The organism is Nostoc sp., assembly GCF_036917235.1.
In the GTDB taxonomy this organism is placed as follows: domain Bacteria; phylum Cyanobacteriota; class Cyanobacteriia; order Cyanobacteriales; family Nostocaceae; genus Nostoc.
Map to the genome: position 1 here is coordinate 173,015 of NZ_JBALDU010000033.1, position 57,671 is coordinate 230,685.

General features: G+C 40.1%; 45 protein-coding genes (2 of these 45 running past the window's edge). 24 read left to right on the plus strand and 21 right to left on the minus strand.

Going from position 1 to position 57,671, the window contains the following annotated elements:
- From V7K44_RS11150 to V7K44_RS11165, 4 genes are all read left to right on the plus strand, one after another.
- Nucleotides 1–1,817 carry the 3' portion of a M16 family metallopeptidase gene (locus tag V7K44_RS11150; protein ID WP_334931355.1) on the plus strand. It extends 1,015 nt beyond the left edge of the window, so the window shows 1,817 of its 2,832 coding nt (coding positions 1,016–2,832); the start codon falls outside the window, past its left edge; the stop codon is at nt 1,815–1,817.
- 104 nt (nt 1,818–1,921) lie between these two features.
- Nucleotides 1,922–2,446 carry a cupredoxin domain-containing protein gene (locus V7K44_RS11155; protein WP_334931357.1) on the plus strand — a complete coding sequence of 175 codons (525 nt, stop codon included), beginning with the start codon at nt 1,922–1,924 and terminating at the stop codon, nt 2,444–2,446.
- A gap of 265 nt (nt 2,447–2,711) precedes the next feature.
- Entirely contained in the window at nt 2,712–3,539 is an 828-nt protein-coding gene (gene map, locus V7K44_RS11160; RefSeq protein ID WP_334931359.1) for a type I methionyl aminopeptidase, read from the plus strand.
- Between the two features lie 353 nt (nt 3,540–3,892).
- Nucleotides 3,893–4,201, plus strand: coding sequence for a hypothetical protein (locus V7K44_RS11165; RefSeq protein WP_334931361.1), 309 nt, complete (start codon nt 3,893–3,895; stop codon nt 4,199–4,201).
- Between the two features lie 108 nt (nt 4,202–4,309).
- Here V7K44_RS11165 and V7K44_RS11170 read toward each other — a convergent pair whose 3' ends face one another.
- Complete coding sequence (locus V7K44_RS11170) at nt 4,310–5,572, minus strand: hypothetical protein (RefSeq protein ID WP_334931363.1); 1,263 nt, start codon at nt 5,570–5,572, stop codon at nt 4,310–4,312.
- A gap of 208 nt (nt 5,573–5,780) precedes the next feature.
- On the opposite strand from V7K44_RS11170, the gene V7K44_RS11175 reads away from it, so the two are divergent.
- Nucleotides 5,781–7,184 (plus strand): amidase, encoded by a 1,404-nt coding sequence (locus V7K44_RS11175; RefSeq protein WP_334931365.1) that lies wholly within the window; start codon nt 5,781–5,783, stop codon nt 7,182–7,184.
- A gap of 2 nt (nt 7,185–7,186) precedes the next feature.
- On the plus strand, nt 7,187–7,885 hold the full coding sequence (locus V7K44_RS11180) for a Crp/Fnr family transcriptional regulator (protein WP_334931367.1): 699 nt from the start codon (nt 7,187–7,189) through the stop codon (nt 7,883–7,885).
- Nucleotides 7,886–7,930: 45 nt separating this feature from the next.
- On the opposite strand, the gene V7K44_RS11185 is transcribed toward V7K44_RS11180, so the two are convergent.
- The 3 genes from V7K44_RS11185 to V7K44_RS11195 form a co-directional block, all read right to left on the minus strand.
- Nucleotides 7,931–8,434 carry a hypothetical protein gene (locus V7K44_RS11185; protein WP_334931369.1) on the minus strand — a complete coding sequence of 168 codons (504 nt, stop codon included), beginning with the start codon at nt 8,432–8,434 and terminating at the stop codon, nt 7,931–7,933.
- Nucleotides 8,435–8,658: 224 nt separating this feature from the next.
- Complete coding sequence (locus V7K44_RS11190; protein ID WP_334931371.1) at nt 8,659–9,525, minus strand: aldo/keto reductase; 867 nt, start codon at nt 9,523–9,525, stop codon at nt 8,659–8,661.
- 410 nt (nt 9,526–9,935) lie between these two features.
- Nucleotides 9,936–10,136: a heavy-metal-associated domain-containing protein gene (locus tag V7K44_RS11195; protein WP_099104264.1), complete on the minus strand. Its 201-nt coding sequence runs from the start codon at nt 10,134–10,136 to the stop codon at nt 9,936–9,938.
- Between the two features lie 879 nt (nt 10,137–11,015).
- Between V7K44_RS11195 and V7K44_RS11200 the strand changes: the two genes are divergently transcribed.
- On the plus strand, nt 11,016–11,279 hold the full coding sequence (locus V7K44_RS11200) for a DUF3146 family protein (protein ID WP_094347376.1): 264 nt from the start codon (nt 11,016–11,018) through the stop codon (nt 11,277–11,279).
- Nucleotides 11,280–11,319: 40 nt separating this feature from the next.
- Here V7K44_RS11200 and V7K44_RS11205 read toward each other — a convergent pair whose 3' ends face one another.
- From V7K44_RS11205 to ntcA, 3 genes are all read right to left on the minus strand, one after another.
- Nucleotides 11,320–11,775, minus strand: coding sequence for a resolvase (locus V7K44_RS11205; protein WP_334931373.1), 456 nt, complete (start codon nt 11,773–11,775; stop codon nt 11,320–11,322).
- 149 nt (nt 11,776–11,924) lie between these two features.
- Nucleotides 11,925–13,415 (minus strand): DUF3084 domain-containing protein, encoded by a 1,491-nt coding sequence (locus V7K44_RS11210; protein ID WP_334931375.1) that lies wholly within the window; start codon nt 13,413–13,415, stop codon nt 11,925–11,927.
- A gap of 168 nt (nt 13,416–13,583) precedes the next feature.
- The gene (gene ntcA, locus V7K44_RS11215; protein ID WP_017652326.1) at nt 13,584–14,255 is read right to left on the minus strand and encodes a global nitrogen regulator NtcA; all 672 of its coding nucleotides are present in this window, start codon (nt 14,253–14,255) and stop codon (nt 13,584–13,586) included.
- A gap of 379 nt (nt 14,256–14,634) precedes the next feature.
- Here ntcA and fabI point away from each other — a divergent pair, with 379 nt between their 5' ends.
- The 5 genes from fabI (at nt 14,635) to V7K44_RS11240 (ending at nt 21,519) form a co-directional block, all read left to right on the plus strand.
- Complete coding sequence (gene fabI, locus V7K44_RS11220) at nt 14,635–15,411, plus strand: enoyl-ACP reductase FabI (RefSeq protein WP_334931378.1); 777 nt, start codon at nt 14,635–14,637, stop codon at nt 15,409–15,411.
- Nucleotides 15,412–15,485: 74 nt separating this feature from the next.
- Nucleotides 15,486–16,127: an imidazoleglycerol-phosphate dehydratase HisB gene (gene hisB / locus V7K44_RS11225; protein WP_322639263.1), complete on the plus strand. Its 642-nt coding sequence runs from the start codon at nt 15,486–15,488 to the stop codon at nt 16,125–16,127.
- A gap of 239 nt (nt 16,128–16,366) precedes the next feature.
- Nucleotides 16,367–17,344, plus strand: a complete 978-nt coding sequence (locus V7K44_RS11230) for an ABC transporter ATP-binding protein (RefSeq protein WP_334931382.1) — start codon at nt 16,367–16,369, stop codon at nt 17,342–17,344.
- Between the two features lie 503 nt (nt 17,345–17,847).
- Nucleotides 17,848–19,317: an SLBB domain-containing protein gene (locus V7K44_RS11235; protein ID WP_334931384.1), complete on the plus strand. Its 1,470-nt coding sequence runs from the start codon at nt 17,848–17,850 to the stop codon at nt 19,315–19,317.
- A gap of 816 nt (nt 19,318–20,133) precedes the next feature.
- Nucleotides 20,134–21,519 carry a right-handed parallel beta-helix repeat-containing protein gene (locus V7K44_RS11240; RefSeq protein WP_334931386.1) on the plus strand — a complete coding sequence of 462 codons (1,386 nt, stop codon included), beginning with the start codon at nt 20,134–20,136 and terminating at the stop codon, nt 21,517–21,519.
- Between the two features lie 501 nt (nt 21,520–22,020).
- Here V7K44_RS11240 and V7K44_RS11245 read toward each other — a convergent pair.
- From V7K44_RS11245 to V7K44_RS11270, 6 genes are all read right to left on the minus strand, one after another.
- The gene (locus V7K44_RS11245; RefSeq protein WP_334931387.1) at nt 22,021–24,249 is read right to left on the minus strand and encodes a GumC family protein; all 2,229 of its coding nucleotides are present in this window, start codon (nt 24,247–24,249) and stop codon (nt 22,021–22,023) included.
- 636 nt (nt 24,250–24,885) lie between these two features.
- Complete coding sequence (locus V7K44_RS11250; protein ID WP_334931388.1) at nt 24,886–26,082, minus strand: glycosyltransferase family 4 protein; 1,197 nt, start codon at nt 26,080–26,082, stop codon at nt 24,886–24,888.
- A gap of 282 nt (nt 26,083–26,364) precedes the next feature.
- Nucleotides 26,365–27,588, minus strand: coding sequence for an O-antigen ligase family protein (locus V7K44_RS11255; protein WP_334931390.1), 1,224 nt, complete (start codon nt 27,586–27,588; stop codon nt 26,365–26,367).
- 10 nt (nt 27,589–27,598) lie between these two features.
- Nucleotides 27,599–28,702: a glycosyltransferase family 4 protein gene (locus V7K44_RS11260; RefSeq protein ID WP_334931392.1), complete on the minus strand. Its 1,104-nt coding sequence runs from the start codon at nt 28,700–28,702 to the stop codon at nt 27,599–27,601.
- Nucleotides 28,703–28,782: 80 nt separating this feature from the next.
- A complete protein-coding gene (locus tag V7K44_RS11265) occupies nt 28,783–30,216 on the minus strand; it encodes an oligosaccharide flippase family protein (RefSeq protein ID WP_334931394.1) in 1,434 nt (477 codons plus the stop codon).
- Between the two features lie 259 nt (nt 30,217–30,475).
- Complete coding sequence (locus V7K44_RS11270) at nt 30,476–31,918, minus strand: sugar transferase (protein WP_334931396.1); 1,443 nt, start codon at nt 31,916–31,918, stop codon at nt 30,476–30,478.
- A gap of 990 nt (nt 31,919–32,908) precedes the next feature.
- On the opposite strand from V7K44_RS11270, the gene V7K44_RS11275 reads away from it, so the two are divergent.
- The 3 genes from V7K44_RS11275 to V7K44_RS11285 all read left to right on the plus strand — a co-directional run bounded on the left by V7K44_RS11275 (nt 32,909) and on the right by V7K44_RS11285 (nt 41,547).
- Nucleotides 32,909–33,811, plus strand: a complete 903-nt coding sequence (locus V7K44_RS11275) for a methyltransferase domain-containing protein (protein WP_334931397.1) — start codon at nt 32,909–32,911, stop codon at nt 33,809–33,811.
- Nucleotides 33,812–34,084: 273 nt separating this feature from the next.
- Nucleotides 34,085–40,084 carry an amino acid adenylation domain-containing protein gene (locus V7K44_RS11280; protein ID WP_334931399.1) on the plus strand — a complete coding sequence of 2,000 codons (6,000 nt, stop codon included), beginning with the start codon at nt 34,085–34,087 and terminating at the stop codon, nt 40,082–40,084.
- Nucleotides 40,085–40,365: 281 nt separating this feature from the next.
- Complete coding sequence (locus V7K44_RS11285) at nt 40,366–41,547, plus strand: aldo/keto reductase (protein WP_334931401.1); 1,182 nt, start codon at nt 40,366–40,368, stop codon at nt 41,545–41,547.
- Nucleotides 41,548–41,607: 60 nt separating this feature from the next.
- On the opposite strand, the gene V7K44_RS11290 is transcribed toward V7K44_RS11285, so the two are convergent.
- A complete protein-coding gene (locus V7K44_RS11290; protein ID WP_334931403.1) occupies nt 41,608–42,936 on the minus strand; it encodes a hemolysin family protein in 1,329 nt (442 codons plus the stop codon).
- A gap of 240 nt (nt 42,937–43,176) precedes the next feature.
- Here V7K44_RS11290 and mfd point away from each other — a divergent pair, with 240 nt between their 5' ends.
- From mfd to V7K44_RS11325, 7 genes are all read left to right on the plus strand, one after another.
- Entirely contained in the window at nt 43,177–46,758 is a 3,582-nt protein-coding gene (gene mfd / locus V7K44_RS11295) for a transcription-repair coupling factor (RefSeq protein WP_334931405.1), read from the plus strand.
- Between the two features lie 120 nt (nt 46,759–46,878).
- Nucleotides 46,879–47,091, plus strand: a complete 213-nt coding sequence (locus V7K44_RS11300; RefSeq protein WP_334931407.1) for a hypothetical protein — start codon at nt 46,879–46,881, stop codon at nt 47,089–47,091.
- Nucleotides 47,088–47,351 carry a type II toxin-antitoxin system RelE family toxin gene (locus tag V7K44_RS11305; protein WP_334931410.1) on the plus strand — a complete coding sequence of 88 codons (264 nt, stop codon included), beginning with the start codon at nt 47,088–47,090 and terminating at the stop codon, nt 47,349–47,351. The genes V7K44_RS11300 and V7K44_RS11305 overlap by 4 nt, the downstream gene beginning before the upstream one ends.
- 329 nt (nt 47,352–47,680) lie before the next feature.
- Nucleotides 47,681–47,845, plus strand: coding sequence for a hypothetical protein (locus V7K44_RS11310; protein ID WP_334931412.1), 165 nt, complete (start codon nt 47,681–47,683; stop codon nt 47,843–47,845).
- 92 nt (nt 47,846–47,937) lie between these two features.
- Nucleotides 47,938–48,141 (plus strand): type II toxin-antitoxin system HicB family antitoxin, encoded by a 204-nt coding sequence (locus tag V7K44_RS11315; protein ID WP_334931414.1) that lies wholly within the window; start codon nt 47,938–47,940, stop codon nt 48,139–48,141.
- Nucleotides 48,138–48,347, plus strand: coding sequence for a type II toxin-antitoxin system HicA family toxin (locus tag V7K44_RS11320; protein ID WP_334931416.1), 210 nt, complete (start codon nt 48,138–48,140; stop codon nt 48,345–48,347). Before V7K44_RS11315 ends, V7K44_RS11320 begins: the two co-directional genes overlap by 4 nt.
- A gap of 319 nt (nt 48,348–48,666) precedes the next feature.
- A complete protein-coding gene (locus V7K44_RS11325; RefSeq protein WP_334931418.1) occupies nt 48,667–49,353 on the plus strand; it encodes an HAD family hydrolase in 687 nt (228 codons plus the stop codon).
- A gap of 680 nt (nt 49,354–50,033) precedes the next feature.
- On the opposite strand, the gene V7K44_RS11330 is transcribed toward V7K44_RS11325, so the two are convergent.
- From V7K44_RS11330 to V7K44_RS11345, 4 genes are all read right to left on the minus strand, one after another.
- Nucleotides 50,034–50,336, minus strand: coding sequence for an antibiotic biosynthesis monooxygenase family protein (locus V7K44_RS11330; RefSeq protein WP_334931420.1), 303 nt, complete (start codon nt 50,334–50,336; stop codon nt 50,034–50,036).
- A 337-nt stretch (nt 50,337–50,673) separates the two neighbouring features.
- Nucleotides 50,674–51,129, minus strand: coding sequence for an NUDIX hydrolase (locus tag V7K44_RS11335; protein ID WP_334931422.1), 456 nt, complete (start codon nt 51,127–51,129; stop codon nt 50,674–50,676).
- Nucleotides 51,130–51,137: 8 nt separating this feature from the next.
- Entirely contained in the window at nt 51,138–51,590 is a 453-nt protein-coding gene (locus V7K44_RS11340; RefSeq protein ID WP_190897349.1) for a DUF3531 family protein, read from the minus strand.
- A 74-nt stretch (nt 51,591–51,664) separates the two neighbouring features.
- Nucleotides 51,665–52,621, minus strand: a complete 957-nt coding sequence (locus V7K44_RS11345) for a Sll0314/Alr1548 family TPR repeat-containing protein (protein ID WP_334931424.1) — start codon at nt 52,619–52,621, stop codon at nt 51,665–51,667.
- A 306-nt stretch (nt 52,622–52,927) separates the two neighbouring features.
- Between V7K44_RS11345 and V7K44_RS11350 the strand changes: the two genes are divergently transcribed.
- Both V7K44_RS11350 and rsmG read left to right on the plus strand, forming a co-directional pair.
- A complete protein-coding gene (locus V7K44_RS11350) occupies nt 52,928–53,602 on the plus strand; it encodes an ABC transporter ATP-binding protein (RefSeq protein WP_334931426.1) in 675 nt (224 codons plus the stop codon).
- A gap of 113 nt (nt 53,603–53,715) precedes the next feature.
- Nucleotides 53,716–54,450, plus strand: coding sequence for a 16S rRNA (guanine(527)-N(7))-methyltransferase RsmG (gene rsmG / locus V7K44_RS11355; protein ID WP_334931428.1), 735 nt, complete (start codon nt 53,716–53,718; stop codon nt 54,448–54,450).
- Between the two features lie 105 nt (nt 54,451–54,555).
- Here rsmG and V7K44_RS11360 read toward each other — a convergent pair whose 3' ends face one another.
- The 3 genes from V7K44_RS11360 to V7K44_RS11370 form a co-directional block, all read right to left on the minus strand.
- Entirely contained in the window at nt 54,556–55,335 is a 780-nt protein-coding gene (locus V7K44_RS11360; protein WP_334931430.1) for a superoxide dismutase, read from the minus strand.
- An 825-nt stretch (nt 55,336–56,160) separates the two neighbouring features.
- Nucleotides 56,161–57,168, minus strand: a complete 1,008-nt coding sequence (locus V7K44_RS11365) for a hypothetical protein (protein WP_334931432.1) — start codon at nt 57,166–57,168, stop codon at nt 56,161–56,163.
- 423 nt (nt 57,169–57,591) lie between these two features.
- On the minus strand, nt 57,592–57,671 hold the 3' end of the coding sequence (locus tag V7K44_RS11370) for a hypothetical protein (RefSeq protein ID WP_334931434.1). Its footprint extends 253 nt past the window's final position; the window shows 80 of its 333 coding nt (coding positions 254–333); its start codon lies beyond the right edge, outside the window; it ends in the stop codon at nt 57,592–57,594.

Consider the following 57,671-nt stretch of genomic DNA (forward strand, 5'->3'; position numbering starts at 1 on the left):
GACTTTATCAGGCATTGGTAGAATCAGGTTTAGCTAGTGAAGTTACAGCATCCGTCACCAGTTTGCGAGAATCTGGCTGGTATGAAGTATTGGTGACGGCTGGAGCTAAACAAGATTTGAAAAAAATTGACTCAATGTTGAGTAGTGCGATCGCCAATGTAGCAGAAAAAGGTGTGACATCTGAAGAAATAGAACGAGCCAAAACTCAATTAACAGCAGATGTAATTTTGAGTAATCGTGATATCACTTCTCAAGCAATGCGATTGGGGACTGATGAGACAACTGTTGGTGATTATCGCTACACAGACCGCTATTTGGCAGCTGTTCGTTTGGTGAAGCCGACGGATGTTGTTGCTGTCATTAACAAATATCTGACAAAAGAAGCGCGGACAGTTGGCTTTTTTGAACCAACCCAGAAGCGGATAACAGAAGTAGCTGACAAACCACACTCAGCCCAAACTACAGAAAATTTCTCTCCTGGCGCACCTGTGCTTTTTTCTGAGGTGATGAAATACTTACCACCTGTGGATTTGGCTACAGATGCGATTGCCCAAGTCTTACCCCAGGAATTTAAATTGACTAACGGATTGCGGATATTACTGTTACCCGATCGGAGTACTCCCACCGTTACCTTGAGCGGTTATATTCAAGCTGGGACGGAATTCGATCCAGAGAATAAAGCTGGATTAGCTGCTTTTGTGGCAGATAATTTGCTAAATGGCACTAGGAGCAAGGATGTTTTAACTATTGCTAAAGTCTTAGGAGAACGAGGGGCAAGTCTAGACTTTCAAACCTACCGCGAAGGTGTGCATATCGAAGGTGATAGTTTATCAGATGATTTGCCGATACTCCTGGAGATATTGGCAGATGTTGTGAAAAATAGTAGCTTTCCAAGCAAAGAGTTGGAACTGCATCGCCAGCAAACTTTAACTGATTTGCAACAAGAATTAGATGAGCCATCAGAAGTAGCCAGAAGAGTATTTGTTCAGTCAATTTATCCGAAAAAACACCCCTTACATACTTTTCCCACAGAGGAGAGTTTACAGCAGATTCAGCGCCAGGATGTGATTGATTTCAAAGCTAAACATTATCGTCCAGATACAACAGTGCTAGCGCTGGTGGGAGATTTCGATCTAGACAAAGTGCGATCGCTGATTAAAAATAAGTTTGGTGATTGGGAAGTTAGCGGAAAAGCACCCACATTAAAATATCCCCCGGTGGCAATGCCGGAGAAAATTGTGAGTGTCAACCCAGTTTTACCAGATAAAGCCCAAGCTGTAACTTATATGGGTTACACAGGCATTAACCGTTACGATCCTCGGTTTCATGCAGCTTTAGTATTGAACCAGATTTTAGGAGGCGATACCTTATCTAGTAGACTAGGTGCAGAAGTGCGCGATCGCCAAGGTTTGAGCTATGGAATTTATAGTTCCTTCCAAGCTGGGAAGAATGTAGGGACATTTTTAATTGAGATGCAGACTAGTCCTGAAGATAGCAGTAAAGCGATCGCTAGTACCCGCCAGATGCTACAGCAAATCCATCAACAAGGCGTCACAGCACTGGAAGTAGAAACAGCTAAACGCACTCTCATCAGCAACTACAACGTTTCCCTAGCAAATCCAGAGGAATTAACAGATAGAATTCTAATGAATGAGGTGTATGGACTAGATAAAGTAGAATTGCACTCCTTCACTGATAAAATCCAGAAAGTCACCCTTGCCCAAGTTAATCAAGCGGCTCGTGAGTTACTCCACCCAGATCGAATCGTAGTCGTTACTGCTGGGCCATCTGTGTTAGCAGAGAAAAGTATTAGGTAGAGATAAGGCACTGGGCATGGATAATATAAAGAATAGGTAAAGTGGTTTTCCCCGCTACCTATTAATTATTCCTGCTCATCAGCATTGCCTTTTGAGAATGAGTGATGAAAATTTATAACTGTTTTTACGAAATTGTAATTAAATCCCTTAGTTTCACAATTCCTGCTTTGGTACAAATATTACGGCGTAACTACGTGATATTAACGTTACTCCTAGCTCTAAATTTCATCGCTGCTACTCCAGCAATGGCGGCGAATAAGTCTTTTGATTTGCTCAAGCAACCAGCTACAGAAATTACAATTAACTTGGGTAATTCAGCTAATGAACTCAAGTTTGAGCCAAATCATTTGGAATTTGAGGTTGGCAAACGCTATCAACTACGGCTTACTAATCCCAGCCAACTGAAGCACTATTTTACCGCTAAAGATTTTGCCGATGGCATCTGGACACAAAAAGTTGAAGCAGGGAAAGTAGAAATCAAAGGAGCCATTCACGAACTGGAACTCAAACCCGGTGCTGAAGCCGAATGGGTATTTGTCCCCCTAAAATCTGGTACTTATGGCTTACGTTGTACAATATCGGGACATACAGAAGCAGGTATGACTGGAGAGATTGCCATTAAAAATTAAAAATAATTGAGATGAATACAACATTTTATTAAATTCTCTGCGTACCTACCCTGCGGGAAGGCGTTCGCGTAGCGTCTCGTAGAGAAGCTTTTATGGGCTTAACTTTGCGCCCCTTTGCGTTTAAATTTGAAACCTCAATTCATCACAATTTTAAACCAAACTGTACTAACTCCCATAGTGTTAAATTATAGATATTATTTCTCAATTAATCTAGAGAAAGCATTCATACTTCAGCGTTAAAGCCACCAGTAATTATTAATTTCCCATGAACATTTTCAGTAACTTACTTTCTCAAGCTACTCAACCAGCACCAGCGAAAAAACAGCGCCGAGGAATTGAAATTAAATCGCCGCGTGAAATTGAAATCATGCGGCAATCATCGGCAATTGTAGCAACTGTCCTAAAAGAAATTGCCGAGCTTGTAAAGCCAGGTATGACCACGGCTGATTTGGATACTTATGCAGAAAAACGTATCCGCGAAATGGGTGCAACACCAAGTTTTAAAGGATATCACGGTTTTCCAGGTTCTATTTGCTCCAGCATTAATAATGAAGCAGTACATGGCATTCCTAGTCCCAAGAAAGTGATTCGCGTCGGGGATGTATTAAAAGTAGATACAGGCGCTTATTACCAAGGTTTTCATGGTGATTCTTGCATTTCAATTGCTGTCGGTGAAGTGACGCAAGAAGCTGCTAAATTAATTCGTGTAGCAGAAGAAGCTTTATATAAAGGCATTGAGCAAGTAAAGGCTGGTGTATACCTGCTTGACTTAGCTGGAGCAATTGAAGATCATGTGAAATCTAACGGTTTTAGTATAGTTGAAGAGTTTACTGGACACGGTGTCGGTCGTAACCTGCATGAAGAACCTTCAGTATTCAACTATCGTACTCGTGAGATGCCAAATGTTAAACTCCGGGCGGGGATGACGTTGGCAATTGAACCAATTTTAAACGCGGGTTCTAGACACACGCGGACATTATCTGACCGTTGGACAGCAGTCACTATGGATAATTCTTTGTCTGCTCAGTTTGAGCATACAGTTTTGGTGACAGAGACTGGTTATGAGATTTTGACTGACCGTTCTAAGGTGTAATTGTCAGTTGTAATTATCTGTTTTTAAGAGAGGTGAAGCGTCAAAATAGGGCGATTTTCCTCTTTATTTTTTTACAAAAATCGAAAGGCTCGGATATGTGACTTCTTAGAGAAATTATAAATATTGTAATCGTTTTTTAGTTTTGAATTATTTATCTGATCGCCGCATAGTTCGTTTTATAACTAAGAAGTATTTCTTTTGATTTAGGGATTGTAAAGAATAGTAATCAATTTTCGTAATTTTCGGAGTTTGTACTTTAATTTAAAATATTTACCATTGCTAAAAATTTTATGAAACTTTTAAATTTTGTAGGTTCTAGGTTATTGTCTTTGAGCGGTTTGCTATTGCTCGGTATGACGACTGCTACACCTCCAGCACAGGCGATATCATTGTTAGGATGTTCGCCTGGAAACGTTTGTATCTATCGAGGTGATCTTTACATCTTTGCATATCCTATTCCGGGTGATATCTATTACACCTACGGATTTCGCAGAATATACAATAAGATAGGTAATTATTACGTCAAGAATAACCAGACTGGAGGTGCTTCGGTCAAACTATGTACAGACTTGAATGGAGCCGTTTGTCCGACAACTATACCTGCGGGTGGTGAATTGTACGTCAATTTAACTCCTATTAATTCTATCAATCTTGTAAAATAGCTAATCGTTTTCAAATTGTTATTGGTTAAGGGTTACAGGTTCTACAGTCTGATAACAATTTGAAAATGATTTGACGATAATTTTGTACAAATAAATTAGCTTCTATTGCTAGTTTTTGGCTGACTCTAAGTTTGCTAAGGCTTTCTTTTCAATTAACACTCTTTGACTGATAGATTTATAATTAATTCGATAGTAAGCCAATTTCTTCTTTGCTCGCTCAGAAACTGATGTTTCATTAGGAATACTATCTAACAAGATTATTGCCTGATGCCATTTAGTTTCTGCTTGTTGCCAGACTTTTAGAGGATGCGGTGGCTTTTGAACCAAAGAAGCAGCCTCCATACCAAGTTTTTGAGCAGATTTAAAGTTGGTAATGGCACTTCCTTCTTGAGTTAAACTTAGACTTTGTTGTCTAATTTTCAAACTACCAAAAGTTAAGATTAATAAACTTGAGGTGATAATCAAAGCTGAACGTACTATCTTGGGTGTTGAAAACTTTGAGAATCTTCCTACTTTCTGGCTACTAATTGCTTCTTTACTACTTTCCTCTTCACTCTTTTTTAGAGCTTGTTCCGCCTGTAGACTTAAAGTATCACCTTGAATAATTAAAGCAGCAACTTGCTCTTGGAAATAATCACAATCATTGAGAATATCTGTCAATTCTTGAAATTTTCCCTCACTCGATATGATTAATTCGTGGTCATCATCTAACCACTCTAAAGCGAAACCAGATTTACCATAAAAAGCTGAGACACCTAATAAAATATTTAATAAGCTGCGACTATTTTTAATAGTATCAAAAATATAATTTAGTTTTTGCTGTAACTGTAATAGTTGTTTTTGAAAATCTCTAATTTTTTGAATTTGATGTCGTAAAATATTAGCTTTACCCAAGGTTAAGTCAATTTTTAAGCTATCATTAAGTGTTTGAAATTCATTTGATATACTTAAATTAATAATATCAGAATTTAGTTGATTTACTAATTGAATATCACTAAGAATATCAGTGGCTATTGCTTGTAAAAAATAATCCCATTCAATCCAAGCATCAATTTTTAATTGTAAATCAGCTAATGAAATTTTAGTTTCTGAATTTCCAAATTTTTCTGCGATCGCTGGATCGACTAATCCCAGACTAGGTATAAATAAAGTAGCTCCTGTGATTAATCGAGGAAGTGTAGCGATCGCAGAATTATTGCTCCGATCGAATCTCAATTCCTGAGCGATTAATTTGTTAATATTTCGTAGCTGTTCCTGAGCATTATTGATTAGGATAATTTGCTCCATGATTTGATTAGAATCGCCAATAGTCAGTTTTAGACTCTGAATCAGTGTTGGCAATTCACTAACAAGTATTTCTAGGTTAGCCATAAATCCCCCTTAGAGATTTGTCGAAAGTTTATACAAAACAATTAAAATGGCTTGAGTAAGAATATAACCATGCCTATTGCATCTGAGCATCCTAGTTGAGTCACAAATCCCAGAAGCTATAAAATGTATAGTTCCCGGAAATCCTGCTAAAGTAACAATTTCAGTTTCAAAATCCCAGATAAAGACAAAATTATCCATTCACTAACCTATGAATGAAGTTGATTTAGCATTTACCCCAGCACTAAAGTTGGCGCAATTAATTCGTCGCCGGGAAATATCACCGCTAGAGTTGGTAGAAATATATTTAGAAAGGATTGAGCAATTAAATCCCCAATTAGGAAGCTATTTTACGGTGACGGCAGAATTAGCGATCGCAGATGCCAAAGCCAAAACAGAATTATTGACAACTACCTCAGAACTACCGCCATTTTTTGGCGTGCCGATTTCCATTAAAGACCTCAATGCTGTAGCAGGTGTTACCTGTACTTATGGAAACCCGGCGTTACTGAACAATATCCCTAACTATGATGATGGGGTTGTAACGCGGATTAAGCAAGCTGGATTTACTATTCTTGGTAAAACAGCTACTTCCGAATTAGGTTCTTTTCCCTACAGTGAACCTATGGGTTTTACCCCAGCGAGAAATCCGTGGAATTTAGAATATACCCCTGGCGGTTCCAGTGGTGGCGCAGCAGCGGCGGTAGCAGCGGGATTGTGTGCGATCGCTCAAGGTTCTGATGGTGGTGGTTCAATTCGGGGGCCTGCTGCTTGTTGTGGTTTAGTGGGACTTAAACCATCTAGAGGCAGAGTGAGTAAAGCACCCGTAGGCGAACGCCTCGCTGGAATTGCGGTCAACGGGCCAATCGCCAGGACTGTTGCTGATGCTGCTGCCCTTTTGGATGCCATCTCTGGTTACATGACAGGCGATCCTTACTGGTTGCCAGATCCCGAACCATCATTTCTCGCCGCCACTCAGACAAAACTCGGTGCTTTACGAATTGCCTTTGACACTAGTATTTCTCCTTTGGGAGAAGCTGACGCTAACTGTCAGCAAGGTGTCCGCCAAACAGTCGAGTTGTTAGAAAAACTCGGCCACCACGTTGAACAAAAATCCCCAGATTTTAGTGGTTTAGTTGAACCATTTCAAATCGTTTGGCAAGCTGGAGTAGCGGCGGCGAGACTTCCTGCTGAAGCCTTGCAGCCATTGAATCGCTGGCTATTTGCACGTACAGGTTCCGTTGGAGAATACCTGCAAGCAGTTTCCCAAATGCAGGTAGTGGCACGTCAAATTGTGGCGTTTTTCGATACCGTGGATGTGCTGGTATTGCCAGTTTATCTACATTCACCTATCCGCGTTGGGGAATGGGCTTCGCTGAGTGCAGAAGAGACATTCCAAAATATTATTGAGTGGGTTGCCCCTTGTCCGCCTGCAAATGCAACTGGACAACCTGCGATCGCAATTCCTGTCGGCTTTGATAGTAAGGGTTTACCCATCAGTGTGCAGCTAATTGGTAAACCTGCCGCTGAAGCCACAATCATCAGCCTAGCAGCACAATTAGAAGCGGCTAACCCTTGGATTCATCATCGTCCAGCCTGGGCAATATCGAGCTAATCATGCAGGCATCCCTGGAACAACTTTCGCAAATTATTGTGTTTGCAAGTTTAGAAACAGTAGAGAAGATCGGTTTGCAACCTTACACTCAGGTACAAGGTTATCGCAAAGGAGAGATTATTCTCTATGAAGGCGATCGCTTACCAGCAAAACTCTACGCTGTTGTCAGTGGATCAATTCAAGTTACTAAAACAGCAACAACAGGGAAAGAAACGATTCTCCGTGCGTTAGCTGCTGGGGAGATTTTTGCGGCTCCTGCTTTGTTGGGAAATGGAATTTCTCCGGCAACTGTTACTGCTGAATCTGATTGTAAAATCCTCACTGTAGAGCGAGATGCTTTATTAAAAGCTATTGGCGAAAATCCTGAAATCGCCTTACGAATGCTGATGGTTTTTAACAGTCGGATTCAGCAATTACATGAAACAGTCCACGGATTAGTTTCTGAAAGGGCTATTGTTCGCCTTGCGAGATTAATTCAATATTTTGCTGCTGAATCGGGAACTGAATCTAGTCCACAAGGCGAGTGTTTAAAAGTCAAATTATCTTATTATCGGATGGCTCGAAGTAGCGGTATTACTTATGAAGAATGCGTGCGATTAATTAAAAGTCTCAAGTCAGTAATTGCTTATCGTCGGGGTGGGACGATTACCATCCTTGATGCTGATAAATTGGATGCGATCGCATCTGGAGATATCCATTAATAGGAGCGCACAAATGTGCGCCCTTACTATTTGGGGGACAGCAATTCAGACTGCTACAGCTGTTCTATCTTGTTCGCGTGCAGCAACAACTAAAACTAGACATAGAGCTGCAATCGCTTTTTGCCATTCTTGCCGAACTTGTGCATCTTCGACACCTTTAAATATCCCTATCAAGCGGGGAATAGAAGCTTCTAAAGCTAGACGAGGTACTGGACGGTGTAACTCAACTAAATGAGTTAAACTTTCTTGATTATGGACGAAACCAATTACCCACGTTGTTGTGTGATCGGGACTATCAGGAACCCGATTGACTCCTAACTCATTTTTTAGCCAGTTATAAAAAGGTGGTAATTCCTTAGCTAAAACCCCTCCTGCTGTGGGCAATGTTTTCCTAAGCAAATTGGTATCTAAACTGTTTAATGCTTGTTGCAATTCAGGTAAATTGAGAACTTCAGTTAAAGGTTGTGATAGTATTTCTTCCAACTGAGTTTCAGAAAAGTTTAAATTGTGAGCAAAAGCTGTTTGGAAATTGAGGATAGTGTTGGTCATTTGTGCGACCCTCTGAATTTGTCTTATCCTCAATTTCTCAGTAATTTATGATATTGTCTCTGAGGTAGCTCATAGAAGCAATATTACGTTAGCCAGTAGAATAATTGGCGTTGCTAAATTCAGGTATGAAAATGATTTTGCGTGATTTCAAAATTTTTGTAAAAACGTTACATTGCAACGCCTTTATACCCAGATCCATACATTTAATTAGCAACGCCGAATAATTAAGTTGCCCGATCAATTTTTTGCACTTCTTCGTCAGATAGTTTCACGTTGATAGCACGTATTGAGTCTTCAATGCTGGAAACCTTGCTAGCACCAGGAATTGGCAAAATAGCGGGTGATTTGGAACGCAACCACGCTAAGACGATATTATACACTGACACGCCTTTTTCTTTAGCTAACTTAGCGATCGCAGAAATATCCTGCAAATCCTGATGGCGACGCCTACCACCAAATGGACTCCAAGGTAAAAAAGTCAATCCTTGCTGTTCGCAATATTTTAATACGCCATCATTTTCTGGCTGTCGTTGCCAAGGGCTGTATTGATTCTGCACTGAGACAATATCCACCACATCGCGCGCCCGCTTAATTTGTTCAACGGAAAAGTTAGAAACTCCCACAAACCGAATTAAACCAGCTTCCACTGCTTCTTTAACTGGTGTAAGAGATTCTTCAATAGTGTAATTAGTATCAGGAGAATGGTATTGCCAAACATCGATGGGTTTAGTACCACCCAACGCTTCAAAACTGACTCGAATTGTTTGGCGCAAATGTTCTGGGTTGCCGTTGCTTGTCCAGTTGCCATCGGGACGCATCAAACCACCCTTGGTTGCCACAATTACTTGGCTAACATCGCCTTTGTAACTACTAAGTGCCTTGTGAATTAGCTGCTCATTGTGGTGTTTGTCTGATTCATCTTTGCAGTAAGAATCGGCAGTGTCAATAAATGTGATACCCAAATCCAAGGCACGATGAATAACTTGGATTGATTGCGATTCAGGAGGACGATTAGCAATTGACATGGGCATACCACCCAAACCAATCGCACTTACAAAAACACCAGTTTTTCCTAGTTGTTTGGTTTCCATGCTTTTAGTTATAGCTTTCTACACCAATTATCTATCAGTTCGTTATTCATTAGAAATCCTCCCTAGTACTTAGACTTGAGGATAAGTGAATGTAATTTTTATTTCTGCTAGGTGTGAGAATATCTCATTATTTGACAGACAACCGTCGTTGCCCTAATAATTAGTACTAACATAAAATTTGGTATTTAATTTTATTTAAGTCATGTTTGATTGCACTTTTGGTGAATTTAATTCTTATTCACGCTTGCTAATATTTAGAGCCGTTTGCCACCTTAGTAGAGGAGGAATAGTTGCAATCGAATAGAGTACTTATTAATATTTACGCCCTGAAAACGGACGTAAATATCATTAAGTTATTCTGGTGAATAATTTATTTTCTCTAGATTTTCTAATAAATTTAGAGAAAATAATTAATAGCCCTCTATAGTATAACCAGCAGATTGAACCATCTGTTTAATTGACTCTTCAGAAGCCGCAGCATCTACAGTTACAGTTTTAGTATCAACATTTACATCTACTTTGGCATCAGATTCCATAGTCAGAATAGATTTAGTTATTTTTTTGGCGCACTCATCACCTTTAATATCTGGAACTTTCAGTTGAATTGCCATTACTTACCTCATTACGTAAACGGAAAATTACCTTTAATAAATATAATATCGATTTTAAGAGTGAGCGCACATCTTACTTGAGTTAGGTAATTGAACATTACAAAAATAGTAACAACTAATAGTTATATCTAAATCATTATTGACAAATTATTTAGGCAGCAAAACCAAAATAAAATACCAAAATATATAAAGTTATTTATGAAAATGCACTTAGTGCTACTAACTTATAAAAAGCCGCTTGTGTAGGTTATTCTGAAGACTCCACCAGACATTCCCTCTGTTTTTCTAGGCGTTACTGTTCGACGTAGTTGTTCTTATAGCATTGCCCGATCTGACAAGCGTCTATGCGTAATTAACGAAACCTTTTTATCTGTAGTTTTTAATTTATTGTATGCTTCAGGTACTTTTGCCCAACATTTGCAGTACATATAAATTAAAAAAACAGCTATCTTGGGGCATAAATATACTGTGGGTTCCCAACAAAGACTTTCAGCGACACAATTATGATAAGAATGTTAGACGCTGCTAATTTGGGTATTTAAGCTAGAGAACGATTCCTGAAATGTACCAGTAGTTGAAATGCGATCGCTAGAAGGAACGAAAAAATTAGCATTTCTTGTTTGATTTATTTTCCAATCTTTATGACCAACTATGATCCTCGAAGTAAAACTCGCTAACGCTTCTCTAGGAGACGCTACGCGTAGCTTGCTTACGCTATCGGTGGCACAACTTCAGGATGCTGAAGTCATCTTACTCATCAACACAACCTAGTAAACTACAAATACCCATTTTGTCAGTTTGTCTAATTAAGCTATGTTTGGTAAATAAAGTAAGTAGCCTAAATAATCGGCTGTTATTCCACACTTGACATAAAGCATTGTGAGTGCAAAACGTCTGCCAGAAACCACTGCCCATGTCAGAATTACCCGCCAATCCTGGCAACACGGCTTCCTAGAAGGCGAAGTGAATGCGGGTGAGTTTGAGTGGCATTTCCAGTGGCATTTTCGCCGGGGAGAACTTGCCGTCAAGCCTTCCCAAGGCCGCGCCTTAATCAAAGAACCCCTCGGTCGATTTTTGGAGCAACAAGATTATCAGCTAGAGCCTGGAGGAGACTATGCTTTTACGATTCGGGCGGAACTTTAAAAGCTTGGAGTTTGGAGTTTGGAGTTAACGATCTAATTCCTCACTCCTGACTGCTTAGTGTTGATTCCGTGAGGCGATTTAAGTATCTTTCGATTAAGAGGATGGCAACGATGTCATCTATGGGTCTTGGAGGCTGTCGTAGACCCTGTGGCAATAGCTTGATTAGCCCTTTGGGTGGGAACATTTGCCAATAGCGATCGCGTGCTTCTAAGGTTGTGTACCGCTCATCCACTAAAATAATACTCAGGGGTTCTGTCAATTCTTGATATAACTGCTGTCTCCACTGTTTGGCTGTAGTTTGGTCGCCCATGACCATCAAAGAGATCGGAAACCTTTGACGCAGTGTCTCAATGGTAGCGATCGCCTCTTTTGCTAGCACGACTTGATGATAATACAGTTGCCGATCCAGTCCCATCACCGCTAAACCACACTTATCTCGACCTGGATCAAACCCCAATATGACTGGTTGCGTTGCTGAAAATTCACGGAAATTCATAATAAATTAAAAATTAAAAATTAGAAATGTACCCTTACAGGGATCTTGCCATGCGTAGTGTCTGCTAAATAAAAATGCAGCTACAGCAACTATTCTGGCTATTGTTCAATATGTTTAAATCTTACTAATAACAGCGTGCAAATAATTTTTTAAGTACTAAAAATAATTTTTCCGTTGACTATTGCCACCAATTTTACTCTCAATGGCCCGGCTGTATAAGTATCCTCTGCTGCGATCGCTTTGATCTCCAAGGGTTGATTATACTGTCTTAGTTGGCTGACAAAGCGCAGAAAAGTCCCCTCTACTTGCACATTTTCGACAATTCCAGCATTACGGGCACGAAATTGGGAAGCAGAAATTAGTATTTCTAGCCGCTGCTGTAACTGATAAGATGTCATGGTTTTGGAATCAGCACTAGTCGTGGCTAGCACCGCGCCTCCCGAAAAAACTAGTTGATTCTGGGCTGTATCCGCGAAAAATTCTATCTGCTTTTCTCCCCTGACGTAATTACCAGCAGAGAAAATTCGCACGACGTATTCTTTACCATCGCCAATCTGCTTGCTTAATTGATCGACCCTATCCTGGGTCACACGCAGTAACTCTACATTGGCCGGATTTGCACCAGGCTCACTTAATTCCAGGTTGGCGTTGCGATTCGCCTCTTGTAAAAGTTGTATCACTGCCTGACGGGCAGCAGCAGGTTGGGTAACACGAATTACAGCAGCAGACAGAACTTGACCACGAACTAAGGCTAGCTTACCCAGACGCAGGTCGCGGTAGGACTGATAATATTTTTCCAGCCTTGCAACTTCCTGTTCTAGTTGCTCCTGTTGTGCTTCCAACTCTTTGAGGCGAGATTCGCGCTTGACAATCACTTGCTCTCGTGCTGCAACTTCTACATTACGTTTTTGAATTAGTTGATCCAGTTGGGAAATTTTTTGATCGCGCTGTTCTATAGCTTCTTGACGGTTAGCAAGTTCGCGATCGCGTTTTTCAATTGCTGTTTTGGCTTCGTCAATGGCTTTTTTCGCTTCCGCGTAAAGTCTTTGGCGTTCTGTCTTCAGTAGTTCAACTGCCGCCTGTAGTTCCTTTCTCTGATTGGAAACGCTTTGCAACTGAGTTATGGCTTTTTGGTACTGAGTTACAACTTGTCCTAGCTGACCTTGAGTGCGTTGCAGTTGAGTTTGAGTTTGGGCTTGTTGACTAATGGTGCGGTTTAACTGAGCTTGTGTTTGGAGTTGTTTGGCATTCGCCGCCTGCAAGGATTTATTAATTGCCTGCAAGTCTTGTTGTGCTTTTGTTTGGGCAATTCTGGCTTGATTTAGCTCACTTTCTACCTGACTTTTCTGAGTTTCTGCGGTTTTTAGCTGTTCCCGCTTCTGTCTGAGGTCTGTTTGAATATCTTCTAACTCAAAGACTCCTTTTCGTAAGCCTTCGTCGGCAGCGAATAAAATCCCTAAAGTTGATGCTGAAATTAAACCACCAGTAAAAATTGTTACTAGTACGGCAGTGTTTTTCGGACGAAGCTTAAAAAGTGAGAGGCGGGCTTTGCCAACTCGTGTGCCGATGCGATCGCCAACGGTGGCAATTACGCCTCCCAGAATCAAAATTGCTGCGATGAGGATGTATCCGGTGGTCATCTTTAGCTACCGAAATCCTTCCAGATACAGCCTACTACTTTTAAGTATTCTCTGGAAAGAAGTGGAAATTGGCAATAGCTGAAATTATTCAATTTTAGATTTACCTCTAGCTATTAGTGTCATTTTTCAAAATAGAACACGCGCCGATTCCCCTTTCTCCAATTGTTTTTATGTGAACTGCCTACTTAAGGTAACAGGTTTATGCACAGTAATCTTCTTTTTGTGGATGGAAATCATCTTTTTCTCACGCAAATCTCCCAGTAGCCTAGTAACGGTAACACGAGTTGAACCAATTGCCTCTGCGATCGCTTGATGAGATAATTTCAAATCAATAGTGATCCCATCTGCACAAGGAACGCCAAAATCCCGACAAAGAATTAATAAAAAACTCACCAACCTAGAACCCATATCTCGGTGGGCGAGAGTTTCAATCATCATCTCCGTTTGCAAAATTCGCGAAGACAGACCTCGCAGCATTAACATTGATAATTCTGGATTTTCCTTGAGTGCTTGTTCCACTTGTTCAATTGGAGCTGACAGTAATTCCGCAGGCGTAAATGCAACCGCATGGTAAAACCGATCCGACTTATTTCCTGTCAGCAATGACAATACACCAAAAACACTATTTTCCCGCAGCAACGCTACCGTTATTTCCTCTCCTGCCTCGTACACCCTGGAAAGTTTTACAGCACCTTTCAAAAGAAAATAAACTCGTTCGGCAGGATCGCCAGGAAAAAAGATCGTTTTATTGCGTTCAAACGTTTCCACAACTGGCGGAAACGCCCCGGTCGCCATCTGACGAAATACATTTGCTAGGGCTTTATCTTGTGTCACGATCATCTCCCTTCCCCTACCCAATGCCGGAAAAACAAAAACTGATTACCTAAGAATACACCCGAAAAATGAATAAAGCACCGTCAACCTTTCTGTACTTTCCTATACTCAAACTAATCTCTTCATAACTCTTTGTTTATAATGATACATAATTCTTGATCCTTTCAGCTACTAATTGTTGATAAGTAGTTCCAATAGCTGTATTCAAAAGGTTTTTTGAAGAACAAATAAAGATATCTTGAGAATATCTTTATAAAAAATCAAGATTTTTGTCACAGAAAACACCCTTATCAATATTCATTTTTGCAAATCATGTATAAAACAAAGACAAAACGTGCCTCAGATTCTAGTATGCTCCTAATGATCGATCGCATTAACAATTTTTATGCTAAATCTGACTGGAAAAAATGCCCTTGTTACAGGTATTGCCAATAACCGCTCGATCGCTTGGGGTATCGCCCAACAACTGCACAAAGCTGGAGCAAACCTGGGCATTACCTACCTGCCGGATGAACGCGGCAAGATGGAGAAAAAAGTTGCGGAGTTGGTAGAACCTCTCAACCCCAGCTTATTTCTTCCCTGTAACGTCCAAGATGAAGATCAAATTAAATCTACTTTTGAGACAATCCGCGAACAATGGGGAAAGCTAGATATCCTCATCCATTGTCTGGCTTTTGCCAGCAAAGACGATTTAACTGGAGATTTTAGTCAAACCTCTCGTTCTGGCTTCAACACCGCCTTAGAAATTAGTACCTACTCGCTGGTGCAGTTAAGTGGTGCAGCTAAACCTTTGATGACAGAGGGAGGTAGTATCGTAACCCTCACATATTTAGGCGGTGTTAGGGCAATTCCCAACTACAACGTTATGGGAATTGCCAAAGCGGGGTTAGAAATGAGTGTGCGTTACCTGGCTGCTGAATTAGGTTCGCAAAATATCCGCGTAAATGCCATCTCCGCAGGCCCCATCCGTACTTTGGCATCTTCAGCAGTGGGTGGCATTTTGGATATGATTCATCATGTAGAAGAAGTAGCTCCCCTACGACGCACCGTCACTCAGTTAGAAGTAGGCAACGCTGCCGCTTTCTTGTGTAGTGATTTGTCCAGCGGGATTACCGGACAAATTCTCTATGTAGATGCAGGATATGAAATTATGGGAATGTGACGCGATAAAGTTAGGACTTAAGAGTTATGAATTTTTAACTCCTAACTTCTAACTCCTAACTCTTTTCACTCCCCATGCAAACAACCAATCGCCAAGTTAATTCAAACTACGATCGCTTAACCCAAACCCCTCGCATTGCCACTGTTCACCGCACCACTGGTGAAACTAATGTGCAAGTTACCATCAACCTGGATGGTAGAGGAACTTGCACAGCAGCAACAGGTATTCCGTTTTTGGATCATATGTTGCATCAAATTGCCTCCCACGGGCTGATTGATATAGATGTCCAAGCCAAGGGAGACTGGGAAATTGACGATCATCACACCAACGAAGATGTAGGCATTACTTTAGGGCAAGCTTTTAACCAAGCACTAGGCGACAGAAAAGGCATTGTCCGCTTTGGTAATTTTCTTGCACCACTGGATGAAGCCTTAGTTCAGGTAGCGCTAGACTTTTCTGGACGGCCTCACCTCAGCTACGGCTTGCAAATTCCTACTCAGCGGGTAGGAACCTATGACACTCAACTGGTGCGAGAATTTTTTGTGGCACTGGTAAACCATAGCCAGATGACACTGCACATTCGGCAACTGGATGGCATTAATTCCCATCACATCATTGAAGCGACATTTAAAGCTTTTGCAAGAGCAACACGCCAGGCGGTGGAAATTGACCCCCGACGTGCTGGCTTAATTCCCAGTTCTAAGGGAGTTCTATGAAAAGGAGTCAAATTGGGCATTGGAGGTTGGGCATCGAAAAGAGGCAGAGATGTGGAGGGGCAGAGGGGAGAAAACTTACTACAACTTCTCTTCTCCCCTGCTCCCCTGCTCCCCTGCTCCCTTGCTTCTTCCCCAGTCCTCAGTTCGCGATAATTGACACACAAGTTGTTGGTGGTTATTATCAGCCTACCGGGTAATTTTTAATTAATACCAAGCTGATAAATAGTGATTTAACCGAGATGAAGTCTGTTGCAGATGACCCTAATTCTCAACTTAATACGACAGACACTCCGCCAGTAGTCCTAACTTCTGAGTTGCGAAAAGTCTATCGCACCGGTTTTTGGCTAAATCAAAAAGTCGTATCTCTCAAAAACTGTTCTTTAACGGTTTACAAAGGCGAAACCTTTGGGTTGTTGGGGCCAAACGGTGCTGGCAAAACCACCCTTTTAAAATTATTGCTGGGAATTATTCATCCCACCTCTGGACGAGGATCGTTGTTGGGTAAACCCATAGGCGATCGCAGTGTTAAGCAACATATCGGCTATCTACCAGAAAATCCCTATTTGTATGACTATCTCACTGGCTGGGAATTTTTGCAGCTAGCTGCTGGGCTATTCCAAATTCCCCAAAGTGTCCAACGCCAACGTATTCCCCAACTCTTGGAATTAGTGGGTTTATCGCAAGCCGACGCTCGTAAAAAGCTGCTGCGTCGCTATTCCAAAGGAATGCTACAGCGTGTTGGTATGGCACAGGCACTAATTAACGAGCCAGATTTAGTTTTTCTGGATGAACCAATGTCTGGTCTCGATCCGGTGGGGCGCTACCAAATGCGAGAAATTATCCTGGCGCTCAAAGCCGCAGGCAAGACGATTTTTTTTAATAGCCACGTTCTTAGTGAAGTAGAACAGATTTGCGATCGCATTGCCATCCTCGCTCAAGGTGAACTAATTTGCTCTGGTTCCCTCAATCAACTCTTGGGCGTAAACAACACATATCAAGTAAAAGGTCAAGGTGGTGACTCGGAAATTCTCAAAAAATGGATACCCACTCTCATATTTGAGCCTGATGGTTCCTGGCACGGTACACTACAAGATGATTACTATGATTTTCTTGCCAGTCTTCGTCTCATGGAAGGTAAAATTATCGCCATGAACTTGTCACGTCACTCCCTAGAAGAATTTTTTATTCAACAGATCCAAAGAAAAACAACTCATTGAATTAGTCTTGTTGCCAAATAGGAAATTGTCGACTGGCTTGAAGAACAAAATCCAAATTCTGTCTTTTTAAGTTATCTTTGCCCAACACAATCCACAAAAAATAAAATTCCGACATTTTTTGAAGGTTATTTGTATTTATTTAATGAACTTGTTCCTAATTTTAGTAGTCCCTTACTACTCATCGCAGATTTTAAATGTCATCAAATTAACTTTGACAAAAAAACTTTATTCGTGACTACTTGATTGTTGGCTAAGAGACAATTTCTTGTAAAAACTGGGTTTAGTTGCGTAAATCCTATATTTTTTGATATTACTCTATTCAAGCAACATTAACTTTAAGCTAACTTCACTAAAAATTTAAGTTCAATAAACAAATTTCCTCCGGAAAATAACACTTTTCTAGGAAAATAAGAGTGTCGGGGAACTTGAATATTTAGGTATAGTCAAAATAAAAATGTTTAGACAGTACTTTATTGATTGTAGTTTCAGAGTCTCAGGTAAATATGCTTAACAAAAGTTTGTCTAAATTCCTAATTCAGCCAGCTGTAGGTATGGCTTTGTTAACTGCTGTCAATGCCGCTGTGTCATCTGCCAGTCTAGCTCAGGGACAACCATTACCACCAACTACACAACCACCAATCACACAAACACAATTAGATACTAATTATTCATTAGGAGGCGGCGATCTCATCCGTGTAAATGTATTTGAAGTACCTGAATATACAGGTGAATACCAAATTCCCCCAGGTGGAGCAATCAACCTACCTTTAATTGGCAGTGTGTCGGTACTAGGGCTAACAACTGAACAAGCTTCTGACGAAATAGCTAGAAGATATGCTCGCTTCCTCAAACGTCCCTTAATTTCAGTCAATCTGTTGTCTCCTCGTCCCATCAATATTTTCGTTGCTGGAGAGGTGACACGTCCTGGAGCTTACACTCTAAGCTTGAGCGGAGGCGCCGGGAACAATCCAGGCGTACAATACCCGACTGTATTAGCCGCATTAACAACAGCACAGGGAGTGACTTTAGCTGCGGATGTTACTCAAGTTCAATTACGGCGTAGAATAGGACGCTCTTCAGAACAAGCCGTCACCGTCAATTTAAAGGAACTCATTCAAACAGGCAAGTTATCGCAGGATATTACCTTGCGGGATGGAGACACTATAGTTGTGCCAACAGCAACAAACTTCAACCTAGCAGAATCTCGCAATATATTTGCAGCTAACTTTGCCGCCAGTCAAACCACGCCCCGCACAGTAACAATTATTGGTGAAGTTAACCGTCCTGGTTCGTATCTTGTCACCCCAGGTAACACAGATAGCCAAGTGGGCGCAACCCCTAACAGTGGCACTGCCAGTCCCACTGGTTTACCAAATGTGACACGGGTAATTCAATTAGCTGGCGGAATTACAGCACAAGCTGATGTGCGTAATCTCAAGCTACGCCGACCTACAAGAACTGGCTCAGAACAATCTATAGATATTAATCTTTGGCAACTATTACAGAGTGGTGATGCCAATCAAGACATCATTGTGCAAGACGGAGATACAATTGTTATTCCGACGGCAACTGAAATTAACCCCGCAGAAGCGACTCAATTAGCTACCACTACTTTGTCTCCTACACGGATTCAGGTTGGTGTGGTCGGCGAAGTTAAAAAACCAGGTCTAACAGACGTTCAACCAAATAGTTCTTTAAATCAAGCTATACTCGCTGCTGGCGGATTTAATGATGCCAGAGCTAGTAGTAAGGCTGTTGATTTGATTCGCCTCAACCCTAATGGTTCTGTCACTAAACGTATAGTAAAAGTGGATTTCTCGGCTGGGATTAATGAGCAAACTAATCCTATACTCCGCAATAATGACGTTGTGGTAGTCAATCGATCTGGTTCAGCTAAGACTGGCGATACCGTCAATACTATAACTGGACCTCTAGGTGTTATCTTTAATCTTTTGAACTTATTCGGACTCTAGTTTAAGAGATAGATGCAAATTGGGGACGTTGGCTAACCGTCTTCGTCCCTAAAATTGCGCTATCCTTTAATCAAAAGCAAGTTAAACACAGCAGATGTTACACAAGGCATCGCTTCTTGCAAATTGTGTTTTATAGCGGCTTCATACTGTTACGACAAGTCTGCTATGGCCGCTCTCTTGTGATTTGCCAATGTTCTAAGCTATCTGACTACTTCTATATATCCGTCCTTATAATAATTTTAAGTAATATTACTCGTAGAGAAATACTAGAAACTTTAAAACTCTTACTGTAACTTCATAATGTGCATTGATAGACTTTTGAAATCTTTATTGTAAGTACTCGGATTTCTTATGATAATGAGAATATTTTAGAAAGCAGATTCTGTAAATACTAGTCAATAACTGCTTTTTAGTCATTTATTGATTCTTATTATCATAAGAATTATTTAAGTAAATTAACTAATTGATGACAGATATACTATTTTAACCACAGATACCGCGTATACACAGTAGAATGATGTCGAATTGGAAATGACGCCATTTGTACGGTTGCTTGGTGTTCGTGAATAGGGTAACTCTGGATACTGATATTTTTCATTCAGTGATCTTATCAGATGTTTGCGATTTTTTGGAACACAAGCTCAAAAGGTGGTTCAGCCATATTTACGCAAAAATGCGCAGGTTTAAACTTATAAAACCGTGTATAAACTTACAAGTGGCAGTGATACGACCGTATCCAATACTGGGTTATTAACTAAGGCTAGAGTTACTAACCGTTAACGATTGAGTTTTTGCAACATACCCTATTTTTTCCCTATGATGATTCATGGTTTCGGTTTTCTCAGTTTGAGCGCATCTCTTGTACTTCCCTGGGCATTAACAGGTCTGGTTCAAGGACAGAGAATAACAGAGTCTTTATTTAAAGATGTTCCTCAGCCATCCACTATTAAGGAAATACCACTACCTAATCGCAAGCTGATCAGTGGTATTTCAACTGCAACAACATACTATGTTAGTGGTAACGGAAACGACAGAAATAGCGGACTCTCTACCTCATCCGCTTTTAGGACACTTCAAAGGGCAGCAAACCTTACTAATCCTGGCGACACGGTATTTATTATGAACGGGCAATACAAGAATGGGCCCAAAAACGGTGCTGTACTAGGTATTAAACGTTCTGGAACTGCAAATGCATGGATTAAATATAAAGCATATCCTGGGAATTCTCCAAAAATTCAGCACAATACATGGAATGGTATCTCGATTTCAAATGGAGCTTCATATATCGAGATTAACGGGCTGGAGGTTATAGGGAACAATGCTAATATCACCCGTGATTATGCGTTAAGTCAGAAATATAACAGATCAAATCCGCTTACTAGCGGAAATTGCATAAGCATTGAAGGAGGAAACAAAGGCCGTTCTCATCACATAAATATTCTGAACAACAAAGTGCATGATTGTGGAGGAGCAGGTATCTCAGCAGTCCAAGCTGATTATGTGAAGGTGGATAATAACGCTGTTTTCAATAACGCTTGGTACACAGTTCATGGTTGCAGTGGCATTTCCATGCTTAATAATTGGAGTTCTGACAACAACCAGGGATACAAGATATTTGTAACCAATAACAGGAGCTACAACAATCGAATGTACGTTCCTTGGATTGGTTCCGGAACGATCTCAGACGGTAATGGTATTATTGTTGATGTTTCAAAAGGATATAGAGGACGGGTTTTAGTTGCGAACAATCTCACCTACAATAATGGCGGTTCAGGTATTCATTCCCACGATAGTCAGCATATCGATATTATCAACAACACGGCATATTTTAATCAGCAAAGTCCAGAAGTTAAAAAAAAGGGAAAGGGCGAAATTTATGCGGGTTATTCGTCTGATGTCAAAATTTTCAATAACATTATGTATCCTTCCCCTGGTAATGCTGCGAATAGCAATATGAAAAATGTCAACGTCAATTATAACTACAATATTTATCCCAGTAATTCGACGATCAAGATTACAGGATCTAACGATATGATTGCAGATCCACAGTTTGTTAATGCCTCAGCTCGTGACTTTAGATTGAAATCAACAAGTCCGGCAATTAATAGTGGTTTAAAGTGGAGTAGTTTGAAAACCGATTTCCTAGGCAATCCTCGTGTATCCGGTTATGCACCCGATAGAGGAGCATACGAAAATCGGTAGCAATTAAAAGTATGGCATTGGGTTGTATGGAAAAGTTCTTATTTATACAGATTTTTTGTCTACAACCCAATTGGAAACGGGCTAGGAAGAGCTACAAAGGAAAACAAAACGCTATAGTCCGACCGCAGAAACAAGCAAAGCAGAATACAGATGCGGGAATTATGTACGGCTACTGGAGAAATAGACCTGAAGTATTTGGATAAATCAGGGTTTTGTGCATGGAGTTACTTTCGAGGCGAGCAAAAACCCTAATAAACCCAATTAAATTGGAGTGGCAATACCTGAAAAAATCGGACTACCATCCAGAAAATTATCTATAGCTCCTAATATAGCTTTTCCTATACTGGTAAAGATATACCTTATCCTATCTAGGATCGCTACATAATTATAAGTCCGGTTAATTACTTATTATTTCAAACTTATTGCGTCTTGGCATCAGTCTTTATTAATAAATATTTATCCGGACTTGATGTAACTCCTAAAATAATTTTTTTAGAAGCTTTATTTCTTCGCCAGTCCCTTAAGCTCTTTTGTCAACTCTCTTGGTTTAAAATATTCGTGAGAATGATATCGATAACTACTAGATTCATTTTTATCAATGACTCCATTGACTACTAAACCTAGAACGTTGTAACTGGATCTCTCTAATATCTCTTGAGCAGCATTAGCACTGTTGGAATCAATTACTCCGGGTCGGGCTACTAACAAAATACCATCAGTCATTTGGCTTAAAGTCAAAGCATCGGCTGCCAAAAGCAGTGGAGGAGCATCAATAATTACAAAGTCATACTTGTACTGAGATGAGAAATTCTCAATGAGTGATGCCATCCGTTTTGAGTCAAGCAAAGCAAGTGGGTTGGGAGGTCTAGCCCCAGCAGTTAAAACATCAAGGTTGTCCATTACCTGAGATACGGCAATTTCAAATTCAGCCTGGCCTACAAGAACCTCACTCAAACCAACTTCATTGGTTAGTTGCCAGAGATGATGCTGAGAAGGAACTCGCATATCTGCATCAATTAGTAAAACTTTACGTCCTAGTTGAGCGATCGCTGCTGCTAAATTCGCTGAAACTGTAGACTTGCCTTCTTTAGGAATTGCACTAGTTATTACAATAGTTTTGAGCAAATTATCTGAACTTAAGAATTTCAGATTTGCTTGAATCATCCGATACATTTCACTGGCTAAAGAGTGGGGAGTATCCCTGACGGCAACTATTTGAGATGTGGATTCTGCATTTAAATCACGGGAACGAAGCTTTTTAACAGATAAAGGAACAATTCCTAGCAGAGTATATCCAAATACATCTCTAATTTCTTTAAGTGTTTTTAGAGATCTATCTCTCATAGCGAGAAAGAGTACAGTTGTGGTGGCAAAAAATAAACCGAACATGACTCCTAGCACCAAGACAATTATTTTTTTGCCTAATGTAGGATCTTTGGGCACTAAAGCCTGAGCAATAATTCGGGAACTAGGGGTATTTGTATTTTCAACTAACTGTAATTCTTGAACCTTTTTCAATAGAGTTTGATAGGTCGATTCTGCAACTTCAACTTTTCGTTCTAACTCCCGCTGGTTTTGTGCCAACTGGGGTATAAGTTTCACCCGCTGTTCATAAATGACACGAGAATTATATAGAGAGGAGAGTCTTTGAGTTAAGCCAAAACGTTGTATTTCTGATTGCAGAAAGTTTTGTATCAGGCTTTGTCTGAGTTCTCCAATCTGCAATAGGCTTGTGGGAACTTGTGTTTGATTGCCAACAGTCTGACCAACTTGCTGTTGCAAGAGAGATTTTAAATTAGTTTTTTTTGCTTCTAAGTTAATAATTATAGGGTTGTCATCTAGAAAACGGCTGCGCTCAACCGCTAGCTGCCGATCAGTCTCTTGGAGTTGTGTAAGAATTCCCTGTACTGCTGGTGACTGACTGAGGGCACTCACTGCGATCGCTTCCTGAGAATTTAACTCTACTTTCTTCCGCAGTTCATTGGTTTGGGCATTTACCTCATTCAGTTGAGCCTTGACAGTATTCATCTCATTGTCTAGATTTCCAATAGTCGCAACAGCTGACCTTGTCTCCTCGGATAAATCTGCAATCTGATGCTTTTGTTTAAATATACGTAGCGCTACTTCTGCATTATCGACAGCAGCTTGAGTCGTAGGAAGTTGCTTCGCCATAAACTGACGAGTCGCTCCTGCCTCAGATCGATTTGTCAGAACATCATTTTCTAAATAAAACCTCATAACTGTGTTGACTACTGCCGCTGCTTCTTCAGGATCGTGACTGCTATAACTAATACGCAATACATCTGTCCCGCCAACAATTTTTAGGTTCAGGGCTTTTTGTAGTGCTTTCACCTCCAGAGGTTCACCTTCCTTGTCTTTGAGTTTTAGTTTGTCTATTGTCCGTTGCAACAAAGCTGGGGAAGAAATAACTTCTATCTGACTGCTTATGGGATTTTGAGTTGCTACCAATGGTTTCAAATCTCCTGAGTCTCCTCCTTCAGAGGTACCAGGGGAAAGATTATTGCCTGCTACTTTAAAACTGGGAACTCTGAATAACAGTTTTCCTTCTGCTTCATAGTCTGGCTTCAGAAATTGTGTAGATATAGCACTTAAAATAACTGTCGCCACAAATATACTAAAAGCAGGCACCCACCACCGTTTCAATATCAATAAGTAACGATTAAGGTCTAAATCAATAGATTCTCTAGATTCCATAGATTTTTCTGACATAAATCTTCCAAAGTACAGGTCTTAAGCAAGAAACTCAAAATTGACTTATAACAGTCACAAACCAGTGCAATTTACAATACTGATTATGTATAATTTTACAATATAAAATATAGTATAGACCAATACGGTTCAGTTAAAGCTTAACTCTATATCAAAATCATTTTTTAACGAACCGTCAAAGACGCAAGAAGTGCTTAACTGAACTGTATTGTAGTATATATTTAAGTTAAAAATTTAGTCCCCATGAGTACAAATTTGTAACTGTGGTGTGTATACCTTTATTAAGGAAAACCTTTGTTAATTTTGGGATTTGAGGTGAGTTAACTACCTCCTAACTATAACTGCCCTCCCATAAATCAACCCTTTAGTAACAGGACGTTCAATTAAAAGTTTTTTGCATTAGCCATCAACCATTAATATTCATTCAAATTTATTTCTGGATTATCAAAGACTTGATTTTTTACTTGGATATTATACGGCTATATTCCTTAGTCAGATCAACTATCTTAGCCAAAGGCAAAATTTCAAAGTCAAGTAAAAAACTTGATCTTTAGTCAGTTTGTAATTTTTGACCATAAACATCTACTCATTACTCAACTCACTTACTTAATATGGTAATTATGAAAGTTAAAGTAGCTACCTACTTTGCCAAACTTTATCGTAAGCATCTAACAGTTTTGGAGCTTGATATTGCCATTCAAGAATCTCCTCCATTCTGCGTCGCCCCTCGGCTCCGATCTTTTGTCTGCGTTCAGGAGAATCTAGAAGTTCCAAAATTTTCTCGGCAAATTCTACCTCGTCGTTAGGCTTGGCATAAAGAGATGCTTCTTGTGCAGAACGTCTTCCCTCTCGCAAATCAAACTGGACAATTGCTTTTCCCATTGCCATGTATTCAAGGATTTTATTCATGGTGCAGTTTTCGTTATAAGCAGATGTTGGAGAAGGTTCTACACACACGTCGCAGCTGGAAAGTCGCTCTAAAAGTTCTTCACCTTGCTTAAATCCTGTAAATTCTACAAACTCATTCACTTCTAATTCTTTGGATAAGTCCTTGAGCTTTTCTGCCATAGGTCCACTACCAATTAGCATAAAGTGAATATCAGAGCGATTTTTTTTGTGGACAATGTAATATACCATTCTCAGGAGATAATCAATACCCTCTGGTTCTCCCATGACACCCATGTAACCTATCAAATAGTTTCTACCTTTACGGTAATTGGGGTTTGGAGGCATTCGGCGAAAGCGCGAAAGATCCGGCGCACTACGAACTACAAATACTTTCTCTGGTTTCTTGTGCCCACGGTTAAGAGCTACCTCTCGGTGTGACTCGTTCGTTGAAATTACCATGTCTGCTGTGGCATAGGTCAAGCGTTCAGCCCAGCGTAATCCATGATAAAAAATATCGCGCCGCCGATACTTAGCTTCATACATTTCCGGACTGAGGTCATGATGATCAAAGATAATAGATATACCATGAAATAATTTAAACCATGCTGCTACCAAGAAAAGTAAATCGGGCGGATTACAAATATGTATGACATCAAAACCACGCTCTCGCCATACCCTTTGAGCTAGACGGAATTGCCAGTTAATCGCCCAACTGTATTCTCGGAGATAGCCAATGACAGAACTTTCTTCCGGTGGTAGAGGATGACGGTAAATGTGAATCTGCTCAATAATTTCGTAATCTTTATCAAAGCCATTACCTGTAGGTGAAATTACGCTAACTTCATACCCAGCTTTTTGCAAAGTAGTTGCTTCCATCCATACCCGTCTATCAAAGGGAACTGGGAGATTTTCTACGATAATTAGTACTTTCTTCGGTGATGCCATAATAATTTCAATTTTTAATTAGTTTCGCAAGTAATTATTCACTCAGTAAAATGGTCAAAACCCATAATTTATGGGTGATAGGCAGGGAAATATGAAACATTACTTTAGTAAAACACTCACTTGTCAAGTCTAAAATATACCTTATTTATGTAACCTATAATCATCCTTGGCGAAACTGGGTTGGACAATAAATATGTATGTCTACATCATAATAGCTATCAGTTTTGCTGTTACTAGGTGGTTACAGTTATGTTGATTAATCATCTGATTTTTAATTCATCTTTACATTCTGAACATTCTGACTGAGAGAGATGCCGCCACATAGAGTATCCAAGTCAAACTATTTGATTCCATCAAATTAGACTCAGTGAGGCTAGATAAGATTACAAATGTCATGTGTATAAGTGGCCAAATATCGAATGCTGTTTTACTACTACGCACCCAAGCAAATCCTTGCAGATAACTGCGCCAAAATCCTAAAAAGAATACTCCTAACCCTAAAAGACCCAGATCTAGGCAAAGAGCCAGATAGCCATTGTGGGGGTGGCTTGGCGTCCATCCAGCTGCAAGCCAAACATAGGCAGATTCGCCACTCCATCCTTGCCAGAATCCACCATAACCATAACCAAACCAAGGATGTTTCCAAATCATATCAATTACTAATGGCCACAACTCTGTTCGACCCGTCAGCGTCGCATCTTTGCCAATTGCACTGAACAGGATATCAGCATCGTTAGACAACCAAAAATATAAACTTTGGCTAATAGTAGCTATGATTATTAAGGTTGGTACCATGAACTGGTATGACCAGCGCCAAATTTGAAAAGCAAAAAATGTCAATATGAGAATTAATAGATTAATTAGAGATGAACCTGAAGACGCAAGGAGTAAAAGTAGTGCTGACAAACAAAACCCACCCCAAAAAAGCCAATTACGTCTTTTATTTTGATAACCAAGGATAAAAAAAGTTATACTACTCGTTACCATTCTTGCTCCCAGACCGTTTTTGTGCGTGAATACTCCACGCCACTTTGAGCCACCCAAATCGCTCTGTATCCCATATTTAGGCAGTGCTATAGCAAAAATGCAACTAAGTATAATAATAATTGCAAAGTTCCAAGCGAGTAAATGTAACTGCTGTTTTAAGCTATATCGCGAAGCAAAATATAGTCCAAATAAACTGGAATTAATGAGGGCAAAACTATTTTTTAATGTTGTTGATGGTTCAAAAGACCAAATAATAGAAACAGCTGCCAATAAAATTAAAGAATAAAGCAAAAAGCTTTTACTAAGTAAATAAAGAGTTTTCTTCCAACGCAGAACTAGTAATACTACGGTAACTGCGTAGATTAAAGAATAAATAATCCGTATGACAGAGCTATCATATTCTACTAAATCGGTCTGTCCTGCTCCTCCTGACAGTACAAGAACAAAGATTGCCCCTGAATACATCAGTAAGCTCGCAATTGTGAATCCCTGTTCTGCAAAGATTAGTATTTTCCTCATAATAGTTTAACTAATATTTGTTTTGCATATTCAGTTCTTTATAATAAACTTGAGTTGTTTGAGAGGCAATATTTGACCAATTTAAATCTTCCTGACAACGAGCTACTGCCGCAGTTTGCATACGTTTTTGTAAATCGCGATCGCTTAACAAATAAATAATGGCATCTGCTAAAGATTGGACATCACAAGGTGGAACTAACAACCCATCTTTTTTATGCTGAATTATCTCACTTAATCCCCCTACTTCAGAGGCTACAACCAGTGTCCCCATCCCATAAGATAAGGCTGCTACACCACTTTGAGAGGCTTCTATGTATGGTAGAACTGTCACTGTACTGCGTTGAAATAGATTACTTACTTCTTCAAGGGGAATAAAGTCATTGATAATTTCGTAGCGTTTCTCATCATAACCATTAGGGAAATATTGTTTGATGTTTTCTCCCCGTCCAGCGATAATCAGCTTTATTTCAGGTATCCGTTCAGCAATTAAAGGCATAGCCTGAAGTAAATATTTCAATCCTTTGTATGGCCAGATGCGTCCAAAAAATAGTAATGTATTTGGCTCACGAGTCTGACTATTCTGCTCACCCCGACGCTGATACAAACTACCAAGTTCCCCATGTGGCAAAACATTGACTCGCTCTTGAGGTATACGAAATTCTTCAGTTAGAACCTTTTTTAGTTGATGAGTATGGACAATCAATTGTTGGGAACGATAGAAGGCAATACGCCTGGTATACTCTGAACCGAATACAGCCATGCTATCTCCTGGGTGACGGAATATATCGTGGATAGTTGTCACCAATGGCGGCATTTTGTTGAGTAACAAAGTCCAATCATACCAAGGATCGTTAGTTTCTTGCACGTGCAAGACATCTGGCTGTATGTCTTTGATAATACGCATCATCGCGTACATGGACAATAAGTTGCGTGGGTCGCGAATCCGTGGTTTTTTAAAGCTAATTACGCGGATACTGGAATCAAGAACATTGCTATAGACCTTTGAGACTTTTTCTGGGTGAATTAGCGTTAAATCAACATATTTAACCAGACTGTTTGCTAATTCAATGGTGTAATCTTCAAAGCCAAAATGTAATAAAGCAACCTTAATCATAATTAAAATTATACCCTCATCTTAAATTATTGATTTCATCAATTTTTATGAGTTAATGATAAGAATTTATCGGAAACTAATTACTGTGATTTTAATAATTTTAACCATAAAAAACGAAACCCTCCAAAGGCACGAATACCTAAATAAATCACAAATAAAGCATACGCACAAGTTGAAATAATTAGAGTTAATATAAAGTCTAAGTTAAGCTTTTGTAATAATATTAATATAGGTAGCATTAAAATAGTTATTATTAATGGTCTGCGGATAATTCGCCATAAATTTAATGGAAATAGGCGAGTATAGGTGAAATAAATATACTGGCTAAAACCAGAAATAGTCATTAATAATGCCATTAAAGCTGCACCTAGTAACTTATAGTGCGAAACTAATATCACACCTCCTAAGCTCCCTAATGTAGTGGTAATAACTACTTCACGTAGATTCACTATCTCGAAACCATTGGCCACAAGTAAGTAAGTCAATGAGCGGGTAAACGGCAAAAAAACGAGTGATGCAGCGCTTATAATAAGAGCTATATTTGCTTCAGCAAAGCTAGCATTATAGAGAAAAACTAATAGATCTTTGCCAAATAATAAGATTCCAAGAAATAAGGGCAATGCGATGATTAGTAGGATTTCGATAATATTTTCAGCTATCTGCCTCTGCTTTTCCCGTCCTTGCTCTACTGCCTTTGAAAGTCTTGGAAATATTGCTAAACCTATACTGTTAGCAATAATCATAAAGGGTTGTAATAATTGTGTTATGCCGCCAAATAAACCTACTAAAATCTCATTTCCTAACAATGAAAGGATCAATATTTGAATTCTGCCACTTACTACAGCTATTGCTTCAATAGCAAAAAATGTACGTGCACTTTTAATTGTATTAAAGACAAAACTCCTATCAATTTGCCATTGCATTTTTACTAACCGAGCGATAAAAATCCATTCAATTACCAAAATTAGTGTTTCTGAAAAAACTAGGATCGCGCCCAAATATTCAATTCCATATTTTAGTTGCATCGCCCAAATCATTATTATTAGGCGTAAAATATAGACTGGCACTGTAGCGATCGCAATCAGATGCATCTTTTCTTTCGCTTGAAAAATTGCCTCTGTTATATTAGAAAGCGCAAAGGGAATGATAGTTAAACCCATTATGTAACAAACAGTCGAGGTTTTGGAACTATAGGGAAGTAAAAATACTACAATTACCAATGCCGCATAACTGAAAAAACTAAATATTAACTGTAGGCAAGTACCACTGATTAAATAGACTGGTGTTTTTTGTGGTTCCCGAGCTAGTTCTCTAGTAAACAATGTTTTTAGCCCTTGTGAAGCAATGCCCACAAAGATAAAATAATAGCTATATGCTAGTAGATACTGCCCTAAAGCTTCAGCTCCTAGAGTACGAGCAATAGAAGCGGTTAATACAAAAGCTGTAACACTTTGTGCTAACCGATTGAGTATCATTGAGAAGGAATTACTTATGAATTTGTACTTTTCTACCATTCTTAATAATTCTTAATTCAGCTTAATTCTTTTATTTTGAGTCACCAGGATTTTTTGTCGGATATATCCTTATAGATTTTTCGAGAGCATCCTCAAACAAAACAAGTAACTAATTACTCAGTAATGTATAAAGTAGAAAAATCTAAATTTAATTTAATCCGCTATAAATTAAACTGAACACTGCAATAAATTTATCGATTGATACGGAAATTAAATTCAATTCTATAATCCTAGCCGTCATGCTATAGATTTTTTTTTGTTAGTAAGCACCATCTTTTTTCAAAACCACCATAACTGTTTTAAGGAGAATTTCAAAGTCTAACCCAAGGGACCAATTTTCGATATAGCTAATATCTAGATGAATCACTTGTTCAAAATCTAAAATATCTGAGCGACCTGAAACTTGCCAAAGACCTGTAATACCAGGTAAAATTTCATGCCGAATAAAATGGTGTTCAGAAAACTTTTCGACATCTCTGGTGGGTAAAGGTCGAGGTCCTACTATACTCATTTCTCCAAGGATAACGTTAAAAAGTTGAGGTAATTCGTCTAAACTGTAACGACGGAGAAATTTTCCAACACGGGTAATGCGAGGATCATCTTTAATTTTAAAGATAATTCCATCTTTTGTTTCATTTAAAGCTTCTAATTCTTTCTGTAATTTTTCCGCATCAGACCTCATCGTTCTGAATTTCCATACTTTAAACTGTTGACCATGTAAACCTATACGCGTTTGTCTGTAGAATACTGTGCCTGGAGAGTCAAGTTTTATAGCTATAGCTATAGCTATATAAACCGGGAATAATAACATTACAAATAAAGTCGCAAAACAAAAATCACAACTACGCTTTATCCAAAAATCTTTACCTGTAATTATCGGACAATCCAAACTCAGACAAGGCATTCCCCCTATTTTGTTGAATTGTACGTTTTTATAAATTGGTTTTAATTCCATCGGTAAAATATGTACTTGTATCCCAGATGCTTGAAATAACCAGCACAAAAACATTCTATTTTTTAGCGCATCCCAAGATATAAAAACTTCTGTCACTCCTAGTTGATTAAGCTGAGACAATGTTTGCTGACGCTGATATCTGTCTAGTGAATTAGCATTCGCCGTTCCAGATATAATGTAATGCTTTTCTTTTTTTATAAAACTCGCAATCTGCTCATGATCTTGAGGATCGCAAATAATGAAAACAGAAGAACGAACTATTTTTTTCTGCTTGCGTAGATATTCAAGAGTAATATTTACAGCGTATCTACCAGTACAAACAAAAAATATACTTAGCAACCAAGGCAATAATATTAACCTTGGACGCGTGATATCAACAACTGGTTTATACAAAAAACTAACTAAAAGGATTAATCCATGAGCAAAAGTTAGCGACTTGACAATATTGAAATAGTCATAGCGTTTTTGACCTTCTCGATAAATACCTTCTATAGCTAGCGATCCTATTTGAATTCCAATAGCTGTTAAGATTGGTAAATAATGAATCGGTATATACCAATAAAAATGTCCATAAGTAGATTGATATGCTGCTAAAACCCAAGCTAGAAATAAAAGAGTGCAGTCTACTAAGAATAATGTTGTTAATCTCAACCACCATGAACCCTTACGTACCGTGACAAATGTCGATGCACGTAAATCCAAAGGTACTTCACTGAATTTATTTGTTGTAATGCTTTGATTACTCATAGTTAGGAACACTTGGTGTAGGTAAAATTTGATAGGATCTTAGATATACAAGAGAATTTGGGGATCTTACTATTTTTATTTGCAAAGAAAACTTGACTTTTTAGTCTAGTCTTAACAATTTTCTTCGGAGTAACTTTAAGTTCTTTATCAAAAACATCCTCCAGGGTCGGTTTGAGTGCCGTTACTACCGAAATTCCTAGGTTTGATTGCAGCTTATAATCACAATTTTAGTCTGTAAAAATTAATGAAAAAAAGTATTTATTGTCCAACTTTAGATTAGTAATTAATCAAAACCGCTGATGTTAACAATTAAGCAAGTAGGCAAAATAAAAATATTATAGTTTTTGAGGTTACTAATACATCCATCAGCTGAATTAATTATGTATATCGCAGATATGTTGGAGAGTTTTACTTTATTCGAGGTATAGAATGATTGATATCACCTCAAAGATTACTCTAGCATATTTATTTGGACTGATTCAGCTTTGAATATAAAGTTGTCTTATTGGATTGATTTTTTTTACGCATAATTACTGATTAACAAAACATACACACAATTTATAACAAAATGCATTAAAAATTTGATATTTGTAACAAAAGTTTACATCCTTGAACATTTATGGTTAAACTTGAGTCAGTTTTATAGACTATTTCTAAATGAAGTTTTAAAAGGGCAACAACCTTAACGACGATACCGTAGTTTAGAGTAGAAGACTGATGTTACAAATGTAGTTGGATTTTCTAAAGTTAGCCTAAATTCTTCAAAAAAATAATATTACGACTTTACATTAATTTTATATAATTAGAGACAAAATGAAGATTTTGTAAAAACTATTTTTCATTCAGTAGATTTTACTGAGATAGGATAATGTACTTTTATAATTGCGTGTAAGTGTTTGTGTTTGTTGGCTAAAACAAAAATTTGATTTTCTGGATTCAATTGTAATAATTTAGAGTTTCATTTCAATCAATAAAACACGGGGTGAAAGTATGGTGACTAGTAAATTAGATATATTAGATCGATTGGGCAGGTTTTTAACCAGTAAAAAGTGGAGTTTCTTGACAGATTTGCGTCTCAACAATTTAGAAGTTAATAAAATTTTACGAGCCACAAATGATTCGGAAATAGGAAAAGCACAGACAGAAATAAACAATTTATCTGTTTCCGAGAAAGATTATAGGAATTTTATAAATTCAGATGTACTGAGTAAATATAATCAGCTTGATTATATCCATTCCAAGCCACTTGAATATCTGACGACAATGACTCTGTTAGATTTGAAAGAGGGTGATAAAATACTCGATGCTGCTGGTGGTGAAAAAGCTGAATATATAAAGGCTTTAATGGCAGTTTCGAAGTTCAAATTGAATGCTTACTGTCAAGACTCTTTATTGGACGGAAAAGTCACAGATGGAATTAAGTACATTGGTGGCTCTATTGATGCGATCCCTCTCCCCGATGAATCTTTAGATGGAATTAGCTGTCATCACTCTTTTGAGCATTTTCGAGATGATTTGGATATTAAGTTTATTAAAGAGGCAGTACGTTTATTGAAAGTGGGCAGAAAACTTGTCATTGCACCGCTATTTTTAACTAACGAATATGCAGAAATCTGGAACAATAAACGGATTCAGAAGCCCAATCTTGATAAAGCAATCACAATTTTTGACAATACTGCAAGCTTTGCTGGATGGGGTGCATATGAAGGCTTTGCTAGAACTTATAGTCCTGCTGCATTTAAAACAAGAATTATTGATAATTTACCGAGCAACTGCTATGCAAAAATCTACAAAGTTATTGTAGATGGAAAACCTGTGCCAGACCTCCAAAAAAATTATCATCAACCTCTGCTCAATGCTGAAATGAAGGCGCTGGTAATAGTCAAAAACTAAATAGCAACTTTTGAGTTTGGTAAGTGTTCTAGCTGTTTGTAATTCCTTAGAGTCCAAACAATTAGTAGGGGTGCACAACGTATCTGTGTGCTCCTAGCGTCTGTATCATTAAAGATTGCTATATGTCGGTTATGTGATAATTAATAGTAGTTATGCTCATTTTCTAAAGATTGGGGGCTTTATTTGCTCATATCTTTTTTAGTCATAAACCTTTAATTATTTACATCCTCATAAACTTTAATTATTTATGCCCACTGGAACTTAATATAGAAAATGCAGATAAATAGTCAGACATCAGAATATAAGCAAAATATTACCTTAAATACCTTAACTAACATCATCGGCAATCAAGTTTTACAGGAATTGAATGATACCCAAGTAGTTCATTATCAGGATCTGTGCATTCATCAAATGTTTGAGATGCAAGTGGAGCGATCGCCCCAAGCCATTGCAGTAGTATGTGAAAATACACAACTTACTTATCAACAGTTAAACCAGCGGGCAAATCAACTAGCGCACCACCTACGTTCTTTAGGCGTTGGGCCAGAAGTACTTGTAGGTATATGTTTAGAGCGCTCTTTAGAGATGATTATAGGACTACTGGGCATTCTCAAAGCTGGAGGCGCTTATGTGCCTTTAGATCCAGCATATCCCTCAGAACGTTTAGCTTTCATCTTGGAAGACACCCAGACACCAGTATTGTTAACCCAAGAAAAATTGGTCAAGAACTTACCACCGCATCAGGCGCAAGTGGTTTGTCTGGACTTAGACTGGCAAGGGAATATTCAAAATAGTCAAGAAAATCCTGTAAACCAAACTACGGCTGATAACCTCATCTACGTAATCTACACATCTGGTTCTACAGGACAACCCAAGGGTGTAATGATCCCTCACCGTGGTATCTGCAATCAACTCCACTGGAAGCAAACAACTTTTGGATTAACTCACGCAGACAAAGTTTTACTGACTATTTCTTTTAGCTTTGATCCCTCAGTATGGCAGATATTCTGGCCATTGTGCTTTGGGGGGCAATTGTTCATAGCTTGCCCCGGTGGACATCAAGATACAGCCTACCTTGTGAAGGTGATTATTGAGCAGCAAATCACAGTTCTGGCTTTAGTACCTTCCATACTGCGTGTCTTATTAGAAGAAAAGGGAATTGAAAATTGCCGATTCATCAGACACATTACCTGCGGTGGTGAAGGTTTACCTAGCGAACTGATAGAACGCTTCTTTGCCCAACTGAATTTGGACAATGTTTTACATAATTGTTACGGCCCGACAGAAGCTTCTATTGATACCACTTTCTGGAGTTGCCAACGTGCTACTAATTATGCTATTGCACCCATTGGTCGTCCGATTACCAATGCAGAGATTCACATCCTCAATGAAAATTTGCTGCCAGTGCCTGTTGGTGAATCAGGTGAACTGCACATTGGCGGTATTGGTCTAGCGCGAGGCTATCTTAACCGTCCAGAATTGACCACAGAGAAGTTTATTTTCAACCCTTTTAGCTCTGAACCTGGGGCACGCCTTTACAAAACTGGGGACTTGGCACGTTATTTGAGCGATGGTAATATCGAGTTCCTTGGTCGGATAGACTACCAAGTTAAAATACGTGGCTTCCGAATTGAATTAGAAGAAATTGAAGCCATACTAGCTCAACATCCGGCACTGACGCAGACTTTAGTCATAGCCAGAGAGGATGTGCCTGGGGACAAGCGACTCGTGGCATATTTTGTTGCCAGTCCAGAGCAAATTCCTAGTCAGGCTGAATTGCGTCGCTTTTTGGAAACTCGGTTGCCTGAATACATGGTGCCTAGTTTCTTTGTATTTTTGGACACTCTGCCATTAAATCCCAACGGTAAAATAGACCGCCGCGCCTTACCTGCACCGGATACATCTGATATTAGGCTGTCAACTAACTTTGTTCCACCTCAGAATTCGACAGAAGAAGTTTTAGCTGACATTTGGGCGAAAGTTTTGCGTCTGGAACAAGTAGGTATCCATGACAATTTTTTTGAATTGGGAGGGCATTCACTGCTGGCCACTCAAGTGATGTCTAGGGTTCGCCAAGCTTTTCAAATAGAAATATCGTTCCAACTCTTATTTGAGAATCCCACGATCGCTACTTTAGCTCAAGCGATGCCTATGGCAACCCGTTCGCGTAGCGTCTCCGACAGGAGAAGCGGGAATGCCCAAAACCAAACTCCAGAAAATGCTCCCCCAAATCAGACTATTCCCCAAATAGTGAACCGACAATCAGCCCCTCTATCCTTTGCCCAGCAACGAGTCTGGTTTTTGGAGCAGTTGGAACCCAACAGCCGAGCGTATATTGTCTCAAATGCACAGCGCTTAACGGGTAAGTTAAACCTGGGTGTATTACAACAGTCACTAGATGCAATCGTTATCCATCATGAGGCATTACGAACCAACTTTATTACATCACCTGATGGTAGCCCCATACAAGTAATTGGCACGCCTCGGCCAGTGGAACTCAAAATCATTCAGGTAACAAAGGAGCAAGTAGAATTTCTCCTAAATCAAGAGGTGCAACGCCCCTTCAACTTAGAATCTGACTTGATGTTGCGAGCTACTTTGCTCCAGGTAGACGAACAGGAGCATATACTCTTGTTAATGATGCACCACATCGCCTCAGATGGCTGGTCAATCGGTATTCTCTGGCAGCAGTTAACAGCGCTTTATGAAGCATTTTTGAGCAGTAAGCCTTCCACATTAGCAAAATTGCCCATTCAGTATGCAGATTTTTCTGTGTGGCAGCACCAATGGCTATCAGGTGAGGTACTTTCCAAGCAAATTAACTATTGGAAAACCCAATTAGCAGGTGCTAATACTGTACTGGAATTGCCCACCGACCGACCACGGCCACCAGTACAAACTTACCAAGGAGCAGCCCAATCTCTGATGCTACCGCAAACTTTGAGTGCATCACTCACAGAACTCTCGCATCAGGAGGGTGTCACTTTATTCATGACATTAGTGGCAGCCTTTGGGACAATACTGCACCGCTACACTGGGCAAGAAGACATTCTTATCGGTTCTCCCATTGCCGGACGTAACCGTTCTGAGATTGAAGAGTTAATTGGATTTTTTATTAACACCGTTGTTTTACGGACTGATTTTACTGAGAACCCCAGTTTTCGTTCAGTGCTAAATCGAGTCCGCCAGATGGCATTAGCTGCTTATGCCCATCAAGATATGCCCTTCGAGAAACTGGTAGAAGAACTGCAACCAGAGCGAGATACCAGTCGCAACCCACTATTTCAAGTGTGGTTTAATATGCTCAACTTAAGGGACATCCAACTGGAACTACCTGGAGTGGCTATCGAACCAGTATCGATCCTAGAAACAGCTTCTAAGTTCGACTTAACCCTTTACGTTACAGAACAAAACCAAGGAATCCAACTTGATTTAGTCTACAACACCGATCTGTTTACTTCAGAACGGATGATGGAAATGCTTCATCAATTCCATCACTTGCTAAATCAAATTGTTGCTGCTCCAGAGAGGAAAATTAGTTTGTATTCCTTGGTGACACCAGAAGCACGACCTCTGCTGCCAGAGCCAAGGGCGGTTTTGCCAGAACCACAGTATGAATTGACGACAACAATGTTTACCTCTTGGGTAAACCGTACCCCAGAACATTCATCACTTCGTCAAGGAATTCGCACTTGGAATTATGGGGAATTGGGCAAAATTGCTCAAACCTTAGCACAGGTTTTGTTATCTCACGGAGTAGAGCGGGGAGATGTCGTAGCCGTATATGGTACACGCAGCTTTGGGCTAATTGCCAGTATGCTAGGCGTACTCTTGAGTGGCGGTGTGTTACTCACCCTCGATCCAAAACTTCCCAGCCAACGCCAGCGGCTGATGTTACAAGAAGCTAAAGCTAAATACATATTATATATTGATGGTCAGCGCCCAGAAGACGAAAAGATAGGGGAGTCTTTAACTAGCATCTGTGTCAACCCAGACACAGGAGAAGTTATAAATTCCCAAAAGAGTATTGAAGCAGTAAATCTACCTGAAATCGCTGCCGACGATGCAGCTTATATTTTCTTTACTTCCGGCACTACTGGTGTACCGAAAGGTGTGCTGGGGTGTCATAAAGGGTTGGCGCATTTTCTGAACTGGCAGCGACAGGCCTTTGAAATTAATCAGCAAGACCGCGTTGCCCAATTAACTGGTCTTTCTTTTGATGTCGTTCTTAGAGATATTTTCTTACCTTTAACTAGTGGTGCAACCCTATGCTTGCCAGAAGAAGAGGATAACTTAGAACCTACGAGAATTCTGCGTTATTTGGAAAATGAGCAAATTTCTGTACTGCATACAGTTCCGTCGCTGGCGCAATTATGGTTAGCCAATGTGCCGTCAGGAGTCTCTTTATGTAACTTGCGCTGGTTGTTCTTGGCTGGAGAACCTTTGAAAGAAACCCTTGTACTTCGGTGGCGGGATGCTTTTCCAGAATCAGGGGAAATTATTAATCTCTACGGCCCGACAGAGACAACTTTGGCGAAATGTTATTACCGAGTACCTGTTGAGTGTAGCCCTGGTGTACAGCCAGTAGGATTGCCCCTGCCTCAAACTCAAGCACTGGTTTTCACACCAAATCACCAACCATGCGGTATTGGTGAACCGGGCGAGATTGTAATCCGAACTCCATTCCGCAGTTTGGGCTATATCAATGCCCAGCAAGAAAACCATTCTCGGTTTGTCAATAACCCTTTTCGGAACGATCGCCAGGATTGGCTTTATTATACAGGCGATCGCGGATGCTATCGTCCAGATGGCTCTCTAGAAATTCTCGGTCGCCGAGATCATCAAGTCAAGATCCGAGGGATACGCATTGAGCCAGGAGAAATTGAAACGGTGTTAGCCCAACACCCAGATGTACTCCAGACTGTAGTAATTGCTCGTGAAGATGTTCTTGGCGATCGACGTTTGGTAGCTTATATTATACCGAATCAAGACTCAGCAATTGCAATTACTGATATCCGTAGCTTCCTCTCGACAAAATTGCCACAGTACATGGTACCTTCGGCTTTTGTCTTGCTGGACACCATGCCCTTAACCCCCAATGGCAAGGTAGACCGTCGCGCTCTACCAGCACCAGACTTATCGAGGCAAGAGCCAGAAGCCAGCTTTGTTGCTCCCCGCAATGAAGTGGAACGCCAGTTAACTCAGATTTGGGAACAAATTTTAAGTGTCCAACCCATTGGTGTTAGGGATAACTTCTTCGAGCTAGGAGGACATTCTATCCTAGCAGTAAAACTGTTTTGGCAAATTGAAAAGACATTTAGTAAAAACCTGCCGCTTGCAATTCTTTTCCAGTCGGGGACTGTAGAGGCTCTAGCCAAGATAATCTCTCAAGAAGAAGATTTAACAACAAACTCGGCTTTAGTAAATACCTTAGACCAATCAAAATCTAGCTGGTCATCCCTAGTAGAAATTCAACCCAACGGTTCCAAGCCACCTTTTTTCTGTATTCACGGGCTGGGTGGAGAAGTCTTATGTTTCCGTGAATTGGCATTACATCTGGGGACAGAACAACCATTTTACGGATTACAACCACGGGGACTAGATGGAAAAAACCCTCTCTATACCCGCATTGAAGATATGGCAGCGCACTACATTCAAGAAATTCAGACCCTTCAACCTCATGGCCCTTATTTTCTCGGAGGTTATTCCTTTGGGGGTACAGTTGCCTTTGAGATGGCTCGGCAACTCCAAGAGCAAGGCGAACAAGTCGGCATTTTAGTTCTGCTTGATAGTTGTCGTATAGGTTATAGCTGGCAGGTGTCATTTCTCAAGCGAGTTTTTTTGCATTTAAATAATATTGTTCAACAAGGGCCTAACTACGTTTGGCAAAAGATTGTGAGATGGAGTTATTGGCGTCAGCAAGAACTGCAAAATACATATAACCGTTACTTGGAAGACGTACTTCATGTACCTGAGACTGACAAGCATTTAAAGGTTATAGATACTAATACTCAAGCCCTTAGCGACTATATTTTTTCACCTTACCTTGGTCGAGCTATTCTTTTGCGGACAGAGGATAAAAATCGGGACGAAGCTATAGGCATAGAATACGATCCTCAATTTGGCTGGCGCGACCTAGTAGTTGGAGGATTAGATATCCATTACCTTCCCGGATCTCACCTTGACATACTTAAAGAACCCCATGTACAAGTGTTAGCTGAAAAATTGAGAAATTGCTTAACTCAAGCGCAGTCTCAGATTCCAAAAAATTAATTTGAACTTTTTTGTTAGTTCACCTTCGCACAACTCAGCACTGCTGGGTTGTTTTGCCATTTCTTGGTCTAAACTTGAGAAAGTGGTAACTACGATGAGATAATTATTCTGTGGAACTGGAATATTGGTAAAAATCCAATAACCAAAAGACCTGACCGATTTAAGAATGCGATGAATGTTGCTAGTGTCACAGATTGAACAGAGGGAATGATTGTGGCACTGAAGGCTGGAATGACTATCGTTTTTAGATTTTAAGTTGGTAAGCAATCCACAATCCACTGATGCTATATAGAAGATTTGGACGCACAGAATTACAGATGCCAGTGTTTTCCTGCGGTGGCATGAGATATCAGTTCAAATGGGAGGATGTTCCCAATCATGAAATTCCTGCTGATAACCAGGCAAATCTAGAAGCGACTATTAGAAGGGCAGTCGAAGTTGGGATTAATCATATTGAAACTGCCCGTGGTTATGGCACTTCTGAAATGCAATTGGGGAGAATATTGCCCAAGTTTCCCCGCGAAAAGTTGATTGTTCAGACCAAAATCAGTCCAAAGGCAGATGCGAAAGAATTTCGGGAGACATTTGAACAATCCTTAAAAAATCTCCAGCTAGATTATGTTGACCTTTTAGGGTTGCACGGCATTAATCATCCTGAGTCGTTAGATGACAGCATCCGTCCCGGGGGCTGTTTGGAAGTAGCGCAGCAGTTGCGGGCAGAGGGAAAAGTTAGATTTATTGGCTTTTCCACACACGGCTCGACAGATATGATTGTGCAGACAATTAATACCAATCAATTTGATTACGTGAACTTGCACTGGTACTACATTAATCAATGGAATTGGGCGGCAATCGAAGCAGCTAAACGCCATGATATGGGGGTGTTTATTATTAGCCCATCTAATAAAGGAGGTTTGTTGTATGAGCCTCCACAAAAATTAGTAAATCTTTGCGCCCCATTGAGTCCAATGGTGTTTAATGATTTGTTTTGTTTGAGTCATCAAGAGGTACATACCCTGAGTTTGGGAGCAGCAAAACCACAAGATTTTGATGAACATCTGAAGACTTTAGAATTAGTAGATCGACCATCAGAAATTTTGCCACCAATTTTAGCAAGGTTGGAAGAAGAAGCGATCGCTACTTTGGGAGAAGATTGGGTAAAATCCTGGGAAACAAATCTACCAACCTTTGACGAAACTCCTGGTGAGGTAAATATTCGGGTGATTTTGTGGCTGTGGAATTTAGCGATCGCCTACGATTTAGTAGAGTACGCTAAAATGCGCTACAACCTGCTTGGCAATGGCGGTCACTGGTTCCCTGGCAACAAAGCCGATCGGCTAGAGGAATTAGATTTAGGGAAATCTCTTACTCGCAATCCCTACGCCGATAAAATCCCCCAACTCCTGAAACAAGCTCATCAGATGTTGGCGGGTGAAGAGGTCAAACGTCTATCTCGCACTTAAAGGGATTGGGAAGAGACAAGGGAGTGACTTTTTGAATAATTCCTCCTTTGCCTCCTTTTGCTACTCAGATTTTTTCGTATCTGCTGATTTAACTGCCTTCGGTACGACTAGCACCTTATCAACGCGATTACCATCCATATCCATCACTTCAATTCGCATGCTTTGCCATTCAAAATGATCTGCTGCGGCAGGAATACGACCTAGATGGGTGATCACAAAACCGCCCAATGTTTGATAACTGCCGCGTTCCTCAGATTCCCACTCTTCCATCCCAAAAAGTTCCAAAAACTCCTCTACAGGCAACATCCCATCCAAAAGCCAGGAACCATCTTCGCGTTGTACAGCTTGTGGTTGATCCTGTCCATCTGTTGAAGGAACATCACCTACGATTTCACTCATGATGTCATTGAGAGTAACTAATCCTTGAATTACGCCGTATTCATCCACTACCAGCGCCATGTGAGTGATAGTTTGCTTGAACAATTCCAAAACTTTCAAGCCACGGGTGCTTTCTGGCACAAATACGGGCTGTCGCAATCCGATAGTCAAGTCTAGTGGTTCCCCTCGGAAACTCCTGGCTAATAAGTCGGTGACAGGGATAACACCCAACACATTGTCAAGTCCTCCCTGACAAACTGGATACCGAGAATAAGCACTATCAACCATTTTTTGGCGATTTTCTTCGGCAGAGTCGTCTAAGTCTAGCCAAACAATATCAGGACGGGGTGTCATTAAGTAGCTTACAGGGCGATCGCCTAAACGAAAGACTCGCTCTACCATATCCTGTTCAGCTTCCTCAAAGGTTCCCGCCTCTGTACCTTGCTCAATTAAGATTTTAATTTCTTCTTCGGTGACTTGCGGCTCGGTAGAAGCTGTAATTCCCAGCACTCGTAAGATCAAATCTGTAGAAGCACTTAAGAGATATACCATTGGCGAAGCGATCGCCGATAAGGCACGCATTGGAATAGCTACATTCGATGCAATTCTTTCTGGGTTGTTTAACGCCAGACGCTTTGGTACTAATTCGCCAACAATCAGTGAGAAATAGGTAATGAGCAAAACCACTATTCCAAAAGATATCGGTTCACTATAAGGTGCTAAAAAGGGTACAAGTCGCACATAGACTGCCAGTCGGTTGGCAATTGTTGCTCCTCCAAAAGCACCAGTTAGGATGCCGATTAGGGAAATACCCACTTGAACGGTTGACAGGAAATGATTTGGAGACTCCGCTAATTTCAATGCTGCCATCGCCTTGGCATCTCCTTGATTGGCAAGCTGCTGTAGCCTAACTTTCCGTGCCGAGACAATCGCCATCTCAGACATAGAAAACACGCCATTGGCAATGATTAGCACCAAAATGATTAAAATTTCAAAAGTGATGGAGGACATGTTTAAAATTGCCGCTTATCAGAGCAAACGTAGCTCAATCCCTAGTATCTAGTATTAAAGGTGCTTCGATAAATACTTTGACTATACACAAAGTAGTAGTTATAGTTCTTAAGTTTATTGGTCACTGTGGATTATTCTTCCACTGAAGGAATAAGAAAGCTGTTAACACTTTTAAAATAGTTGACATAAACTGCCTTAAGATTTGCTGACCCACAAAGACTCCCATCGCTAGTAGTACTTATGTCATTTTCTTCTATTGTGCGTGCCTTAGCGCGATCGCCGCTCACCACTGAATTTATTTCTAAGCTAAATCGACAACAAGAATTGCGGTTAAATGGCATACCCCGGCTGCCCAAAACTCTGGTGGCTTCGGCATTAGCGCAGTCTCAGGGCAAGGATTTGTTTGTGGTTTGCGCCACTCTGGAAGAAGCTGGACGCGTTTACGCACAACTGGAGGCAATGGGATGGCAAACAGTACATTTTTACCCTACCTCCGAGGCTTCTCCCTACGAACCTTTTGACCCGGAAACTGAAATGAGTTGGGGGCAAATGCAGGTATTGGCAGATTTACTCAAAAATCAAGAGTCATTAGTCATTAGTCAGTTGTCATTAGAAACAAACCAAGAACAAATGACAAAGGACATAGACGCTTCTGCGGCTTCCCGCAGGGTAGGACAAAGGACAAATTTAGCGATTGTGGCTACTCAAGGGGCGTTGCAACCTCATTTACCACCACCAGAAGCTTTTGGGCAATTCTGTCTTACCTTGAAAAAAGGAATGGAATTAGACCTGAATAGCTTCAGTGAGAAAATAACTATTTTGGGGTACGAAAGAGTTCCTTTGGTGGAAATGGAAGGGCAATGGAGTCGGCGGGGCGATATTGTTGATGTGTTCCCGGTTTCCTCTGAATTTCCAGTCAGGTTGGAATGGTTTGGCGATGAAATCGAGCAAATGCGGGAATTTGACCCAGCAACCCAGCGTTCCGCCCTCGACAAAGTTGACCAGTTAATTCTTACCCCCACTAGCTTTACTCCCATCGTGATGGCTGCACTGAAAAATAGTGCCCAGTTCCGAGTGCTGAGTGCTGAGTTAAATTCTGACTCAGCACCCAGCACTCAGCACTCATCGCTGATTGAAGGTAGTCGTCGCTTTTTGGGGTTAGCATTCGAGCAACCAGCATCTCTGCTAAACTACTTAGCAGAAAATACCTTGATTGCCATTGATGAACCAGAACAGTGTCATGCTCATAGCGATCGCTGGGTAGAAAATGCTGAGGAACAATGGGGAATGGCGCATGGGGAAGAATCTACTCCCCTAACATTGCCGAAAATTCACCGTTCGTTTGACGACTGTCTGGTTGATGTTGCCAAATTTAAAACATTATATTTATCGGAACTGTCAGAGGAAAATAGCGGGATCAATCTTGCCAGCCGTCCTGTTCCAGTCACGCCACACCAGTTTGCTAAACTAGCTGAAACCATCCGCCAAGAACGCGATCGCAATTTCTCAATCTGGCTACTTTCTGCTCAACCTTCGCGTTCTGTCTCGCTGTTGCAAGAACATGATTGTCCAGCCCAGTTTATCCCCAATCCCCGCGACTACCAAGCGATCGATAAGCTGCAAATCAACCATATTCCCATAGCCCTCAAATATTCTGGTCTTGCCGAACTAGAAGGTTTTATCCTGCCTACGTACCGATTGGTAATCGTTACAGATCGGGAATTTTTTGGGCAGCATTCCTTGGCGACTCCCGGCTATATCCGCAAGCGCCACAAAGCTACTTCTAAACAAGTCGATCCCAATAAGCTGCGTCCCGGCGATTATGTGGTTCATAGAAATCATGGTGTTGGCAAATTTGTCAAGCTGGAAAGTTTGACGATTAATAACGAAACCCGTGATTATTTGGTGGTGCAGTATGCTGACGGGTTACTTAGAGTCGCAGCCGATCAAGTAGGTGCTTTATCCCGGTTCCGCGCCGGAGGTGATAAAGCACCGGAACTCAACAGGATGACTGGTAAAGCTTGGGAAAATACCAAGAATAAAGTCCGCAAAGCGATCAAAAAATTGGCAGTGGACTTGTTGAAACTGTATGCAGCGCGATCGCAACAACAAGGTTTTAGCTTTCCGGGTGATATGCCTTGGCAGGAGGAATTAGAAGATTCTTTCCCCTACCAACCCACAACGGATCAGCTCAAAGCAGTACAAGATGTAAAACGCGACATGGAAAGCGATCGCCCAATGGATCGCTTAGTTTGTGGCGATGTCGGTTTTGGAAAGACGGAAGTGGCGATTCGTGCTGTTTTTAAAGCAGTCACCGCCGGTAAACAAGTGGCACTCCTTGCGCCAACGACAATTTTAACACAGCAGCATTACCATACACTCAAAGAACGTTTTGCTCCCTACCCGGTAAATGTAGGTTTACTCAACCGTTTTCGGTCTGCTGAAGAACGCCGCGAGATTCAAAAGCGATTGGCAACGGGTGAATTAGATGTAGTAGTTGGTACGCATCAACTTTTAGGTAAAGGTGTGACATTCCGCGATTTAGGACTTTTGGTAGTAGATGAGGAACAGCGATTTGGGGTAAACCAGAAAGAGAAAATTAAAAGCTTGAAAACTCAGGTTGATGTGCTTACCCTCTCAGCCACTCCCATTCCCCGAACTTTGTATATGTCCTTGTCGGGAATTCGGGAAATGAGTTTGATTACCACACCACCTCCAACCAGACGCCCGATTAAAACCCATCTATCACCGATTAATTCCGAAAGTATCCGCACTGCAATTCGCCAAGAATTAGACAGAGGTGGGCAGGTATTTTATGTAGTTCCACGAGTGGACGGAATTGAAGAGACAACAGCCAATCTACGAGAAGTGATACCGGGAGCTAGATTTGCGATCGCTCACGGTCAAATGGATGAAAGCGAGTTAGAATCAACCATGCTTACCTTCAGCAACGGTGATGCAGACATCCTCGTTTGTACAACAATTATTGAATCTGGCTTAGATATTCCGCGAGTCAACACAATTTTGATTGAAGATGCTCATCGTTTTGGATTGGCACAGTTGTATCAGTTACGCGGTCGTGTGGGACGTGCAGGGATACAAGCTCATGCTTGGTTATTTTATCCGAAGCAACGGGCATTATCTGATGCAGCCCGGCAACGTTTACGAGCGATTCAGGAATTTACTCAGTTAGGTTCTGGATATCAGCTAGCAATGCGCGATATGGAAATCAGAGGCGTGGGTAACTTACTAGGTGCAGAACAATCCGGTCAAATGGATGCCATCGGTTTTGATTTATACATGGAAATGCTAGAAGAAGCAATTCGAGAAATCCGAGGACAAGAAATTCCGAAAGTGGAGGATACCCAAATTGATCTCAACCTGACGGCGTTTATTCCGGCAGATTATATCACCGATTTGGATCAAAAGATGAGTGCATACCGGGCGGTGGCTACAGCTAAATCTAAATCAGAATTAAAACAGATTGCAGCCGAGTGGAGCGATCGCTATGGTACTTTACCAGTGTCTGCAAATCAACTTTTGCGAGTCATGGAACTCAAACAGCTAGCGAAAAAACTCGGATTTAGCCGGATTAAGCCAGAACAAAAGCAGCACGTCGTTTTAGAAACACCAATGGAGGAACCCGCTTGGAATTTGTTAGCGGCGAATTTACCAGACAATCTCAAAACCCGCTTTGTGTATTCTCCAGGTAAGGTAACGGTGCGCGGGTTAGGAGTTTTTAAAGCAGATCAACAATTGCAAAATTTGATTGATGCTTTCGGGAGAATGCAAGGTGCAATTCCAGAGGCGGCTATTGTTTGATTGGGAGAAAAAGATTAGTCATCAAGTGAAAACATATGTCAGACTTACTGAGAAGTAGTTTAGAGTAAAATAAGGTGTTCAAAGCATAGACAATCACGAGCAATTGAAAAGAGTGTAAACATGGAAACTACAACTAAAAGGCAAGCGTTAATCAAGGCTATTAATGAACAAATAGAACTGGCTTATGACGATACATTGCAAGAAATTTTATCAATGTTGAAAATCCGTAAACAGGAAGATGAGTTCGACGAAAGAGACTTTGAAGAGGGATTAAAAGATATCGCAGAAAATGGCACTTTAACTTGGTCAGAACATCAGCACAAAACTGCATGAGCTACCAAGTAGAAATTTCCAAAAGTGCATCTAAAGAACTCAAAAACTTACCCGTAGATATTCAAGAAAGGCTAGAGAGCAAAATTCAACAATTAGCTCTTGATCCACGCCCTGATGGTGTCGGCAAATTAAAAAATGGTGAAAATCGTTATCGCATCAGAGTAGGCGATTATCGGATCTTGTATCATATTTATGATGATATCCTAGTCGTAACTGTTGTTAGAGTAGGGCATCGTAGAGAAGTTTATAGAGATGATTGACACTTGAGCTAAATGTTACGTAAAATATCGTCAAGATGCTTGTTAGGTTGCAGGAACTCGGATTTCCCTGGACTCAATCATATTATGTTTTCCGAAAAGGATTATCGCCTGAAAGCATTGTTAATTATTTTGCGTTACTGACACTTGAACAAGTTTATGGGTATGGAGCGATCGCGTTTTATCTAGCTAGCCAATTGTGCTGATATTGATGCTTATCTAGAAGCCGAGTCAGCAGCATTTGATACTATACCTCAACCACTACAAGCCGCCGATCCTACTTTGTATAACAAGCTTATGGCAGCCAAGGCAGCAAGACAACAGGTAGAATCGTGAATATTATTAGCTACCAAGGCGATGCTGATTTGAATCAAGCGATCGTTAGGGGAGTTCTGCGACAAGAACGCTGGATTGACTTCCAAACAGCCTTGGCTGCTGGATTAAAAGGTGTAAAAGATTCTGAAGTATTAGCGATCGCAGAAACACCTGTTGTTTGAACCGTAGCAACTAAAATTGATTTGAATAGTTACAGTTAAAAGCAAACAGTTATGGTTATTAGCATATTCTCACAAACTAGCTCAACAAGTTTATGAAAATCAGAGCAATTATTCATCCAGCAGAAGAAGGCGGTTATTGGGCAGAGGTTCCCGCGCTTCCCGGTTGTATTACTGAAGGCGACACCATAGAAGAGGTGATGGCTAATTTAAAGGATGCTATTGAAAGTTGGCTTGAAGTTGCTAACAGTCGTAATTCAATTGAGTCAACAGATCGAGTTGTCGAAATTGCTGTATGAAATCGATTTCTGGCAAGCAACTTTGTAAGATTGTGGAACAAAAAGGTTGGATTTTGCAAAGAATTACTGGCAGTCATCATATCTATGAAAACCCCGAAGTAGAAAAAATCCTGTCAATTCCTGTTCACCACAATCAAAATTTAAAAGTTGGAACCTTGAAAGCCTTGATGAAAATAGCCCAGCTATCTGAGGAAGATTTACTTTAATTTCAACTTACTGCTCTGATTCATCTACTAACTTGCTTGGTTTACCGGGGTAGAAATCATAGTCCACAATCTTCTATCAAATTGTAATGTCTTTGCTTTTATTGTAGAACTGTCTCCAACTCTACTAGTTCTGCTATTGAGAGCGATCGCTAAACGACTAATGAAGTAGCTGCCGTTGCTCCCATCAGCCTCACTTATAAACTGAGAGTTGGTTCCACATTTACAGTAATTCTGTCATTGGAAGTAACAACCGAGATAGAGGTTATGGCAAGAATTTTTCAGTAGCGTAGAGGTACTAAAGTAACCGAGAGATTTCTCAATGGCATATCAAGGCGTAATTTTGGATGTAGATGGGACGCTTGTTATCAGCAATGATGCCCATGCTCAATCTTGGGTAGAAGCATTTGCTGCCTTTGGCTATGAGGTAAAGTTCGAGCAAGTCCGACCGCTGATTGGCATGGGAGGCGACCAGATTATTCCTAAGTTCGCACCAGGACTTTCCCATCGACTAGGAAAGGGTAAGGAAATTGCCGACAAACGCAAAGAACTGATCGTTAACAAGTTTGCAACAAATCTGGCTCCTGCCAATGGTACGCGGCAACTAATATTGAAGATGCTATCTGTTGGGTTGCGTCTAATCATCGCCACTTCAGCAAGCAGTGAAGAACTATCAGTATTGTTGAAAGCTGCACAAGTTGATGACCTCCTGAGTCAGGATGAGGCAGCAACATCTAGTGATGCTGAAGCTTCTAAACCAGACCCAGATATTGTCGAAGCTGCTTTGAGCAAGTTGAATATTCAAGCATCCTCTGTTGTAATGCTGGGGGATACTCCCTACGATATTGAGTCTGCAAATAAAGCTGGTGTTAGCGTTATTGCACTTCGTTGTGGTGGTTTTGATGATAGTCAATTAAAAGATGCGATCGCCATTTACGACGATCCATCTGACTTGTTAACACACTATGACAGTTCACCTCTAACAACTAAAACAATGGTCAGGACATAATCATTTAAAAAGTGGTCAAGTAAAAACTCATTTATACTTGACCTTAAATCAATCTGCGATAGATAATCTTTTAGCAATCTAATTGTCCTCCAAATAAGACTGCTCTGACCGATTAACTGAACTCTGAACCAACTTCCCAGTAGAAGTTGGTTTAGATTTACCATTATTTAATTATTAGAAAAGCCACAGAAATGAGCGTGCATACGAAAGCAAAAATAATTGCATGTTCAATTTTACTACTAATAATATTTATCGCAATTGCGATACTAAATATAAAAATAAATACTAATATCTTTAGAAGATTTTCTGACTGCCGATCAATTAGTGAATCGTCTATAAATGTTGCCATTGATTGTATTAATAACTGTTGAATTTGTATATTCATTTCCAGCTAAAAATTCCATTTTTTTAATTATTATATAATAATTACTTTAGGCTTGCTTTAAAGTCTTCTATCTTCAGGCATACTAGGAGGTAGAATTACGGAGTCTAGATTGAAATATCACCTTTGATATATTTATCCTGATTTGAGCAAATTTCACAAAATTTGATACTTAATATTTTACAGCTTTTCAAACAGCTAGACATTGATTAGACAGAACAGAAGCGAATGCAGATTACACTGCCAAGTGCAAAGGTTTCACGTTTTCAAGCGTGCCATTCGTTCGATTATATTGAACTTAATATTGCACTTCAACTTTGTAGAGGGCGGGGTTGGCTTCAACTGGTAATTGTTGCTCAAAAATTTCTTGTTGAGCTAAACGTTTAGAAAATGCTGCTTGCCAAGCTTCTTGAGTAGACCACTTTGCAATGTTAATAAATTGAAACCGGGAAGTGGGGTCAAGACTACGGTGTAGCTTAGTTTCAATAAACCCAGGCTCATTTTTCATGAGTTGGGCAGTTTGATGCCATTTACTAAGAAACTCATCTTCCAAACCTTGAGGAACAGCAAAGACATTGATCAGCACCACAGATGAATCCATAAAGGTTTTTCCTAGAATCTGTTCTGCTAGACAATAGCATTGCACAATAATTGAGTAATGTACCCATAGTCGGATTGTGATTGACGCAGGGTGCCGCTCAATACTACTCGGACAAGCGTTTTTCCTTCCCTGCTCGTCTTGCTCAAGAACAGCTTACCAGTTAGTCTCAACCGTTATATTGTGTCTTTGCTGAGTGCAATAGCATAATTAACAGCAAAGTAATCTTATAGCGTTTCCTAGTTTACTGAGGTACACTCAAATCTTGTTTACCAAGGTTAGTAGCTTTAAAAACGTACCTCACTAGGTCGGGAACCGCTATAGGAAATTTCCATAGATTTTATAAATATTCAAAAAATACTTCAGGGACTAATCGTAATTCACCAGATTTCAAGCGAGAGATATCTATCCATAACGCTCTATGTTTATGATGTGGTGATTCTGAAAAAACTAAACTTTCTAGTTGATAAAATTTGGAATCAGCAAAGTCACATTGATAAAGCTGAATAATTTCATGACCTTGCCTGCCATTAAATATAAACAGGTTCTCTATACAACCGAGATATTTAATATTCGTTAAGTCTGCTTGAATTTCCTCTTGAAACTCCCGTTTTAAGGCGGCGCAGCTAGTCTCGCCAAATTCAACACCACCGCCTAAAGCACGATAAAATGTTTCTTGTTTTACAGGATCGTAGCCTTCAGAAAGAAATATGCGATCGCCCTTGGCGTTGGCTTTGCCATCGCCATTCCGAATTAGTCCCAAGGCTATTACCCGAATTTCGCCTGCTTTATTCATTTTTATAACTAATTATCATAAATAGACTGAGGACGACTTTCGCTATCCTCAATAGGCCAATCTGGATTTTCGCCACCGATGTATAATTCTTCAATGGTGACATATTCCTGACTTAGCTGGCTGAGGGCGTTGATTAAAATATCTAATGCGATCGCATCACTGGTTCCTAAGTCAAACCAACAACGTCCCCACTGTCCCTCATATTCAAACTCACCGATGTTATGCATCAGTGCTAGTAGGCTTTTGTCATAGCCTTGTTCATCATAATTCATGTAGCTGATATCGAGTCCAGTGTCCTGCACCTGGAGATTCTCTGCATTAAATGCACCCAATTTACCTAAATAAAACCAGGAATTGAAAACTTCTTCTACATACTGCTTTTCACGCGCAGAAGGATTTGTGCTGAATTTCAGCCAAATCCACATATCAAAAGGATTAATTTCGCGGAACTGAATCTCCATTTTGGTCTAATATCTCAATTACTCTTCTGCAAATAAGCATATCAAAGTAGGGAGTGGGGAGTGGGGAATGAAGGTTAAGGATTCTTCAAGCTAACAGCATTTTTGCGTTCACGCTCAATTTGTTTGACTAAATCGCCTGGAAGTTGAGATTTTTTAGTCAATGCTTTGTCAAAATTAGCGATCGCTTCTTGGATTATCTGCTGGCTTTTTTCTTTTTGCCCCAGTTTTTTAAGGATTTGGGCTTTGAGATAATAAATTTCTGGATTATCTGATGTGGTTTTAATCGCCCGATTGACATACTCTAGTGCCTGTGGATACCTTTTTAAATCCCGGTAAGCAAGAGCAATACCCCGATCCACTAAATACCCAGGAGCAGCATTTTGTTCTAAACGTCGAATTGCCTGATCTGGGCTAGCAAAAGGCAAATTAACCGCCAATAATAAATCCATATAACCCTTGATTAAATTCAGTTCTGGATCGCTGGCAGAAATTGCTTCGGCTTTGTCTAAATATTCATAAACTTGTCGCAACCGACTAAAAGCTTGTGGGACACCATTGACTGTACCTTCACGGGTGATAAGTACTGCACCTTCTAAAAAATGACCAACAGCAGTGTATAAATTACCACGCAATGGATCGCTAGGAATCAGTTTTTGTCCTGTTTCTAGAGTTTTCTGACTGTATGTATCGAGTTTAGCCCAATCCTTATTTCCGTATGCTAAAGATGCCTGCATAGCATAAGCTAGAGGTTCATTTGGCTCTTTGGATAGTGCTTGTTCCAGATAACGCTCTGCTGCTGGATAGTTGCCTTGTTGGAAAATCGCTTTAAAAGCTGCTTCTGTTTGGTCGCCAATTTGATGAGGTTCGCGATCGCGAAATGGATCGCCAGCCAGCGAGGGATTTACCCAGATATTAAGTGCGATTGCCCAAGGGGCAACGCCAAAGGCGAACGCAACTGTAAAAGCAGTCTGAGCAAAGGCAGTGAGTTTAGCAGACACTACTAATCGAGGCGAAGAAAACCTTTTAGTCATTTTAACCCTCAGAATAATTGCGGTTGAAATAGTTGTATGTGTTACTTAGAATGCAAAAATGGTTAATTTCAACTTGCCTTTGCTTTAACCAAAATTTTCTTATATATTGGTAATCTTTCCATGTTTCCAGGCTTGCTCTAGCTATTATTTCAGGCTTAGTCTGCCACAATGGAGAAAAAGTGGATAATTCTTGCTGCTAAATTAAGGTGTCAATCCAGGTAATGCGCTATAAATTTTTCCAGAATTTTCCAGACACTCTCAGTGTAGCTAATTAGTAATTTGCTGACTTTTTGGTAATCTGAACAAATGCTTTATCTCCGAAATGTAAATTATCATCCCACAGCGTGCCCAACAGCGATTCTCAAATCGATCAATTTAGAATTAGCACCCCAGCAGCTAGGTCTGATTATTGGCCCGAGTGGTTCGGGTAAAAGTACCTTACTAGAAATTTTGTCAGGACTAGCCGAACCCACTACTGGCGCTCTCTTCTGGCGGGAACAAGAACTTATAGCCGAACAGTTACAACAATTAGCCGGCTTGGTATTTCAGTTTCCAGAGCGGCACTTTTGCGGTGGTTCGATTTTAGAAGAATTGCGTTTAGGGCATCCTGAGTTAGGGTCAGAACGAGTCAGGCAGGCCCTGAGTGAGGTGGGATTAGAGCATTTATCGCTTTCTGCTGCTCCCTATGCTTTGAGTGGTGGTCAGCAACGACGTTTAGCTTTGGCAGTCCAATTAATTCGCCAGCCAAATTTGCTGTTATTGGATGAACCCACAGCTGGTTTAGATTGGTCAATGCGTCGGCAACTGGTAAATTTATTAGCGAAACTCAAACAAGATTGGACATTGTTAATTGTGACACACGATGCTGGGGATCTGTTAGCGATCGCAGACCGTTGCTGGACACTCAACCACGGCGAACTAGAATCAGTAGACCCAAAGTCACTAGAATCCAAAGTTAAAGAACCTCTACCAACTGTGTGAGAAAAGAGCAGGGGGGCAGGGGGGCAGGGGGACAAGGGGACAAGGGGACAAGGGGACAAGGGGACAAAGAGAAAAACTATGCCCCATGTCTCATACCAAATGACAAATGACAAATGACAAACTTATTGCCTGAAATGGCAGAAATCTGGCAGAAAACTCTCAATTGGCAACCAACTCTTCAACAACAAGCGCAATTCCAAAAGCTTTATGAGTTAATCCTAGAGGGTAATCGCCAACAAAATTTAACTCGGATCGTTGAACCCCAAGAGTTTTGGGAAAAACATCTCTGGGATTCTCTGCGAGGAATTACACCTCTGTTATCGGCAAATTTCTCCCCTACTTCCCCTAGTATCATCGATATTGGTACAGGTGCAGGTTTTCCAGGTATTCCAGTGACAATTACTGTACCTAATTGCACAATTACTCTTCTCGATTCCACTCGGAAAAAAATTACTTTTCTCGACAATATATTAACTGAACTTGCCCTTACCAATGCCAAAACTCTTGTTGGTAGGGCTGAAGAAATAGGTCAGCACCGCCAACATCGACTAGCTTATGATATTGCATTGATCCGTGCTGTAGGGGCAGCCTCTGTCTGTGCAGAATATACCTTACCACTGCTCAAACAGGGAGGTTTAGCTATAATTTATCGCGGTAATTGGACAGAGGATGAAACAGCTGCTTTAAAAAATGCTGTGAACCAATTGGGTGGCGTTATTGAATCAATCGAACAATTTACGACACCCCTGAGTCACAGCATCCGCCACTGTGTGTATTTGCGTAAGGTAGCCACTACACCAGTTCAGTTTCCCCGTGCTATTGGTGTACCTACTCAAAAGCCTCTTTAACTAATTCGTAATGATGCTCTCTACGAGAGGCTGCGCTTAGCTTGCTTCTGCATAGGAGAAGGAGGACTTGCTAGCGCTACGCTAACGTAATTTGTAATTATAAAGTTAAGCAAATTTACTTGCTGCTGCAAACCGCTTGTTAATCTCATCCCAATTAACTACATTCCACCAAGCATCTAAATAATCGGCGCGGCGATTTTGGTAATTGAGGTAATATGCATGTTCCCATACGTCATTACCCAGGATGGGATATTTACCTGCGCTTAAGGGACTATCTTGGTTAGCTGTAGTTGTCACTTCCAACTTGCCACCTTTGTTACGCACTAGCCAAACCCAACCGCTACCAAAACGACCAGCACCAGCTTCGTTAAACTGTTTTTTGAAAGCTGCAAAAGAGCCAAAACTTTGATTAATCGCGGAGGCTATATTTCCTGTTGGTTCTCCTCCACCTTTTGGCTTCATAATTTCCCAGAACATTGAGTGGTTCACATGACCGCCGCCATTATTGCGTACTGTTTTGCGAATATCTTGTGGTACACTGTCAAGTTTCTGCAACAGTTCTTCAATAGTTTTGCCTTTGAGTTCTGGGTGTTTATCTAACGCTGCATTCAGGTTTTTTACATAAGTTGCGTGGTGTTTATCGTGGTGGAATTGCATCGTTTTAGCATCGATGTGTGGTTCCAGTGCTTCGTATGCGTAAGGTAAAGGCGGGAGTTGAATAGCACCTGTTTTATTTTGTGTTGTATTCGATTTTGTGTTTGGTGTTGATTCAAGAGTTGCAGCGTTTCCATCAGGAGATTTCTCTGCCAATGCACAAGCATCGAATACAAAAGCACCCGCACCTGCTGTGAGTAAAAACAAGAAATTGCGTCGATTAATAGTCATATAAGTTTTTGCAGCTAATCCATTAAGTCTCTATTGCCGTTTTTATTTTCTTAGATTTTGGCTACAAAAAATTGGAAGTTTGCGATTATTGCTGGCAGTTTAAGAAACTATTTATAAGCGCTTCGGAGTATAAAATATAATTGTTTTGTGTGCAATCGCTGTAATTAGTGGCAAGGGATAGGTTAGCGATCGCATCCAGAATCATCACCACACCGTAGTTAATCCAATTTTTTCAAAAGCTCACCAGCGATAATTCACCGCACCACCTCATCCATTTGTTCGCTAACGTTACCACCACGCACTAGCCATTTCTTAGTTTGTGGAAGTATCGTGACCGTAACTCTGACCTTGCCCTTGCATCGTGCGATCGCGCCTAACTGCAAATTTTGGTTAAAAGATGATGCAAGAACTCAAAGCGAAAATCAAGGAATTGGGTAAACGAACAGCCGAGTTAAGCCCCAATTCGTAGAAGTATCAAAAGTAAACCGGAAACAAGGACTTGATTTAATACGACAAGCCAGAGATGCTAGTAAGCAATGTCAAGCATTGATACAAGAGTTGAAAAAACAACAAGCCGCTTAATTATCGCTCTAAGCCTTGCAACGGCCATTTATATAACGCTCCTCCCCTCCTTATAAAGAAATAACTTCCCATGTATAGCGGCGTTATGTAATGTTAAACTCCGATAACCCTATCAATTTTGTGGATATTCGATATTGGGTATTGGGCTTTGGTTAGCGATCGCAATTCTATGGTGGTGCGATTTTGGCTAGTCATAGCTTTCACATTCAGAATTGCTCAACAAAATGTCGTTTGATAAGACTTCTAAAAAACCTTTTGATTTACTGATTTTATTTCTTTAAGAGGGATTTTTACTATAATACAAGTTGCTTTTTCCGTAAATTCATATTCTTTAAGTTTAGCCAGATCATATTGCGTACCACCATCATAAGTTTTTGTGCATGATGGGAAGATTATTTTAGTTCGATAAGGTTCAATAGCAATTTTTTCGTTATCAGTATCATCTAACAATGGGTATTGATAATCTATTAATTGTCCCAGTTCTTTATGAGATTTTAAATAAGTTTTTATTAGAATTTCTAATTCTTTTTTGTCAGAATAAGATTCATAATCAAACCAATGCTTGTCTATAATTTGACCTGTTTCTGTTTGCCAGATAGTCAATTTAGGGTCTTCATCTGATGTTTCATTATATCCATCATTAATCCTAGCACTATTATTACAGTATAAAACTATTTTTTCATTTTTATAAAAAATAAAACCTTTTAAATCAGCAGAACGTGATATGAAACTAAATACTAAGCTAGATGTACGAATATTCCACATTTGAGTTAGAACGTTTGGATATCCCTTGTGTAAAATACGTTTCTGTGTCAAAAGAAATTTGTTTAAAGGACTAAGTAATATTGCGTCTGCTTCTTCATTGAGATTAGCAATAATATTTCCTGATTTAAGATCGTAAATCTCAATATTATTCTCGTTTACCATAATCAAGTAGCGATGTGAATTTTTAAAATAAAATTCTGCATACTTTGTGTGATCATAAACATTGAAACTTCGCTCTATAAAAAGTCGAGTCGTTATAATTGGCTCAATCCACTCTTGTAAAAAACTTACAACAAAAACACCAACCAAGAAAACTATAATTATCCAACCTGCAAGACCTATTGTAGATGTTTTTCCAAAGAAAATCATTAAACTGCTCATTATCAAGGTCACTATTATGCCTATTGTAGCTGTTCCATTAGCAGCTTCTATAGATGCTTTTGTTGGTTTTTGTCTAGGTATCTTGGTAGTTAAATTCAGTTCCATAATAAAAAGATTTTATTGTTAATAATCTGTAACTTTTATCAAAAAAGAATTGGTTATTCTTTCTTAATCTCTAGTGTTCCCTGTTTTGATAAAAAAGTAATTAATTTATCTAGCTAATAGTGACCGCTAATCGCGGACTGTTAGCAGGGGTTCCTAATGGTGTAGCAAACGGCAAACTGTTTTGTTTTGACTTCAAGAGGGTTTGCTCAAACGATGGTTAGAGTTCTTGTGATGATTGATATACCGTTTAAATGTCAAGCTTTAAGCGCATCTTTCACTTTTAGCAGCTGGCTTTAATGTGATTGCTGGTAATAGTATCAGTAATCACATCTCTAATGATTTTGCCAATTGCAAGTCAGATAATTTGTTGAGATAAGCATTTAATCCACTAATATACAAAAGTTCATATATAGTAAATTGAAATTATTTTTTACCCTCTTTCTTAATTAAATCCATTGGCAGAAATCCTGCTGATACAATTTTATATTCAGTCTTTTCATTAT

Excerpts from the sequence above, each read along its gene's own strand:
- V7K44_RS11315 (WP_334931414.1), top strand. The coding sequence starts at position 47,938 with ATGAAAATCAGAGCAATTATTCATCCAGCAGAAGAAGGCGGTTATTGG.
- V7K44_RS11235 (WP_334931384.1), top strand. The coding sequence starts at position 17,848 with ATGCTTAACAAAAGTTTGTCTAAATTCCTAATTCAGCCAGCTGTAGGT.
- V7K44_RS11260 (WP_334931392.1), bottom strand. The coding sequence starts at position 28,702 with ATGATTAAGGTTGCTTTATTACATTTTGGCTTTGAAGATTACACCATT.
- V7K44_RS11330 (WP_334931420.1), bottom strand. The coding sequence starts at position 50,336 with ATGGATTCATCTGTGGTGCTGATCAATGTCTTTGCTGTTCCTCAAGGT.
- V7K44_RS11240 (WP_334931386.1), top strand. The coding sequence starts at position 20,134 with ATGATGATTCATGGTTTCGGTTTTCTCAGTTTGAGCGCATCTCTTGTA.
- V7K44_RS11335 (WP_334931422.1), bottom strand. The coding sequence starts at position 51,129 with ATGAATAAAGCAGGCGAAATTCGGGTAATAGCCTTGGGACTAATTCGG.
- V7K44_RS11345 (WP_334931424.1), bottom strand. The coding sequence starts at position 52,621 with ATGACTAAAAGGTTTTCTTCGCCTCGATTAGTAGTGTCTGCTAAACTC.
- V7K44_RS11350 (WP_334931426.1), top strand. The coding sequence starts at position 52,928 with ATGCTTTATCTCCGAAATGTAAATTATCATCCCACAGCGTGCCCAACA.
- V7K44_RS11210 (WP_334931375.1), bottom strand. The coding sequence starts at position 13,415 with ATGACCACCGGATACATCCTCATCGCAGCAATTTTGATTCTGGGAGGC.
- V7K44_RS11280 (WP_334931399.1), top strand. The coding sequence starts at position 34,085 with ATGCAGATAAATAGTCAGACATCAGAATATAAGCAAAATATTACCTTA.
- map (WP_334931359.1), top strand. The coding sequence starts at position 2,712 with ATGAACATTTTCAGTAACTTACTTTCTCAAGCTACTCAACCAGCACCA.
- V7K44_RS11230 (WP_334931382.1), top strand. The coding sequence starts at position 16,367 with ATGAAGTCTGTTGCAGATGACCCTAATTCTCAACTTAATACGACAGAC.
- V7K44_RS11195 (WP_099104264.1), bottom strand. The coding sequence starts at position 10,136 with ATGGCAATTCAACTGAAAGTTCCAGATATTAAAGGTGATGAGTGCGCC.
- V7K44_RS11205 (WP_334931373.1), bottom strand. The coding sequence starts at position 11,775 with ATGAATTTCCGTGAATTTTCAGCAACGCAACCAGTCATATTGGGGTTT.
- V7K44_RS11170 (WP_334931363.1), bottom strand. The coding sequence starts at position 5,572 with ATGGCTAACCTAGAAATACTTGTTAGTGAATTGCCAACACTGATTCAG.
- V7K44_RS11305 (WP_334931410.1), top strand. The coding sequence starts at position 47,088 with ATGAGCTACCAAGTAGAAATTTCCAAAAGTGCATCTAAAGAACTCAAA.
- V7K44_RS11285 (WP_334931401.1), top strand. The coding sequence starts at position 40,366 with ATGCTATATAGAAGATTTGGACGCACAGAATTACAGATGCCAGTGTTT.
- hisB (WP_322639263.1), top strand. The coding sequence starts at position 15,486 with ATGCAAACAACCAATCGCCAAGTTAATTCAAACTACGATCGCTTAACC.
- ntcA (WP_017652326.1), bottom strand. The coding sequence starts at position 14,255 with ATGATCGTGACACAAGATAAAGCCCTAGCAAATGTATTTCGTCAGATG.
- V7K44_RS11320 (WP_334931416.1), top strand. The coding sequence starts at position 48,138 with ATGAAATCGATTTCTGGCAAGCAACTTTGTAAGATTGTGGAACAAAAA.
- V7K44_RS11360 (WP_334931430.1), bottom strand. The coding sequence starts at position 55,335 with ATGACTATTAATCGACGCAATTTCTTGTTTTTACTCACAGCAGGTGCG.
- V7K44_RS11180 (WP_334931367.1), top strand. The coding sequence starts at position 7,187 with ATGCAGGCATCCCTGGAACAACTTTCGCAAATTATTGTGTTTGCAAGT.
- V7K44_RS11340 (WP_190897349.1), bottom strand. The coding sequence starts at position 51,590 with ATGGAGATTCAGTTCCGCGAAATTAATCCTTTTGATATGTGGATTTGG.
- V7K44_RS11365 (WP_334931432.1), bottom strand. The coding sequence starts at position 57,168 with ATGGAACTGAATTTAACTACCAAGATACCTAGACAAAAACCAACAAAA.
- V7K44_RS11265 (WP_334931394.1), bottom strand. The coding sequence starts at position 30,216 with ATGGTAGAAAAGTACAAATTCATAAGTAATTCCTTCTCAATGATACTC.
- V7K44_RS11175 (WP_334931365.1), top strand. The coding sequence starts at position 5,781 with ATGAATGAAGTTGATTTAGCATTTACCCCAGCACTAAAGTTGGCGCAA.
- V7K44_RS11185 (WP_334931369.1), bottom strand. The coding sequence starts at position 8,434 with ATGACCAACACTATCCTCAATTTCCAAACAGCTTTTGCTCACAATTTA.
- fabI (WP_334931378.1), top strand. The coding sequence starts at position 14,635 with ATGCTAAATCTGACTGGAAAAAATGCCCTTGTTACAGGTATTGCCAAT.
- V7K44_RS11275 (WP_334931397.1), top strand. The coding sequence starts at position 32,909 with ATGGTGACTAGTAAATTAGATATATTAGATCGATTGGGCAGGTTTTTA.
- V7K44_RS11270 (WP_334931396.1), bottom strand. The coding sequence starts at position 31,918 with ATGAGTAATCAAAGCATTACAACAAATAAATTCAGTGAAGTACCTTTG.
- V7K44_RS11300 (WP_334931407.1), top strand. The coding sequence starts at position 46,879 with ATGGAAACTACAACTAAAAGGCAAGCGTTAATCAAGGCTATTAATGAA.
- V7K44_RS11155 (WP_334931357.1), top strand. The coding sequence starts at position 1,922 with ATGAAAATTTATAACTGTTTTTACGAAATTGTAATTAAATCCCTTAGT.
- V7K44_RS11165 (WP_334931361.1), top strand. The coding sequence starts at position 3,893 with ATGACGACTGCTACACCTCCAGCACAGGCGATATCATTGTTAGGATGT.
- rsmG (WP_334931428.1), top strand. The coding sequence starts at position 53,716 with ATGACAAACTTATTGCCTGAAATGGCAGAAATCTGGCAGAAAACTCTC.
- mfd (WP_334931405.1), top strand. The coding sequence starts at position 43,177 with ATGTCATTTTCTTCTATTGTGCGTGCCTTAGCGCGATCGCCGCTCACC.
- V7K44_RS11290 (WP_334931403.1), bottom strand. The coding sequence starts at position 42,936 with ATGTCCTCCATCACTTTTGAAATTTTAATCATTTTGGTGCTAATCATT.
- V7K44_RS11255 (WP_334931390.1), bottom strand. The coding sequence starts at position 27,588 with ATGAGGAAAATACTAATCTTTGCAGAACAGGGATTCACAATTGCGAGC.
- V7K44_RS11250 (WP_334931388.1), bottom strand. The coding sequence starts at position 26,082 with ATGGCATCACCGAAGAAAGTACTAATTATCGTAGAAAATCTCCCAGTT.
- V7K44_RS11245 (WP_334931387.1), bottom strand. The coding sequence starts at position 24,249 with ATGTCAGAAAAATCTATGGAATCTAGAGAATCTATTGATTTAGACCTT.
- V7K44_RS11325 (WP_334931418.1), top strand. The coding sequence starts at position 48,667 with ATGGCATATCAAGGCGTAATTTTGGATGTAGATGGGACGCTTGTTATC.
- V7K44_RS11190 (WP_334931371.1), bottom strand. The coding sequence starts at position 9,525 with ATGGAAACCAAACAACTAGGAAAAACTGGTGTTTTTGTAAGTGCGATT.